Genomic DNA, 45,670 nt, shown 5'->3' on the forward strand with positions numbered 1-45,670 from the left:
GCAAAACGGACATACTTCATCTATAATGGATTATGCGCGTTTTAATTATGTTGCACAACCAGAAGATGGTGTGACTAGTTTATTTCCTAGAATTGGAGACTATGACAAATGGGCTATTAAGTGGGGATACTCTTACTTTGAAGACACGAAAACGGAAGCAGAAGAGAAAGCTTTTTTGAATGAAATGACTAAGGAAGCCTACAAGAACCGTCGTTTATGGTTTGGGTCTGAAACCAGTCCCTATGATCCAAGATATCAAACGGAAGATATTGGTGACAATGCTATGAGAGCCTCTGAATATGGTATTAAAAATCTAAAAAGAATTTTACCCAATTTACTAGAATGGTCTAAAGAAGATGGTGAAAGTTATACTGAACTGGACGAACTTTATGGCGCACTTACCGGTCAGTTTAGAAGGTATATGGGTCATGTAACTAAAAATGTAGGTGGAATATATGATAGTCCAAAAACGTATGACATGACTGGCAATCAATTTGAAGTAGTACCAAAAAGCATCCAGAAAGATGCTGTAGCATTCTTGAATACCCAGTTATTCACCACGCCAAAATGGTTGTTGAATCAAGATATTCTTTCAAAAATTAACCCGGAAAATGGTGTCGAAGCAATCAAAGGAATGCAGGATGCCACCTTAAACAGCTTATTAGCCGGAGACCGAATGGTACGCCTTTTAGAAACCTCCTCGGTGAGTAAAGACAACTATTCTGTAGATGAATTAATAACCGATTTGAACAAAGGAATTTTCTCTGAACTGAAAAATAAAAATTCTATTGACATCTACCGCAGAAACATCCAAAAATTGTATGTAGACAAGATGATTGAATTACTAAAACCAGGTACGGCAAGCGTTAGATCTGTTCCGGTAGGAGTTACTTATGGTTTCACCACCAGAAAAGTCAATCTGGCGCAAACGGATTTACCATCTATTGCTAGAGGTCAACTGAATAGTTTAAAAAATGAATTGAAATTATCTACTTCTAGAATGTCAGATCGAATGAGCAAATACCATGTTCTCGATTTAATTTCCAGAATAGGAGAAGCTTTAGATCCTAAATAATAAATTAAAAAGGGAAAATGTTCAAACAACATTTTCCCTTTTTTTGTTAAATGTGACTTTAATGTAATGTATCTTGTAGAAACGCACGGCAGTACGTCTATACGTGATAAATAACAATAATGATAGAATTAAATACCCGACTTATTTAAAAAATAGGTCGGGTTTTTTGTTTCATGTATCCTAATGGATATATTGACCAGCCTACAAGTACAAACCAGCACAATATTCTGTGTGCTTTTTGAATTTCTCCACCTGTAGCAACAGCTAATTTTGAAGCTTCTCCTAACCTGATTTCATACACAATTCAAAATAAGCAAGTCCGAAAATGAAGTCCCATAGCGCTACACAATCGGTAAATACAACCTCGCCAAAGTACTATTCCAATTCTCTTATGGATTCTTTATTTTAGTGTTGCTGTTTACTTTTCACTCTGAGGAGGTACAAAACATTATATTAAACATCACAAAAATCAGTATTCCTATTCTATACATTTGGCTATCCTTACAGATTTCAGGTGCCTTATTTATAGCTATCAGTGTTTATTTGTATTGGAAATCAAAAAAAACGCCTAGAACTCTTTTATTTAGTACTATTTGCTATCCTTTTTAAATTCTCGAGTCTGATCTGGGGTTTTGCCATTTATTTTGTCTTGTGGCACAGTATTCCTTCTATAATTAACCAAATAAAGTTTTCAAATGGTTCTTGTTTCGTAAGCAATTTTATTGCATATTGCCCTGTAGCAGGCGTTTATTGGTTGGTTTCACTAGTAGAAATGGCACTTTTGTATTTTACATTTAAAGAAGAACAACTATTCAATACTTTATTTTTTTCTTTTTTGGCTGCCATAACATTTCCTCATACTTTAGTTATTACAAGAATATTTCGTGGTAAAAAGGAGAATAAAATTAAAATCAATGTCCATAAAAAAACCGTTCACCAAAGGCGAACGGTTTTCTAAATCAATAATAGAGACGCAATAAATCGCGTCTCTACGAGAAATAATTATTTTACTTCTTCAAATTCAACGTCTTCAACATTGTCACCTTGAGCTGCTTCACCTTCTGGTTTAGATGCTGCTTGACCTTGTTCTCCTTCAGCATACATTGCTTCAGTTGCTTTTTTCCATGCCGCATTGATGTTGTCAAGAGCCGTTTGAATTGCAGGAATATCTTGAGATTGGTGCGCCATTCTCAATTCAGTCAATGCGTATTCTACAGCTACTTTATTATCATCAGATAATTTAGCACCAAGTTCTTTCAATTGCGTTTCAGTTTGAAAAATCATTCCATCTGCTTCGTTCAATTTTTCAGCTCTTGATCTAGCGATTTTGTCAGATTCTGCGTTAGCTTCAGCATCTTGTTTCATTCTTTCGATTTCTTCAGATGTTAATCCAGAAGAAGCTTCGATACGAATATCGTGAGATTTTCCTGTTCCTTTGTCCGTTGCAGAAACTTTGATGATACCATTAGCATCAATATCAAAAGTCACTTCAATTTGTGGAACCCCTCTCGGCGCTGGTGGAATACCGTCTAAGTTAAAACGACCAATCGTTTTGTTATCAGCAGCCATAGCTCTTGCTCCTTGAAGAACGTGTAGTTCAACTGTTGGTTGAGAATCTGCTGCTGTAGAGAAAACTTGAGATTTTTTAGTTGGGATAGTTGTATTAGACTCAATAAGAGTTGTCATAACACCACCCATAGTTTCGATACCTAAAGACAAAGGTGTAACGTCAAGTAACAATACATCTTTTACATCTCCAGAAAGAACTCCACCTTGAATAGCTGCTCCAATGGCAACAACTTCATCAGGGTTAACTCCTTTAGACGCTTTTTTACCAAAGAATTTTTCAACCTCTTCAGCAATTCTTGGCATACGAGTAGAACCTCCTACAAGAATCACTTCGTCAATATCAGAAACAGATAAACCTGCATCTTTTAGCGCTTTAGCCACTGGTGCCATAGAACGTTTTACTAATGAATCAGTCAATTGCTCAAATTTAGCTCTTGTCAATTTTTTCACTAAGTGTTTTGGTCCTGAAGCTGTAGCGGTTACGTAAGGCAAGTTGATTTCAGTTTCAGCAGAAGAAGACAATTCAATTTTTGCTTTCTCCGCAGCTTCTTTCAAACGTTGTAATGACATTGGGTCAAGACGTAAGTCAATCCCTTCTTCCGTTAAGAAATCAGCAGCTAACCAGTCAATAATTTCGTGGTCAAAATCGTCTCCACCTAAGTGAGTATCTCCATTTGTAGACAATACTTCAAAAACTCCGTCTCCTAATTCAAGAACCGAAATATCAAAAGTACCACCACCTAAATCGTAAACAGCAATTTTTTGATCTTTACCTTTTTTATCCAAACCGTAAGCAAGAGCTGCAGCTGTAGGTTCGTTGATGATACGCATTACTTTAAGACCTGCAATTTCACCCGCTTCTTTCGTAGCTTGACGTTGTGCATCATTAAAGTAAGCAGGAACAGTAATAACTGCTTCAGTAACAGTTTGACCTAAATAGTCTTCTGCTGTTTTTTTCATTTTTTGAAGTGTCATTGCTGACAATTCTTGTGCAGAGTATAAACGGCCATCAATATCCACTCGTGGTGTATTGTTGTCTCCTTTTACTACTTTGTACGAAACTCTTTTTGCTTCAGCTGTAATTTCGCCGAAAGAATGTCCCATGAAACGTTTGATAGAAGCAATAGTCTTAGTTGGATTAGTTACCGCTTGTCTTTTAGCAGGATCTCCTACTTTAATCTCTCCACCTTCAACAAAAGCGATGATAGATGGTGTTGTTCTTTTTCCTTCTGCATTAGGAATAACAACAGCTTCATTACCTTCCATTACAGAAACACAAGAGTTGGTCGTACCTAAATCAATTCCGATTATTTTACCCATTTTAAATATATTTAATTTTATTGTATACTAGTTTTAATGACTCGAAGTCGATAAGTCAATCTTTGTGCCAATACAAAAGGGACTAATGAATTGTCAGTTTATGTTAAAATTGGCGTAAAAAAATCTGACAATATGACATCACAGAGAAGGTGTCATTATAACCGAAGGTGTCATTCTTGATCTCAGGAATACTGAGATCTCACTTCTTATTTATTGAATAATTAAAAAAAGCGGACGTAATTTTATTCAGTATTTATAAAAAAGGATATTTCTGACACATACAATAAAATAATGGTTTTCTAATGTTAATTTAAAACTCAAAACATCCCAATCTAAAAATCAAAATTCTATTTTAGCGCCTTAATTTAATACAGTACTATTATGAAAGATTTAGTTGCAAAAATCAACGCTGAATTCGAAACATTCAAAACAGAATCTGAGTCACTAACTGAGAAAGGTGTCAAAGCTGCCGGACCAAGAGCTCGTAAATCAACTTTGGAACTAGAAAAACTATTAAAAGAGTTTAGAAAAGTTTCTGTAGAAGAATCAAAAAAATAAATTACGCAGCAAGCATCAGCCCTTTGGATTTTCTGAAGGGCTTTTTTATTTAATAGAATTCTTTATAAATTAGGCTTCGCTATTCAATATTTTTAGTAGTGCTAAAAATATACTCCAACAAATGGATCTAATTTATAATTTCATTAGCTTCCTACTTGCTTTTTGTCGTACTTTTGAGTTTCAAAAAAACACAGTACTTCCTTGGTATCAAATCTTGGAAACATCTATAAAAAAAAACAATGACTTCATTTAGTAAAGAATTATCTTTTCGCTGGTCAGATCTTGACCCTAATTTTCATGTACGGCACAGTGCCTATTATGACTTTGGCGCACAACATCGTATCGAAATTCTGGAAAGTCTTGGTTTGACCATTAAGGTGATGCAGTTGCAAGGCTTTGGCCCTATTCTTTTTAGGGAAGAATGTGTTTTTAGAAAAGAAATAAAGCTTTCTGACAAAATTTTTTTGCGCACCAAAACTTCAAAAGTAAATGCGGATGCTTCCCGTTGGTCCATTGTGCATGAGTTTATAAATGAGGACAACAAATTATGTGCAACTATAACAGTTGATGGCGCTTGGATGGATCTCAAACTTCGCAAACTAGCCTCTCCTACTCCAGAAATTGCGATTGAAGCCTTGAGTATTTTTCCTAAAAGTGATCATTTTACAGCACTTTAAAGAAAGAACGATTTATTGGCTGGTAAAAATAGGATAGTATCGTTGCTGTTTTTCTAAAACCATTCTTCATCGCCTTTCACTATATCCGTGTACTCTGAATTAATTTAAACTAAATTCTTTCTGAAATTGTATCGCAATTAAAACTGACTCCTAAACCATAACAACCCAATTCTGATAAATCATGAAATCCAGAAATTACTCCACCATTTACCGAATCATGCACTGGTCAACAGCCATTTGCATGACGCTAATGCTTATAACTATATTTCTTAGAATGACCTGGATGAACAAAAATAATGTCGCACTGATCATGCAAGACTATCTTTCAACCACAGATCAATCCCTATCCCAGGATCAGCTTATTTTGCTTGCTAAAAAAATAAGAAAACCCATGTGGGATTGGCACATATATATTGGTTATGCGTTAGTAGGGCTGTACAGCATCCGATTGGCGCTTCCCTTTTTTGGACAGATGAAATTCTCCAATCCCTTTACCAAAGGATTAGCATTTAAAGAAAAAATTCACTATTGGACGTATTTAGTTTTTTATGCTTGCGTGGCAATTTCACTAATCACCGGTTTAATCATTGTTTTGGGTCCAGAAAACAGAAAGGAATCAATGGAAGATATACATGTCCTATCCATTTATTATTTATTGACCTTCATCGTAATTCACTTGGCGAGTATTTTCTTTTCTGAATTCACGAACCAACAAGGATTGATTTCTAGAATCATAAGTGGTTCAAAAAAGAAGAACTAAAACAAAAGATCTCTCAAAGAAATACTTAAAAATAGTATTTTAAAATCAATTTGTTACTTCCTTTTGTCTAATTTTAAAACATGCCATTACACAATGATTGTTACTTACTATTGATCAGATAAAACCCGACAAAAAAATATAATTTCGATTAAAAAGTGATCCATTTGGCTTCTTTTATTATCGAACAAAATGAAAGCCCATATAAAACTAAATTAAAAATTATGACAGCACCAAAAGTAGTATTCTTTGATGTAAATGAAACCTTATTGGATTTAGGAGCCATAAAAAAAAGTATTGGTCAAGCCTTAGGAAATCGAGAAGATTTAACTGCCCTTTGGTTTACTACCATGTTGCACTATTCTTTAGTAACAACAGTTGGTGGTCAGTATACAGATTTTGGTACTATTGGAGCTGCTGCTTTAAGAATGGTAGCTGCGAATCAAGGTATTCTTTTAACAGAAGCGGAAGCTAAAGTAGCCGTAAGCAGTATAACCTCTTTACCACCTCATCCCGAAGTAAAAGAAGCGTTAGCAGCATTAAGAAATGCTGGTTATACATTAGTTGCCTTAACAAATTCATCAACCAAAGGCGTTGAAACTCAATTTAAAAATGCGGGCTTAACGGCATTTTTTGATCAAATTTTAAGTGTTGAAGAAGTAGGCAAATACAAACCAGATACTGCTGTGTATAATTGGGCAGCGCAAAAAATGGGAGTTAAACCCAACGAATGTTTGATGGTTGCAGCTCATGGTTGGGATATTGCAGGTGCAATTTGGGCAGGTTGGAGAGGAGCCTTTACGGCACGTCCCGGACAACAATTGTATCCTTTGGCACCATTACCTGAAATAAACGAAACAGATCTTCTAAAAATTGCCGAAAAACTTATATCCTTACAAAAATAACATAACATAACATAACATAAGTATCTCTTTACCACTTTGATTAAGAGATACTTATATTATTTAAATCTTGTTTGCAGGAATTGCCCTTTTGATATTTTAAGAAATACTTTTTAGGCTGTTGAATTAATTATTTTTCACCAACACAATCAACACTTATAAATTTATATTTCACATTATCAAAATCTATAGGTACTCCTTTCACAAAATAAGAAGCTCCTAAATAAGTTTCGATTTTTCCATTACCTAAAATGAGTTCGTTCCCTTTCTTTAACATTGCCAATGGATTTTTATACGTTATTTTATCATAAGTTCCTTGAATAAACGAGTAGTCAGCAAATAATGTATCGCCTCGGAATTCGCCGTTGATTTTTCCAGTTTTTTTGGGCATGTTAAAAATCTTCATCACCATGTTTCCTGTAATTTTTCCGTTTTGCAAAGTGCTGATTTCTAAATCAATGGTATCTTTTTCAAACAAAGCTTTATAACACTGAACGTTTATTGGCTTTTCAGCTTGGGTTCGGGCAGCATCTGTAGCGTTAAGATTTTGATTTTTTTTACAACTTTCGAACCCAAAGCAAGCTAACAGTAAACAAAAAAGGATTAGATTTTTCATGTAAGTAAATATTTAGTTAATAATTACACCTCGACAAGAGTATAAAGATAAAGTTTCTTTTTAAACTTTTTAGATAATTTCACCTAAATAAGGATTTGTCCATCGGGTATTAATTCTATAGACTCTACTATTTTATGGCGCTATTAGCACGCGATGTTTTGAAATATGTCGTTTAAAATTCTAAAATATATTTCAAAGAGGAATGTTAAGTCCAAAAAAAAACGGCTTTTTTTGATTATAAAAGATTATAAAATATAATCGGTATTAATAAAATTAGATTCTTTACTGCTCAATAATTCCTGTAAAATAGCATTGTTATAGGCATTGTCTTTAGATGCTACAAAGGTTCTAATTGAGAACGAGCGCAGCGCATCATGAATACTCAATGTTCCTACTGCTGAATCTTTTCGTCCTGTAAACGGGAGAACATCCGGACCTCTTTGGCAAGAACTATTCAGGTTTACTCTGCACACTAAATTCACCAAAGCATCAATAAGTGGTGCAATAGTTTTAATGTCTTTTCCAAACAAACTTACTTGTTGCCCATAATTCGATTCGGCCATATCATTCAAAGGTTCCTGAATGTCTTTGAAAGAAATAATAGGCACCACAGGACCAAATTGCTCTTCGTGATACACACGCATTTCTTTATTTACTGGAAATAAAACCGCTGGAAAGATGTAATTAGAATAATGTTGTCCTCCCTTTTCATTAATTATAGCAGCTCCTTTACTAGTAGCATCATCAATCAATTCCTGAATATAAGCTGGTTTTTCTTTTTCTGGTAAAGGCGTCAGAAACACAGAGGCATCCCACGGATTTCCAAAAACTAAGGCATCCACTTTGGCAGCAAAACGCGTATTGAACTCCTCAACAATAGACTCATGCACATACAATACTTTCAAAGCCGTACAACGCTGTCCATTGAACGATAAAGAACCGGCAATACACTCTTGGATGGCCAAGTCTAAATCAGCATCCGGAAGAACTATCGCAGGGTTTTTCGCCTCTAAACCTAGGATCAAACGCAATCTGTTTTTATTAGGATGCTGGTCTTGTAATGCAATCGCTGAGGTACTGTTTCCTATCAAAGCCAAAATAGCTACTTTACCGGATTTCATTATTGGCGAAGCCACTTCACGTCCGCGACCGTATACAATATTGATGGCTCCTTTTGGGAAACTGCTTCTAAAAGCTTCTAATAAAGGGGAGATCAACAGCACACCATGTTTTGCCGGTTTAAAAATTACCGGGTTCCCCATGATCAATGCCGGAATGAGTAACGAAAAAGTCTCATTCAACGGATAATTATAAGGCCCAAGGCATAAAACAACTCCAAGCGGTCCTCTACGAACCATAGCGTTTACTCCCTGAACTTTAGAAAAATGAGCACTACGGCTGTTCAATTCTTTTAAACTGTCAATAGTATCATATATATATTCTACAGTTCTGTCAAATTCTTTTTCAGAATCACTCAATGATTTTCCTATTTCCCACATCAATAGTTTAACTACTTCTTTACGGGTCGTTTTCATTTGAGTAACAAAGTTTTCCATACACTTTATCCGATCCGCCACTTTCATCGTAGGCCATAATCCTTGACCGTTATTATACGCTGCATTGGCTGCATTTACCGCTTCTAGAGCTTCCGTTTCCCCCATAGACGGGATAGAGCCTAAAATAGTTGGACCATATTCATCCGTAGACGAAATTGTTGAAAAAACAGGAGTTGTCTGACCGTTCCATTTTTTTAATTCTCCATCAATTAAGTACGTATCTTGATTTAATAAAGTGCTAATTTGAAATTCTTCTGGTATTACATTCATAAAAATAGATATTATATTTATAATTTGGCTCTGCCACGAAATCGGTATGCATTGCACTCTATACTGATTTGCAAAATAAAGACTTAATAATACCAGCATTAAAACATTACGTTAATTAAGCTTAATGGCAAAAAAGGGATTCCCTAAATAGTGTGATTTCTAATTAAACCCACACAAAAAGTAGTAAAACCTGTAATTTAAATACTAAAAAGAGGTGTTACCCTCTTTGCGTTTTATGGAGCTACTACTTCTCCATCCCATTCTATAATTCCGCCTATTAAGTTGTAGGCGTTTTCAAAACCAAGCTGATTCATTATTTCGCATGCTTTTGCACTTCGCATTCCGGATCGACAATACACATAATACTTTTTGTTTTTGTCCAAAGCTTCTATTTCAGTTACAAAATCCTGGCCGCTGTGAATGTCAATATTGATGGCATTGGCAATATAGCCTTCGCTAAATTCATCTTCGGTTCTCACGTCTAGAATTACTGCATTTTCATCCGCTTCAAATTGAGAAATCCAATCTTCTTGTGTTAAATTCATAATGATGTTTTTTGTAAAAATACAACGTTTTTACCAAACAATAAACGTAACAATTGTTAATTAGATATTTTTATTGAAAAATCGTTTTCGCAAAACATTAAACATCAATAAACTAAAACCAAGGCTTGAATTCTTATTAAAAATAGTCTATTAAATCCATAGACAACAAGCCATAAATCAAAGGTTTGTACACTGTTATAGTCTGAAAAACGGTCTGTTTTTTGAGTTATTTACACTACTTTTACAAGGCAGAATATAGAAAAAAATAAAAATGCTTGATTCCATAAAAAAAATATTTCCTTCCTTTTCTACTGAACTAGTCAAAGATGTGGATGCAAATGCTGCGATCCAATCCTTCAAAACTGGTGATGTCATCATGCGCACCGGACAGTACATAAAAAATACTGTATTGGTAATCCGTGGAAAAATTAAGGTCTATCGCGAAGATGAAAATGGAGGAGAGTTTTTCATGTATTATTTGCAACCCGGTCAGGCTTGTGCCATTTCCATGATATGTGCCACCAAAAATGAAAAAAGCCAAATCATGGCTAAAGTCGTTGAAGATGTCGAACTAATCCTCTTGCCCTTACTCTTGATGGACAAGTGGATGATGCAACACCGCAGCTGGTATGAATTTGTAATTGATACCTACAGAAGTCGTTTTGAGGAGATTCTCGAAGTCATTGACAGCATTGCTTTCCGGGCGATGGATGAGCGATTGGAATTTTATCTAAAACGCCATGCCGATGTGTGTGGTTGTAAAGAATTGAAACTCTCCCATCAAGAAATCGCATCAGAGCTCAATACCTCAAGAGAAGTAATTTCGCGTTTGTTAAAAAAAATGGAGCAACGCGGCATTGTGGCCTTACACCGCAATAACATTGAACTGTTAAAATAAAATTTACGCCCTGAAGCGGTGCTTTTGTGCAACTATTTTTAAAATCAGAGCTTCAAAAAAATGTTACGATGGAATATTTAGGCTATTTTGCTTCTATTATTATTGGTCTTTCTTTGGGTTTAATTGGCGGTGGCGGATCCATACTTGCCGTTCCCATACTGGTATATCTCTTTAATATCAATCCGGAACTAGCCACCAGTTATTCGTTATTTATAGTCGGAATAACAGCTATGATTGGGAGCTACAGCCAGTACAAACTTGGTAATTTAAAAATAAAACCAGCACTTGCCTTTGCGATTCCTTCTCTCCTCTCTTTACTTTTTGTACGAGAAATTGTGTTACCAAAAATTCCGTCCGTTATTTTTACACTACACCATTTTGAAGTGTCAAAAAATCTTTTGATTCTCATTGTGTTTGCGTGTCTTATGATAGCCACATCCGTATCGATGATCAAAAAGGCAATACCAAAAAAAACTCTTCAAAAAGACAATTTCAGCAAGATAGCCCTCATTGGACTATTAGTAGGTTTTCTCACTGGTTTTCTAGGTGCCGGTGGTGGTTTTTTGATCATTCCAGCATTGCTTTTCTTTGCAAATTTACCTATGAAACAAGCTATTGGCACCTCTTTATTGATTATCTTTATTACTTCGTTAATTGGTTTTGGCGGCGATGTGTTAAACGGTATCAGCATCAATTTCAGACTGCTTTTTACCATTTCGGCAATTGCCATCCTGGGACTGTTCATTGGCACCTATTTATCTAAAAAAATCGATGGCGCAAAACTAAAACCGGCTTTTGGTTGGTTTGTGTTAGCTATGGGAATGTATATTATTATCAAAGAATTTCTCCTGAATTAAAAAAACAGAATGTAGCAATTGTTACCGTTTATCCTAAAAAACAGAAGTACATTTATACCATAAATTAAAAAAACGCAATCATGCAAATCGAACAAATATATACCGGATGTTTAGCACAAGGCGCCTATTATATCACATCAAATGGAGAAGCAGCCATTATTGACCCGTTACGGGAAACCCAGCCCTATCTGGATCGATTAGAACGAGATGGTGTGCAATTAAAATACATTTTTGAAACTCATTTTCACGCTGATTTTGTTTCCGGTCACATAGATTTAAGCCGTCAAACTGGTGCTCCTATTGTTTATGGCCCAAATGCAACATGTGAATTTGAATGCATTTCTGCAAATGACGGACAGGAATTCAGCATTGGAAACATCAAAATAAAAGTACTACACACGCCGGGACATACCATGGAAAGCACCACTTTTTTATTGATAAACGAAAACGGAAAAAACCATGCCATTTTCTCCGGTGACACCTTGTTCATTGGTGATGTGGGAAGACCGGATTTAGCCCAAAAAGCGGCACACATGACCCAGGAACAGCTGGCCACAACTTTATTTCATTCTTTACGAACAAAGATTATGACCTTGGCAGACGACGTCATCGTATATCCTGCTCACGGTGCAGGAAGTGCCTGTGGAAAAAACATGAGCAAGGAAACCGTTTCGACCATTGGCGACCAAAAAGCGACCAATTATGCGTTGCGTGCGAATATGACGGAAGCTGAATTTGTTCATGAAGTCACCGAAGGTTTATTGCCTCCGCCAGCTTATTTTGGTATGAATGTGGCAATGAACAAAAAAGGATATGAAAGTTTTGAAAACGTTTTGAATCTGGGAATGCGTGCGCTTTCCCCTTCTGAATTTGAAGTAGCCGCTGAAGAAACCGGAGCTTTATTATTGGACACTCGGAAAAATGGGGAATTTGCCAAAGGATTTATTCCGCAATCCATAAACATTGGTATCGATGGTGATTTTGCTCCTTGGGTAGGCACTTTAATTGCCAATGTGCAACAACCCATCCTGATTGTTTGTGAACCGGGACAAGAGGAAGAAACCGTTACGCGCTTGAGCCGTGTGGGTTTTGACAACTTAATGGGGCATCTGGCTGGTGGTTTTGATACCTGGGCAAAAGCAGGAAAAGAAATGGATACCGTACATAGAATTACTGCAGAACAATTTGCCAAGGAAGTAAAAATTGGCCAAAGCAAAGTAATCGACATTCGGAAAGAAAGTGAATACTCCGCAGAGCATGTTGAGGAGTCCTACAGCAAGCCATTAGCAGCTATTAATGAATGGATCAAAGACATAAATCCTAAAGCCCATTTTTACCTGCATTGTGCCGGTGGATACCGCAGTATGATTGCGGCTTCAATACTGGAAGCGCGGGGTTTTAGAAATTTTACTGAAATTGAAGGCGGTTTTAATGCTATTGCAAAAACGACTGCTCCTAAAACAGATTTCGTTTGCCAAAGCAAAATTTTGAAATAAAAATAATTTCAATAACAATGGCTGTTCCAAAGTAATGGCTGTTTCAAAAAAACAAAATTATGGAGCATCTAAAATGTTGTGTCATTTCTAACAACGAACCGCTGGACCAAGCCTATTGGGAAACACAATACAAAAACAAAACAACCGGTTGGGATTTAGGCCAAGTATCTCCGCCCTTACAAAGGTATATCAATACTATAATTACTAAAAACAGTCGTGTTTTGATTCCCGGTTGTGGCAACAGCTACGAAGCGGAATATCTTCTGGAGCATGGATTTACAAATGTTACCGTTATTGATATTGCTCCAACACCTGTTAGAGCTTTAAAAGAAAAATTTAAAAACAACCCTTCTATTAAGATTGTTTTAGGCGATTTCTTTGCATATCAGGGAAACTATGATTTGATTATTGAGCAAACTTTTTTCTGCGCTTTGCCTCCTACAATGCGCCAGAAATACGTTTGGAAAATGCATCAACTCTTGGCTGAAGAAGGAATTCTGGCGGGATTATTATTCAATAGAACGTTTGAATCCGGACCTCCTTTTGGCGGAAACAAAGAAGAATATGAGCTGATTTTCAAAGGTGCTTTTGACTTTTTGAAAATAGATGTGTCTAAAGATTCAATTGCACCAAGAGCAAATTCAGAGTTGTTTATCGAATTAAAAAAAAACAGTCAGGTTGTTGTGAATTTATATGAGCTGGAAGGCATTACAGATAGCGACTGTATGGAAAAACTTATAGAAAAACTACTGGCAATTAACGGTGTTTTAAATGTAAGCATCAGCAGTAATTTTGCCGATGTACTACTTGTGAGTAAAAAGGAAATTACAACCGAAACATTACAGGAAGTGACTGCTTATGACGAAAAGTACGCTATCAAAAAAATAAAGAACTAAATTCAGATTCTTTTTTTAGAGACAAAAAATGAAAACATTATTTACAAATTGGCATATTATGCGCTGGGTGCGGCTAGTGTTTGCCTTATTTTTATTTGCACAAACCAGTATCCTGTATAGCACTTAAAAAATAATTAACAAAAAAAATAAACATTTGTATATACAACTATAAAAAGTGTTACATTTGTACCAACAAATTACATATATACAAATATGAAAATTGAAGAAATTTTAAAAACAACTATACCAATGGATAATTCAAAAAAAATTATCCTTAATGTGTTGTACACACAAAATGTAATTACAGAAAACTTTAATGAATTATTAAAACCTCACGAAATATCAGGAGAACAATACAATGTACTTCGAATATTAAGAGGGCAAAAAGGAAATCCTGCAAATATGTGGGCTATTCAGGAGCGAATGTTAGCCAAGACCAGCAACACCACCCGATTAGTTGACAAACTACTATTGAAAGAGTTTGTCACTCGAAAAGTGTGTCCTGAAAACAGACGTAAAATAGAAGTTCTGATTACACAAAAAGGATTAGATGTTCTAGCAGTATTAGATCCTAAAGTTATAGCGCACGAACGGTTTTTCTCAAAAAATTTGAGTGCAGAGGAAATCATTCAATTAAATCAATTATTAGAAAAATACAGAAACCAATAAATAGTATATACAATATGAACACCTTTTTAGATCACCAAAATTGGAGATACGCCACCAAAAAATTTGACGCCACCAAGAAAATATCCAATGAAGATTTAAACATTCTAAAAGAAGCAATCCGTTTAAGTTCTTCTTCCTACGGATTGCAACCTTACAAAGTCATAATTGTTGAAAATCCTGAATTAAGAGCTAAAATTAGACCATCGGCCTGGGGACAATCACAAATTGTAGAGGCATCACACTTAATTATCTTTGCTAATGAAATTAACTTTGGCACAACTGGAATCGATAATTATTTTAAAAACACCAGTGAAACCAGACAAATTCCTTTAGAAAGTATGAAGGGATATCAAGAGCTGGTAATCAAAAACATTACGTCTCTTTCCGAAGAAATGCGAAATATCTGGACGGCAAAACAAACGTATTTAGCTTTAGGAAATTTATTGAACGCCGCTGCTGAACTTAAAATTGATGCTACTCCTATGGAAGGTTTTGTTCCCGCCGAGGTTAATGAAATATTAGGTCTGGACAAATTAGGATTAAATGCCACTTTAATAGCAACTATTGGCTACAGACACGTGGAAGATGCAACACAACACAACAAAAAAGTTAGAAAATCAAACGAAGAATTATTTATCACATTATAATTATTAATCAAATTCAAATTTAAACACTCAAACACATGAAAAAATTCAAATCAATCGCATTAGCATTAGTAGTAGTTTTATCTGCGGTATCTGTAACAGCCCAAACTAAAAAAGTTGATGTTGCAAAAAGCACCATCAACTGGACAGGAAAAAAAGTAACGGGACAACATGAAGGAACAATCAACCTGAAAGATGGCGCATTAGTTTTTAAAGGAAAAAAATTAGTTGGCGGTACCTTCAACGTAGACATGACCTCACTTTTGGCAACAGATTTAAAAGCAGGTCAAGGCAAAGAAAAATTAGAAGGCCACTTGAAATCAGAAGATTTTTTTGGAACTGAAAAATTTGCAACAGCAACTCTAGTATTCAAAAAACTAGTAACTAAAGCGCCTAATGTGTATACAGTAACTGGGGATTTAACAATTAAAGGAATTACGAAACCAGTTACTTTTGATTTAACCACAACCGCAAATACAGCTTCAAGTACTGTAATAATTGATAGAACAAAATATGATATCAAATACGGTTCCGGAAGTTTCTTTGACAACCTTGGAGACAAAGCAATCTCAGACGAATTTACTTTAGCTGTTGCTTTGAAATTCTAAATTTCAGTACATTTTGTTTTCAAACCCCAACAAGCAATTGTTGGGGTTTTATTTTTAATAATTCTAGTCTGCATATTTATTTAACAAAAAAACTTTACCTTTCAACTTATTTAACGCCTAATGTTTTTGAAAAATCAAATTTCATTTCTATCTTTGTATCATTAAAAAAAATATGAAAACAATTTTAAACAATACTTGGTGGTGGAACAATTTACGTCAGTCGTCGTGAACTAAGCTCCTATAGTATTATTAAAACTATAAATATAAAAGGCTTGTCATCACGACAGGCCTTTTTTTGTTTCAAATTATAAATTAGAACGCACAGGATACATCCTGTTGCTATCAAATAATAAAAACATAATGAAAACTTTGATATTAAATACCAAATACAAACAAATCCTGGCAGATACGATAACTCCTGTCAGCGTATATCTCAAAATTCGTGATAAATTCCCAAATAGTTTACTACTGGAAAGCAGCGACTATCATGGTAATGACAACAGTTTCTCCTATATTTGTTGTAATCCGATTGCTTCCATAAAAATAGAAAATGAAATCATCTACAAAACATTTCCTGATGGGAGTTTTGAGAAAATTGAAATTGATGCCAACACCAATATCCCGCAAGTAATTCAAGAATTTTCAGGTCAATTCAAATCCGAGAAAAACGATTTTAAATTCATCAATAATGGACTTTTTGGATATATTTCGTACGATGCTGTTCGTTACTTTGAAAAAGTGTCTATTGCCAAAAAAGAAAATAGCAATACCATTCCTGATGTGTATTATGCCGTGTACCAAAACATAATTGCTATTAATCATTTCAAGAATGAGGCCTATATTTTTTGTCATAGTTTAGATGGTAAAAACAACATTTCAGAAATTGAACAATTATTACAATCCCGAAATATTGCTTCTTATAAATTTTCGAAACAAGGAGAAGGATTTTCAAATTTAACCGACGAAGAATTCAAACATAATGTGGCTTTAGCCAAAAAACATTGCTTTAGAGGTGATGTGTTCCAATTGGTTTTGTCCAGACGATTTACACAAGGGTTCAAGGGCGATGAATTCAATGTATATAGAGCATTGAGAAGCATTAATCCTTCGCCTTATTTATTCTTTTTTGATTACGGTGATTTCAAAATATTTGGTTCTTCGCCAGAAGCCCAAATTATTGTTAAAGACCGTAAAGCTGAAATTCATCCTATTGCAGGAACTTTTAAAAGAACGGGAGATGATGAAAAAGATGCCATTCTTGCCAAAGAGCTATCCATTGATAAAAAAGAAAATAGTGAACATGTGATGTTGGTGGATTTAGCCCGAAATGATTTGAGCCGCAACGGTCATAATGTGAATGTAGAGAAATACAGGGAGGTGCAGTTTTTCTCACATGTCATTCACTTAGTTTCAAAAGTAACCGGACATTTACATGAAAAAGCTTCTACAATGCAGGTTGTAGCCGATACTTTTCCAGCTGGAACATTGAGTGGCGCTCCCAAACACAGAGCCATGCAACTGATTGAGGAGTATGAAAAAACAAATCGTAATTTTTATGGTGGTGCTATAGGTTTTATGGATTTTGAAGGTAATTTTAATCATGCGATTATGATTCGGACTTTCCTTAGTAAAAACCATCAATTGCATTCTCAAGCCGGCGCCGGAATTGTAGCCAGTTCAGATGAAGAAAGCGAAATGCAGGAAGTATATAATAAATTGAGGGCCTTAAATGCCGCTTTGGATTTAGCAGAAACAATATAAATCCCCTCCCCAACCCTCCCCGAAGGGAAGGGAAGGAAAGGGAGCCAAATGTAAAAAAATTAGCAACTTATGAAGTTGTAAATAAAAATAACAATTAAAAAACCTATTTACCCCAATAGGTACTCCCCTCCTTCGGAGGGGTTGGGGGAGGAAAATGAAAAAAATACTAGTTATAGATAATTACGATAGTTTCACTTACAATTTAGTGCATTATCTGGAAGATTTAGATTGCGAAGTAACCGTTTATAGAAACGATGAATTTGATATTGATGAAATTGCCGTTTTCGATAAAATTCTTCTTTCGCCGGGACCCGGAATTCCGGATGAAGCGGGGTTACTCAAAGCAGTGATTCAAAAATATGGCCCTACAAAAAGTATTTTTGGGGTATGTTTAGGCCAACAAGCAATAGGTGAAGTCTACGGTGGGTCACTTTCTAATTTAGAAAAAGTCTACCACGGTGTGGCCACTAATGTAAAAACTGTTGTTGATGATGAGCTTTTATTTGAAGGGTTAGGAAAGGAATTTGAAGTAGGGCGGTACCATTCCTGGGTAGTTAATGCCAATTTACCGGATGTTCTAGAGGCAACTTCCTTTGATGAAAACGGGCAGGTAATGTCATTGCGCCACAAAACATACGATGTCCGTGGTGTACAATTTCATCCCGAAAGTGTGTTGACTCCAAATGGGAAAAAGATATTGGAGAATTGGGTTAAAAATTAGTCATAAAGTCAAATATCACAAAGTCGAAAGACTTTAAGACTTTAAGACTTTCAACTTTAAGACATATATAAAAATGAAAAATATATTAAACCGATTAATCAACCACGAAATGCTTTCGAAAGAAGAAGCAAAAAACGTATTAGTTAATATCTCCTACGGAAGTTACAACACCAGTCAGATAGCTGCTTTCCTTACCGTGTATATGATGCGAAGCATCAGCATTGAAGAGTTAGCCGGTTTTCGTGAAGCATTATTAGAACTGTGCATTCGTGTGGATTTATCCGCCTACAATACCATTGATTTATGTGGCACTGGTGGTGACGGGAAAGACACATTCAATATTTCAACTCTGGCTTCTTTTGTAGTTGCCGGAGCCGGAATAAGAGTAGCTAAACATGGTAATTACGGAGTATCCTCTATTTCTGGCTCGAGTAATGTTATGGAAAAACTAGGAATCAAATTCAGCAACGATGCTGATTTTCTGGAAAAATGCATCGATAAAGCAGGGATTTGTATATTACATGCGCCCTTATTTCACCCCGCTATGAAAAATGTGGGACCTATTCGAAAAGAATTAGGGGTAAAAACTTTTTTCAATATGTTAGGACCAATGGTAAATCCATCGTTCCCAAAAAATCAATTGGTTGGTGTTTTCAATTTAGAAATGGCCAGAATGTATGCGTATTTATATCAAAATACTGATGTGAACTTTACCATCCTGCATTCGCTTGACGGCTATGATGAAGTGTCCTTGACGGGACCTACAAAAACGATTACCAGCTCCATGGAAGGCATGATAAATCCGGAAGATTTTGGTGTTCGCCTTTTGCTGCAAAGCGAAATCGAAGGAGGGAAAACTATAGAGCAATCTGCTCAAATGTTTACTGACATCATTTCCGGAAAAGGAACTGAAGCACAAAATAATGTGATTTGTGCCAATGCGGCCATGGCAATTGCGACTGTTACAAAATGTTCTCCTTTAGAAGGATTTCAAATAGCGAAAGAAAGTTTATTATCCGGTAAAGGACTTGTAGCTTTGAAGAAATTGAAAGATTTAAGTAAATAAAAATAGTTTGAAGTTCAAGGTTTAAAGTTGTTTGCATTTCGAACAACTTTAAACCTTGAACAAAGAAAACTTTAAACAAAAAAATAAATGAATATTTTAGATAAAATCATAGTTGACAAAAAAAGAGAAGTCATTCTCAAGAAATCTATCATACCTGTTTCACAATTGGAAGCTTCCGTTTTCTTTGAAAAAAAAACTATTTCTTTGAGTGATAATTTACGAAACAGTACATCCGGAATTATTGCGGAGCACAAACGCCGTTCGCCTTCCAAAGCAGCAATAAATTATAGTTTTACTGTTGAAGAAGTAACCAAAGGATATGAAAATGCAGGTGCTTGCGGGATTTCAGTATTGACAGATGGAAAATATTTTGGTGGTTCTTTAGACGATTTACTTTTGGCAAGAGCCACAGTAAATATACCATTATTGAGAAAAGAATTCATTGTTGATGACTATCAAATATTGGAAGCCAAAGCATACGGAGCCGATTTAATTCTACTTATCGCAGCAATTTTAACCAGAGAAGAAATCAAATCCTTGTCTGAATTTGCCAAAAGTTTAGGACTAGAAGTTTTACTGGAGGTACACAATCAAGAGGAACTGGAAAAATCGATTATGCCTACCTTAGATATGATTGGTGTAAACAATCGCAATCTAAAAACATTCGAAGTGAGTTTGGATTTCAGCAAGCAATTAGCAGCGCAAATCCCAAATGATTTTGTAAAAATTTCCGAAAGTGGGATTTCATCAGTTGAAGCGATTAAGGAATTAAAACCATTCGGATATAAAGGATTCCTGATTGGAGAAAACTTTATGAAAACTGATAATGCAGGTAAAGCTGCAACCGAATTTATCAGCCAACTATAAAACAACCCTGTTAAGGTTCAAAACTCTAAAAGGATTGAATTAAAAAAAAAACTGGAAATGAAAAAACAAACAGACCATCAAGACGCTTCGGCTCCCTCCTCTTCGAGGTGGGCTGGGGTGGGGATAAAAATTTGCGGCATGAAATATCCCGATAATATAATCGAAATAGGGTCGCTTCTACCCGATTATATGGGATTTATATTCTGGGAGAAATCGGCTCGATATTTTGATGGTGTGATTCCAAATTTACCAAAATCAATTAAAAAAGTAGGCGTTTTTGTCAATGAAAGGACCGAAGTTATTTTGGCGAAAACCAATAAACACGATTTGCAGGCCATTCAATTGCACGGTCACGAATCCGTTGCCTTTTGCCAGGAATTAAAAAATAAAATTGATCGTAAAATTGATATTATAAAAGTATTCTCTGTTGATGATTCTTTTGATTTTGAGGAACTAAAACCGTTTGAAACCGTTTGTGATTATTTTCTTTTTGATACCAAAGGAAAATTACCCGGAGGCAACGGAACCACATTCAATTGGAAAGTATTAGAAAAGTATCCCTCAAGCAAACCGTTTTTCTTGAGTGGTGGAATCGGAATTGATGAAATGGGCGCTATAAATGAAATTTCGAAAACCAATTTACCGCTTTACGCCATTGATGTAAACAGTAAATTTGAGATAGAACCCGGTTTAAAAAACATACAATTGTGTAAAGACGCACTGCAGTACGTCTCTACAGATAATAAAATAAAAAAATAAAACTATGTCATACAACGTTAACGAAAAAGGCTATTACGGAGAATTTGGAGGTGCCTTCATTCCTGAAATGTTATATCCAAATGTGGAAGAATTACGTCAAAATTATTTAAAAATTACAGCTGAGCCTGAATTTCAGGCTGAATTTGATGCCTTGCTTAAAGAGTATGTTGGTCGCCCTACGCCTCTTTATTTTGCAAAACGGTTATCAGAACAATACAACACTAAAATCTACCTAAAAAGAGAAGATTTATGTCATACTGGCGCACATAAAGTGAACAACACCATTGGACAAATTTTATTAGCCAAACGTTTGGGTAAAAAACGTATCATTGCCGAAACCGGTGCCGGGCAACATGGCGTAGCAACAGCAACTGTTTGTGCGTTAATGGGACTGGAATGCATCGTGTATATGGGTGAAATTGACATCAAACGTCAAGCGCCAAATGTAGCTCGTATGAAAATGTTGGGTGCCGAAGTGCGTCCGGCGCTTTCAGGATCAAAAACCTTAAAAGATGCCACAAACGAAGCCATTCGCGACTGGATTAACAATCCTGTAGACACCTATTATATCATTGGATCCGTCGTAGGACCACACCCTTATCCGGATATGGTGGCGCGTTTCCAAAGTGTTATTTCTAAGGAAATTAAAGAACAATTATTGGAAAAAGAAGGTCGTGAAAACCCTGACTATGTGATTGCCTGTGTAGGTGGTGGTAGCAATGCTGCCGGAGCCTATTATCATTTTCTGGATAATGAAGACGTGACTATTATTGCGGTCGAAGCAGCAGGATTAGGAGTCGATTCAGGCGAAAGTGCTGCTACATCGGCATTAGGGAAAGTAGGCGTTATTCACGGTAGTAAAACCCTGTTGATGCAAACTCCTGATGGTCAAATCACCGAGCCATATTCCATCTCGGCAGGATTGGATTATCCAGGCGTAGGTCCTATGCACGCTAATTTATTCGCTACTGGCAGAGCACAATTCATCTCCATAACGGATGATCAAGCCATGCAATGGGGGTTAAAATTATCGCAAATGGAAGGACTGATCCCCGCTATCGAAAGTGCGCATGCCTTTGCCGTTCTCGACCAAATGAAATTCAAAGCAGATGATATTGTTGTCATCAATCTTTCCGGTCGTGGCGATAAGGATTTGAATACTTATATTGATTATTTTAAATTATAGTTGATTTGACCCTCATTTTTTTAGGGTTTATCCCGAAATTATTTCGGGGCGTTCCCTCGCTTCCACTAACGTTACTGCGAGGTCAGGATTTTCGTTGCACTCTTTTTTATCTCGTTAAAAAACGAGACGAAAAAGGATTTTCACTGCAAACGAAGTTCACTGAACTCCAATAAAAAATAAGAGTTTAGTGAAGTAATCCTTAACGCAAACCAAACAACATAAAAATGACGTTCAATTCATATTTTAAAAATAGAAACTATGGAAAAATTATTCGCTTACAGCAGCTTACAAAATGTGGACATACAAAAAGATCTTTTTGGGCGTATTCTTGAGGGAACTCCTCAAACACTAATTGGTTACATCATAAAAGAAATCCAAATTGAAGAAGAATTTGGATTAGTGCACTACCCCATTATTACCGAAACCCAAAAACCGGAAGACACCATCAACGGAATGGTGTATTCCGTTTCTTCACAAGAACTTCGCCAAACGGATTTGTACGAAGGATTGCATTACAAACGTGTTGAAGTGCATTTGCAATCCGACCAAAAAGCTTGGGCGTACAGCGCCGCTATCTAAACATTCCAATTAAAACTCCAAGGTAAAAAAGATCCTAAAATAGAATAAAAAAATACGACAATGAACCGAATAAATCAAAAACTACAAGACACTAAGAAGATCCTTTCCATCTATTTCTCGGCAGGATATCCCAACCTTAACGATACCGTACAAATCATCCAGGATTTAGAAAAAAGCGGGGTGGATATGATTGAAATAGGATTGCCGTTCAGTGATCCATTGGCTGATGGACCAACGATTCAAGCGAGTTCCACACAAGCATTGCACAACGGAATGACGACACAAGTTTTGTTTGACCAATTAAAAGACATTCGTAAAACAGTATCTATTCCTTTAGTGATTATGGGATATTTCAACCCAATGTTACAATACGGAATCGAGAATTTCTGCCAGAAATGTGCGGAGATTGGCATTGACGGGTTAATCATTCCCGATCTTCCCGTTGACGTATATGCAGATGAATATAAATTAACTTTCGAGAAATACGGATTGAAAAATATATTCTTAATTACACCACAAACTTCTGACGAGCGCATCAACTTTATTAACAGTGTATCTGATGCATTTATTTACATGGTAAGTTCCGCGAGCGTTACAGGATCACAATCCGGTTTTGGAAGCGTTCAAGAAGACTATTTCAAACGCATTGCCAAGATGAATCTGAAAAACCCTCAAGTAATAGGTTTTGGCATCAATAACAAGGAAACCTTTAATCAAGCCACTCAGTTTGCCAAAGGAGCAATTATAGGAAGCGCTTTCATTCAGCATTTAACTGAAAATGGTACCGGTAAAATCGAGGAATATATAAACGCAATTCGATAACTAATCTCTTTTATATAAAATCAAACGGCGTTTACAGTTCCTTTAAACGCCGTTTTTTTTAGGATCATTTAGTTAAGTACATGACAAAAAGTAAAACAGATTGTTTTCTAAAAACTTAAATCCTGTTAAAATAAATTTTGACAAGTAATCAAATCCATATTTAAAAACGTTTACTGCTCTTCTTCCATGTTTTTTTATTATTATTTGGATGTTTTCATCTAAATAGTCACCAATTTTATAACACCATACAAAAGCAATGATTGTCAAAGAAAATAGTTTCTCTAATCTTTCTAAATCGGATACATGAGTAGCCTTTTTTGTTTATATTTTAAAAAGGAGAAACCTGTGGAACTACCTCTTTTTAAGGAGCAGACAAAAAAATATTTTTCACTTGATGAAAGGCCCAAAAATTGATTTTTTTGAGCTATAGTGCAACTACATAAACGCGAATTAAATACCTAAAAATCAATTTAATAAAACAAAAATAATCCTTTGTTCTATTAATTATTAGTACCAAAAAGGGCTGTCGATTGACAGCCCTTTATAATTAATTAAATACTTAAATTAGAATTTATAGTTTAATGATAAATTAAACATTGTTCCTAATTGGCTAAAGTGATATCCATCATACGTCATTTGAGAGTAACGTTGGTTGAAAGTAATCAAGTTAGACTGTTCTTTGATGCCTACTGCATTATTTATTAAAGCCGTTCCAGCTGCATTCTCCGCTTTGAATTGCCATTCTGGTAGAACGTTTAATAAATTATTTACATTTAGAGATACCGTTAATTTCTCTGTTGCAGAAAACGTAACGCCTAAGTCAGTAACTACTTTAGTTAAAAATTCGATTCTTAAATCATCGCTCATACCTGCGTTTTTGAATTTTGTAGGTCCAAAAACAGTATTGTTTAATGAGAATCCAAATTTACCAATCTCATAATCTCCACCAAAAATATACTTAAATTTTGGTCTTGATGTAAAAAGTAATGCTTCCTGAGTAGCGTCAATAACGGTTTGATTTGCTAAAGGACCGGATAAGTTTTTAATGCTTTGAGGATCTTTTACAGCTCCGTCTCTTTCATTTTCGAAGGTGTAATTTCCAGAGAAATTAAGTGCTAATTTTCCTGATCCTAATAGAATGTTTCTATAGCTGGCAACAACATCCACTCCAGAAGTTTTAGTATCCATACCGTTTACAAAGAAGCTTTGTCTGTTAGTTGGCTTGTTATTTGTGTCAACTTCAAATGCAATTTCATTGCTTAATAAGACTCTATCTTTTACTTTAATATTATAATAGTCTAGTGTAAAGGTAAAATCTTTAGACGGTTTTAATCCAAAACCTAAAGTTAAGTTGTTCGATTTTTCAGCATCTAATTTAGGTATTCCATTTTGTCTAGCTGCAGATGAAACATTGTTTATCAAACCTGTAACTACAATGGCTCCACCAGCTTCGAAAGAGGATTGTGATTTTTGAGTGTAAATTTGGTGTAATGATGGCGCTCTAAAACCAGTTGAAAGCGAACCTCTTAAAGTGATTTTGTCATCTAGAAATTTATATCTAGAGCTAACTTTCCAAACGGTTGCTGCTCCAAAATCACTGTAATCTTCGTAACGTACTGTCCCATTAACCAAGAAATCTTCTGTAACATCATACGCAACATCAAAATAACCACCTAAATTGTACCGATTGAATTTTCCTGAATTTTCAGGATTATTTCCTTGAAATGAATCTGCACCAACGCCAAAATAAGATGCTTCATCACCTGCAATTATTTCAAAATTCTCTGTTCTAAATTCAGATCCAAAACCGATACTGATTTTATCAGATACTACTTTAGAGATGTCTAAATTACCAACGATATGGTTGAACGATGTTCCTCCTGGTCTGAAAGAGATTGGGCTTGAACCACCGTAAACAAAATCTCCATTAGAATACACAGATCTATTGTGAGAATTACTAACCGTATAGCTTTGTTTGTTACCGCCTGTTGTAATACTAGCATCTGTATTCCATTCATTCTTAGTAGATTTATACCCTATTGTAGCATTGTAGTCATTTAAATCCCCGGTAAAAGTAGGAACATACCCCACATAAGAACTTGGGTTTGTTCCGTCTCCAAATAAGTCTAATAAATAAGGATATTCATCTAATGTTCTCCAATACGGTGTTCTGTAATTAGCAAATGAGTTTACTTTCTTATACACATAAGCGGCATTATAATATAACTGCGTATTTTCAGTATAATTAATACCACCATTTACTAAGAATTTTGCTGCAGCAGTTTCTGGAGAACCATTCACATTACCAGCATCCGGATATTTTGCAAGAAAAGCTTGGACATCAGCTAAAGGTGCTCCAAAACCTGTATTTCCATTAGCTTCAGCAGCTGCATCAACTTTACCGGGTCTGTTCGCTAAGTTCACTTTAGAAAAATCTACTGTATAATTAACGAAACCTTTGTCGCCTACTGTTGATCCATTATTTAAACTTATACCTAGCATTTCTCCATCGCCTTCTGAGGTAACACCACTTCTAAGAGTTACAGATCCGTAATTAGTATTCTTTTTCAATATAATATTCATAACTCCTGCAATCGCATCTGATCCGTATTGTGCTGATGCTCCATCACGAAGTATTTCTACTCTTTCGATCGCATCTGTAGGAATTGCAGAAATGTCTGCTCCCGTCTCACCACGTCCCGGAGACGTTTGCGTATACAGCAAAGAACTCATGTTTTTACGTTTCCCGTTGATAAGGATCAAGGTTCTGCTGGGTCCCATGTTTCTGATTTCATACGGATCCAGTAATGAAGTTGCATCATTTACCGGAGTCTGAACCGTGTTGAACGATGGGATCTTGTATTGTAAAGCTTTGTCAAAAGAAGCCTGTCCAGTTGAGGCTAAATCCTTTGCAGAAATGACATCAATGGGCAGCGCTGATGTGGTATTACTTCTTGGCGCCGTTCTGGTCCCAGTAACTACAACTTCATCTAAATTTTGTCCACCTTCTTCTGATAAGACAACATTCAGCACAGCACTTGTAACTGCTTTTTCTAATTTAGCAAAACCTACATAGCTAAAAACTAAAGTAGCCCCGTCTTTAACTTTTATCTTGTATGCTCCATTCATATCAGTAGAAACCCCATTTTGAGTTCCCTTTTCAACAATGTTTACACCAGGCAAAGCATTGCCGGTGTTCTCTTTTACAACACCCGAGACTTCTTTTTGTGCAAAAAGAAACGAGATGTTTAATAGAAATAATAATAATGCAAATTTTCTCATAATAAGTTTTGTTTGATTTTTGGTTTGGTTTTAAATCGATCGCAATATAATTTTTTTTAACAAAATATTAGTAAATTTTTCGTTTTTTTATAAAAAATATTTCAGATACGTTTAATCTGAAATTTTACTTATTTAAACATTTTTAAAATCTTATCTTTGCATACTTTTAGCGGTAGCTACTAAATTTTACGTTTAGCGTGTCATTCAAAAAAAGCATTACAAAATCGTGATGAAATCTGTTTAAAAACAGCAAAAGTGACGATACTATACTCCATTAAAAATAAATATTATCTACATATGAAAGCAGGAATTGTAGGATTACCAAATGTTGGAAAATCAACATTATTCAATTGTTTATCCAATGCAAAAGCGCAAAGTGCCAACTTTCCTTTTTGCACCATCGAACCCAATATAGGTGTTGTAAATGTTCCGGATTCCAGAATGGAAAAACTGGAAGAATTAGTAAAACCAGAACGCGTGCAAATGGCAACTGTCGATATCGTTGATATTGCAGGATTAGTAAAAGGAGCTAGTAAAGGGGAAGGTTTAGGAAATCAATTCCTTGGAAACATTAGAGAATGTAATGCGATCATCCACGTTTTGCGCTGTTTTGATAACGATAACATTGTTCACGTTGACGGAAATGTAAATCCTATCCGCGACAAAGAAACCATAGACATCGAGCTGCAATTGAAGGATTTGGAGAATGTTGAAAAACGCTTAGAAAAAGTAAATCGTGCCGCTAAAACGGGAAATAAAGAAGCACAAACCGAAAAAGCTCTTTTAGACCGAATCAGAGAAACATTGCTTCAGGCAAAATCAGCTAGAATAGTAATTCCTCAAAACAATGATGAAGAGGTTTTGATGGAAGCGTTTCAGTTAATTACAGCAAAACCAGTTTTATACGTATGTAATGTTGATGAAAACTCAGCAGTAAATGGAAACAAATATGTGGATCAGGTTCGGGAATTGGTCAAAGATGAAGATGCGGAAGTAATTATTCTTTCGGTTGGTGCTGAAGCTGATATTACCGAATTAGAAAGCTACGAAGAGCGTCAGGTTTTTCTGGAAGATATGGGTTTAAGCGAACCCGGAGCCTCAGTCTTGATACGTGCAGCTTATAAATTATTGAAGCAACAAACTTATTTTACCGCAGGCGTTAAGGAAGTTCGGGCTTGGACTATAGATGTTGGGGCAACTGCGCCACAAGCTGCAGGAGTAATTCACACTGATTTCGAAAAAGGATTTATCCGCGCCGAAGTGATTGCATACGAGGATTTTGTACATTACGGTTCCGAAGCTAAATGTAAAGAAGCCGGGAAATTCAAAGTAGAAGGAAAAGAATACATCGTAAAAGATGGTGATGTGATGCATTTTAGATTCAACGTGTAAATAAGTCATAATGTCCAAAGTCATAAAGTCGAAAGTTAGTATTAGCTTTCGACTTTTTTGTACCCAATCCAGCTTTCCACTTCAAACGAAGTTCACTGAACTCCAATTAAAATAAAAGTTTAATGAAGTAATATTTCTCCAACAATCTCTTTTTTCTAAGACAAAAAAAGGAGCTTCCGCTGGTTACTCTTTTTGTCAAGAAAAAAATGAGATTGATCAGAAAAATGCTTTCCATTTCACTCTGGGGTAAAATTGATTTTGCAAATATCATATTTCATAGTTTCATCTTTGTTTTCAAAATGGGTCAATCTGTGGCTAATTATTTTGGAGCTGAACCAATTTTTAGTACTTTTAGTCAAAATAAAGTATCATGAAAATAATCGCTTTTGGCGCAAGCCCCAGCAAAAACTCGATCAACAAAAAATTAGCGACTTACGCAGCGAATCTTTTTGAAAATGCAGTAGTTGAGGTGCTGGATTTAAATGATTTCCAAATGCCGATATTTACCGTCGATATAGAAAAAGAAATTGGTCAGCATGAATTAGCAAAATCATTTCTGGCTAAAATTGCCACTGCTGATATTCTAGTGGTATCCATGGCGGAAAATAACGGAAATTATTCTGCCGCTTTCAAAAATGTTTTTGACTGGTGTACCAGAATAAATGCGAAGGTTTTTCAGGAAAAACGCATGTTATTGATGGCTACTTCTCCCGGAGCCAGAGGCGGAGCAAGCGTTTTGGGAATTGCAAATAACGCTTTCCCCTTTTATGGCGGAAACATAAAAGCGACTTTTTCATTGCCTAGTTTTGAGGCTAATTTTGATGTGATAAATAATAAGATTTCTAATGCTGAATTAGACAATCAGTTGAAAGAGATTATCAAGATTTTTTAAATTCGAATATCAAAAATCAATTTCAATTTGAAATCTGCAATCTAAAATCGTTAATTCTAAATCGGTTGTCAATATCATTCTTAATAACTTTGATGACTTCCTGTTTTAAATTTTATCGAATTACACTACATTAGCACCAAATCCACAAAACCTACAATGTCCGATCAAAATCAATATACCGAAGACAACATTCGGTCACTCGACTGGAAAGAACATATTCGCATGCGTCCCGGAATGTACATCGGAAAATTAGGCGACGGCTCCTCTTCAGATGACGGAATTTATATTCTGCTGAAAGAAGTACTCGATAACTGTATCGATGAATTTGTTATGGGTGCTGGAAAAACAATCGAGGTCACTATCAAAGATAAAACCGTTACGGTCAGGGATTATGGACGTGGAATTCCTTTGGGAAAAGTGATTGATGTAGTTTCCAAAATGAATACCGGCGGAAAATATGATTCGCTTGCGTTTAAAAAATCAGTTGGTCTGAACGGAGTAGGGACAAAAGCAGTCAATGCGTTGTCTAATTATTTTAGAGTAGAATCCGTTAGGGATGAAAAACAAAAAGCAGCAGAATTCTCAGCAGGAAACCTTGTCCTTGAAGAAGATATTATCGAAACCACCAAGCGAAAAGGAACCAAAGTTACTTTTATTCCAGATGAAGCAATTTTCAAAAATTATAAATATCGGTATGAATATGTAATCAAAATGCTCAAAAATTATTGTTACTTAAACAATGGTTTGACAATTCTTTTCAACGGTGAAAAATATTTTTCAGAAAATGGTCTGAAAGATTTATTAGAAGAAACTATTCATGCTGAGGATTTAGAATATCCTATCATTCACTTGAAGGGTGAGGATATCGAAATTGCTTTGACGCACAGCAAAACCCAATACAGCGAAGAATACCATTCGTTTGTAAACGGACAAAACACGACTCAAGGCGGAACACATTTAGCAGCCTACCGGGAAGCAATTGTTAAAACCATCAGGGAGTTTTACAACAAGAGTTTTGAAGCTTCTGATGTTCGAAAATCAATCGTTACAGCGATCAGCATCAAAGTAATGGAGCCTGTTTTTGAGTCGCAAACCAAAACTAAATTGGGTTCAACTGACATGGGATCCGAACCGGGAATGCCTTCCGTGCGTACTTTTGTAAACGATTTTGTGAAAACCAAATTGGACAATTACTTGCATAAAAATCCACCAACCGCAGAAGCATTATTACGAAAAATTATTCAAGCCGAAAGAGAGCGCAAAGAATTGTCCGGAATACGAAAATTAGCGACAGATCGTGCCAAAAAAGCAAATCTGCACAATAAAAAATTAAGAGATTGTAGGGCGCATCTCCCAGATACTAAAAACCCTAAAAATCTGGAAAGCACGCTTTTTATTACCGAGGGAGATTCTGCATCCGGATCCATTACTAAATCGCGCAATGTAAATACGCAAGCCGTTTTTAGTTTGCGTGGTAAGCCTTTGAATTCCTATGGAATGAGCAAGAAAATTGTATATGAAAATGAAGAGTTCAATTTGCTGCAAGCGGCACTGGATATTGAAGATGGCTTAGAAAAATTGCGGTATAACAACATCGTAATTGCTACAGATGCGGATGTTGATGGAATGCATATTCGCTTGTTATTGATTACTTTTTTCCTGCAGTTTTTCCCTGAATTGATAAAAGAAGGGCATTTATACATTTTGCAAACGCCACTTTTCAGGGTTAGAAACAAGAAAGAAACCATTTATTGTTACTCTGATGAGGAACGAAGAAATGCTATTGAAAAATTAAAACCAAAACCAGAAATTACCCGATTCAAAGGACTAGGTGAAATTTCACCGGATGAGTTCAAAAATTTCATAGGCGAAAGCATTCGTTTAGAACCCATTATGATGGATAAAAACACTTCGATTGAGCAATTATTGTCGTTCTATATGGGCAAGAATACGCCGGACAGACAGGAATTTATCATCAAGAATTTGAAGGTGGAATTAGATGTGATTGAGAAAATTTAAATAATTATAAAATGCCTACAAAAAGAATACTTATTCTTATTGCCCTACTATTTGTGATCAGTTTTTCAGCTACTTTTTTTATTATAAAGAGCGATGATCACAAGGAATGTGAAACAGTTGTAAAAAAAGAGTTGGATAAAAATGGAAATAGTGTCACAAAAGAAGAGCATATTTGTAAAGAAAAATATTCGTTTTAGCATTTTAAGACAAAAAATATAATTAACTACTATTCAATAGAATATATTTAATGAAAGACGAAGAAAATACAATTCCAAATAATTCTCAAAATAAAATTTTATTTTCTCAAGTGGTCGCGCTGTTGCAAAATACCCGTCAACAGGTTTTACGTACCGTAAATTCAACAATGGTTTACACCTATTTTGAAATGGGAAGAATGATTGTTGAAGAAGAGCAAAGCGGAAAAGAACGAGCTGAATGCGGAAAGCAACTACTAAAAGGACTTTCTGAACAGTTGACTATTCAGTTTGGAAAAGGGTTTTCGATTCGGAATTTAGAACAAATAAAACAATTTTACATAACTTATTCAAAATCCGATTCATTGACCCGGATTTTAGAAATTCGAAATTCGCAATCACTGACTGCGGAATTCAAATTTCAAAAAGCGCAGACAGTGTCTGTAGATTTAAATAAATTAAATTATCAAAAAATTTCAGGATTCTTAAATGTTTTATACTGATTGATTTAAAAATAGGAGAATTAAAACACCAAGATTTGTGACAAATGCAAATGTATGTCAATTAAGATGACCGAGAAATGCGTTTTGAAGATGAAAATAAAACCATAGGAATTGTACTGTGCCAAAACAAAAGTGATTTGGTTTTAGAATATACTTTACCTGAAAAGAATGAGCAAATTTTTGCTAGCAAATACAAAACAATTCTGCTAAGCAGAGAAGATTTAATACAATTAATTTCGGAATCAAGATAATGAAAGACGAAGAAGACGATAACATATTACCAGAAGGTCAGGAAGAAGATAATTCGATTAATGAAAATCAATCTGAAGAAAAAACCTCGAAAGGCCAGCATTTTTACGACAATCAAGAAGACGGCAACGATACCATTACCAAAGTTACGGGAATGTATAAGGACTGGTTTCTGGATTATGCCTCGTATGTAATATTAGAGCGTGCCGTACCGGCTATTGAAGATGGTTTTAAACCGGTGCAACGCCGTATCATGCACTCTTTGAAGGAGCTGGATGATGGTCGTTACAATAAAGTGGCCAATGTTGTTGGGCACACCATGCAATATCATCCTCACGGAGATCAGAGTATCGGTGATGCGATGGTGCAAATAGGGCAAAAAGAATTACTGATTGATTGTCAAGGTAACTGGGGAAATATTCTGACAGGTGATGGTGCTGCGGCTTCGCGTTACATTGAAGCACGTTTGTCTAAATTTGCTTTAGAAGTGTTGTACTCTCCAAAAATTACCGATTGGGGTGTGTCCTATGACGGAAGACGGGCAGAACCCAATAACCTGCCAGTTAAATTCCCATTATTATTAGCTTCCGGAGCCGAGGGAATCGCAGTAGGTCTTTCTACGAAAGTATTGCCTCATAATTTTAATGAATTAATCGATTCATCGATAAAAATATTAAAGGGAAAACCGTTTACTTTATATCCTGATTTCTTGACACAGGGAATTGCAGATGTATCCAATTATAACGATGGATTGCGTGGTGGACGTATCCGTGTGCGAGCCAGAATTAGTCAGCTAGATAAAAATACTTTGGTAATTACCCAGATTCCGTTTTCGACCAATACGACGACTTTGATTGACAGTATTTTGAAAGCCAATGAAAAAGGGAAAATCAAAATCAAGAAAATTGAAGATAACACCGCTGCTGAGGTCGAAATATTAATTCATCTTTTTCCGGGTGTTTCTCCTGATAAAACCATTGATGCATTGTTTGCCTTTACGGCCTGTGAAACTTCGGTGGCACCATTAGGCTGTGTGATTGAAGACAACAAACCGCTGTTTATTGGAGTCTCTGCGATGTTGAAAATTTCGACCAACAGAACGGTCCAATTACTGAAAAGCGAACTCGAAATCCAGTTGAGTGAATTAGAGGAGCAATGGCATTTTCTTTCTTTGGAACGTATATTTATCGAAAATAAAATTTATCGTGATATTGAAGAACAGACCACTAAGGAAGGCGTCATTAAAGCGGTAGATGATGGACTGAAACCCTACATTAAACACCTGAAGCGCGCCGTTACCGAAGACGATATTCTGCGTTTATTGGACATCCGAATCATGCGAATTTCTAAATTTGACAGCAACAAGGCTCAAGATAAAATTCAAGCGCTGGAAGGAGATATTGAACAAGTGAAACACGATTTAGAACATCTGATTGATTTTGCTATAGCCTATTTCACACGATTAAAAGAGAAATATGGTAAAGGGAGAGAACGCCAAACTGAGCTTCGTGTTTTTGATGATATCGAAGCCACGAAGGTAGTCCTTAGAAATACTAAATTATACGTAAACAGAGAAGAAGGTTTTGTAGGAACGAGTTTAAAAAAAGACGAATATGTTACAGACTGTTCTGACATTGACGATGTAATTGTTTTTCTGCGTGACGGAAAAATGATAATTACCAAGGTAGATGCGAAAACCTTTGTGGGAAAAGATATCATTCATATTGCCATTTTTGACAAAAGTGATAAACGGACCATTTACAATACGATTTACCGTGACGGAAAATCAGGACCTTCTTATATAAAACGATTCAATGTTTCAGGTGTGACTAGAGACAAAGCGTATGATCTGACGAATGAAAGTACAGGATCACAAGTGGTGTATTTCTCCTGTAATCCAAACGGAGAGGCAGAAGTAATTACCATTATGTTGCGTCAGGTGGGAACTGTCAAAAAACTAAAATTCGACATTGATTTTGCGAGTTTAGCTATAAAAGGAAGAGGTTCGAAAGGAAATTTAGTCACTAAATATCCAATCAAGAAAATTGAATTAAAAGAAAAAGGAATTTCAACATTATTGCCTCGAAAAGTATGGTTTGATGAAACCGTACAAAGACTTAATGTGGATGGAAGAGGAGAACTGTTAGGCGAATTTAGACCTAATGATAAAATTTTGATCCTTTCGCAATCCGGAAAAGTAAAGGTAATTACACCAGAATTATCTACACATTTCGATGAAGATATGATCGTTTTAGAAAAATGGATTCCAAAAAAACCAATTTCAGCCATTTATTATGATGGTGAAAAAGAACGTTACTACATCAAACGCTTTTTGGTGGAAACCGAAAACAAAGAGGAAAGTTTTATTACAGAACATGCTAATTCACACCTTGAAATTGTATCAACAGAGTATCGTCCAGTAGCTGAATTAGTTTTCACAAAAGTGAAAGGCGTTCAAAAAGAAAATATAACTGTAGATATAGAGTCGTTTATTGCACTCAAAGGATTTAAAGCACTAGGGAATCAATTAACCGCTGATAAGTTAAAACAAGTAAACCTGCTGGACTCTTTGCCTTATGAAGCACCGGAGGAAATTATTGCGGAAGAATTGGAAGTAAAAGGGGAAACTAATGCTGACGATTCAGGCATACAGCGCGATGATGACGGTCAGATAATATTAAGTTTAGAATAAAAAAAATGCTCCGATTTGGAGCATTTTTTTTATAAATAATTATTTTTTCTTTCTCATTTTCATGTTTAGGAACTCGACAGCCAATGAAAAGGCAATTGCAAAATACAAATAAGCTTTAGGAACCACTCCTACAGATTGGCCTACCAATACTGCTTCGGATAAGTGCATACTCTCCGTGATCAGCATAAAACCAATCAGAATTAAAAATGCCAAACCTAAAATCTGTATAGATGGATTGTTGTTTACAAACGTTCCAACCGGCACCGCAAACAGCATCATAACCCCTACAGAAATTAAAACAGCCGTAATCATAATATACAATGCACCTTCCAGTCCGTTAGTCATGCCTACAGCAGTCAAAATACTGTCTACGGAGAAAATAAGGTCAATCAACAAAATCTGGACAATAACGTTAGCAAATGATTTTGCCGCCGAAGTTTTTAAATTTTTTTCTTCTTCTCCTTTATGGTCTACTTTTTCGTGAATTTCCTTGGTACTTTTGTAAATCAGAAATATACCACCGGCCAATAATATCATCGCTTGCCCGTTAAAATGAGCAGAGAACCAACCCCAATCCACACTAAACCACGGTTCTTTCATTGCAATAAGAAGTGTAATCCCAAATAACAACGCAATCCGCATGAACATGGCTAGAAATAAACCAATTTGCGTGGCTTTTTTTCGTTTTTCAACGGGTAATTTTCCTGTAACAATCGAGATAAAGATGATATTATCAATACCCAGTATGATTTCTAGAAACGTCAATGTTAACAGTGCTACCCAAGCATCAGGATTTAAAAATACTTCCATTTTATGTAGTTATAATTGTTTGATTTAAAATATTTAATCCGAAATCTTTGTTACTGTTCCTCTTTGTTTGGCATCAGAACCAACCATTCCAAACTCAAAGGTATACGATTTTTTTGATGTAGTCAAAATTTTCATACCAATAGCTTTTTCTTCAGCCATGTTTTTAGGATGCAGTTTTTGCAGTACATATTCGCAATCACTGATCCAACGAATGGAAGCTGTATCCGTTTTTCCTTCAAAAGTCTCAATTTCAATACTGTCGTTGCGCTCAAAAAAAGCCGTTTTCGTAACACCGTCTACGTCATATTCAAATTTGAATTTTCCGGTTTTAAAATCTTTGCAGTTGCGCTCTGTAGTATAACAAGACAACAGCAATAGCAGTGGGAGAAGAAATATTATTTTTTTCATTTTTATTTTTTTTAGTACCTAATCCAGCTGTGCGTTGCAACTCCCAAGGCTTAATTTTTTTTTCTATTGACAAAAAAGGAACTTCTTTTAGTCGTTCTTTTTAGTCAAGAAAAAATAGCTTTAAGCCTTGCTTGGTTTTCACTTCCATCTGGGGTAGTAGATTATTGTATTTTAATATCATATTTGTCCAGAAGACCAATAATTCCTTGTGTCGAAAATTTTGCTTTTTTCATCGGATTGAATTCGGGATCAATTTTAAAATCAGTTGCTTTTGAAAAATCGGCTCCAGCTAATTGCGTATTATTAAAAACAGCACCATCCAGATTGCTATTGTCAAAAACGGAACTCGTAAGATTGGTCCCAACAAAACCTACTTCTCTTAACGAACAGGAAATGAATTTTGTCTTTGGCATTTTTTTATTGGCAAACGAAGAATAATCCAAAACACATTCCTGAAAACTGACATTAAACAAGAAATCATCACATTCTTCAAATTGAATTCCAAGTAATTTACAGTTTTTGAATTGTATCCCTTTTAAGCTTGCTCCGGATAATTTAGTCATAGCCAGATTACAATCAATAAACTCGCAATCCATGAAACTGCTATAAGAAAAATCACTATTGGATAAATCGCAGTTTCTAAATACGCAATCCTCAAATTCTCTGTTATTTACTTTTTTATCGACGTAAATAATTTTTTCGAATGTTTTTTGAACGTGAATTAGGTTTTCCATTAGTCATTAAATAAACTTTTCATAATTGTTTTTAGTCCCAAATACATCAAATACATTGCACTGATGCAGGTAATGATACCTATTGCTAAAACTAAATAGTGCCAAACATTGTGTTGATTCATAAAAGCATTAGTAATGACAATTGGACCAATAAACAGCAAAGGCAAAGCACCTGCCAAATATTTAATTCCTTTAGATAAAAGTTCTTTGTTGGTTGCCATTTTTCTTGTTTATAGGTTTACTCTTCAAAGGTAATCGATATGTTGAAAAACAAGTGTTACTTTTTGTAATTATCAACTGCTTTTCGCACACTTCCGTGTTTTTTTAATAATTCGGCAGCTTCTTTATAGGAAACAGAAATTTCTCCCAGTATCATTTTTATGCCACGATCTATGAGTTTGCTGTTGCTCAGTTGCATGTCGACCATTTTGTTGCCTTTTACTTTTCCCAGCTGAATCATAGTGGCTGTTGAGATCATGTTGAGTACCAGTTTCTGTGCCGTACCTGCTTTCATACGGGAACTTCCAGTTACAAATTCGGGCCCAACAACTACTTCTATAGGGAATTTTGCGGTTTGCGAAAGCGGACTTCCTGCATTGCAAGAAATACTTCCTGTAGTAATATTATTTTCGTTGCAAGTTTGCAATCCTCCAATAACATAAGGTGTTGTTCCGGAAGCTGCTATTCCTATAACTACATCATCTTCATTTACCTCGAAAGCTTTTAAGTCTATCCAAGCCTGAGTTGTATTGTCTTCGGCATTTTCTACGGCTTTGCGGATTGCGGTATCTCCACCAGCAATAATCCCGATTACTAAATTGAAAGGGACTCCAAAAGTTGGTGGACATTCCGATGCATCAAGAATCCCGATACGACCGGATGTTCCTGCGCCAATGTAGAATAATCGTCCGCCGAGTTTCATTTTGGTAACAATTTCAGTCACTAAAGTTTCTATTTGTGGCAAGGCTTTTTCTACGGCAAGAGGAACGGTTTTGTCTTCCTGATTGATATTAGAAAGCAATTCCTGAACCGACATTTTTTCTAAATGATCGTATTTTGAGGATTGCTCGGTGGTTTTTTTGAATTCCATATTTATTTTTTTTGAAGGGACAACTCGCGAGGTGCCCGTACATTTATTTCTTGCGTGAGGGATAGAAGTGGAAATCCTTTTTTATGTAGCGACAGCGGAATAAAAAAGATTGCAACATATAGCCCGACCCTTGCGGTCACGCCCAAATTGTAAAATTATATAAAATACGCCAGCGCAATTCCTATCACGATCATGGAAACTTTGGCGATGTTAAACTTGTGTCCTTCACTACTTTCAAAAATAATGGTGGAAGAGATATGGAATAATATCCCAATTACAATGGCTGTGATTTCAGTATAATAATCGTTTAATATGGGCAAATAATCCGATAGAACAGTTCCCAACGGCGTCATGACTGCAAAAGTGATCATGAAGAAAAAGATAGCCTTTTTATTCAGGTTTGAATTGATGAAAAAAGTAGTCAAAATAATGGCTATAGGCAAATGATGAATGGCAATTCCTACCGCTAAATCATGATGATGGCTTACCGGGAATCCTTCCAGAAAGGCATGAATGCAAAGACTGATAAACAATAACCACGGGATTTGGGTCATGGTTTCATATCCGTGTACGTGTCCGTGCTCAGCACCTTTTGAGAAAAATTCCAATATAATTTGGAACAATATTCCAAGCATAATAAAGAGTCCGATAGTTGGATTTACACTTTCATAAACTTCTGGCAACAAATGCATTACGGTCAAGGAAAGCAGAAACGAACCACTAAAGGCCAATAGTAATTTTAGATTGGTTTTATTTTTTGGTTTTAAAACCAAGGCGATACTATATCCTATAAGTACGGAAAGTAAAGGTAAAAGGTAATTCATATTCTTTGTTGAATCGTTTATTTGTTGATCTTCTTCCGGTTTATTTTTTTTGATTAACCTTATAAACGATTAACCAATTAACCCAACAACTATTTGAAAATCATGATTAGTCGTTCACTATCTGTTTTATGGAATTTTTTTAATTTGTAATCGCCAAAAATATCTAACAAATAAATACCGGCTTCTTCCATTAACATCTCAAAATCTTTTAGGTTTAATGCTTTAACTTTTTCGGTAAAGTGAAACTTTTGTCCTTTGTCTTCAAATTTAATTTCTTTATACAGATATCCTTCTTTCAGATAACGGTTCATGTGAAAATCGATTCCTTCGACCGTTTTAGTTTCTTCGGGAACCAGTGTTTCGATAACTTGGGTGACGTTCATAAAGTCAATCACAGCAAATCCATATTCCGATAGGCTTTCTTTGATTGCGATTAGCGTAGTCAGGTTATCTTGGTCATTTTCGAAATAACCAAAACTAGTAAATAAATTAAAAATGGCATCGTATTTTTCATCAAAAGGTTCCCGCATATCATGTACTTTGAAATGAAGGGTTTCATTTGCATTTTTAGTAGCTTCGGCAATGCTGTTTTCTGATAAATCCGCACCCAAAACCGTAAAACCTAATTGATTCAAATAAATAGAGTGTCTGCCTTTGCCACAGGCTAAATCCAATACATTAGCTTTTTCAGGCAAGTTGAGATAATGCGTCAAATTATCCATGAAAATCTGTGCTTCTCTATAGTTTCGGTCTTTGTACAGAATGTGATAATACGGAGTGTCAAACCAGGAAGTATACCAGTTTTCAGTTGATTTAAGTTGGTTTTCAGTTGGCGGATTTTGTGCTGCAGACATTTATTCTTTTTCAATTAATTCGATTGATGCAAATTTAGTGTATTTTTGCCGAATATAACGATAACAATTTCCCCTTTGAGGGGTAAAGGGCGCAAATGGAAAATAATTATAAAATGATTGCCAAAACCTTTTTTGGTTTTGAAGAAATATTAGCAAAAGAATTGCAAATCCTTGGTGCACAAAACGTAGAGCAAGGTGTGAGAATGGTAAGTTTTAAAGGCGATAAAGGGTTCATGTACAAAGCGAATTTATCTTTGCGCACGGCTTTGAAAATCCTAAAGCCAATTTATTTTTTCAAGGCTAATAATGAACAGGCTTTATACAAAGGAATTTCGGGAGTCAATTGGTCTAAATTGATTGGTGCTAATCAGACTTTTGTGATTGATACCACCGTGCATTCAGAATATTTTAACCACACGGAATTTGTTTCTCAAAAATGTAAAGATGCAATTGTGGATCAGTTCAGAGAGAGAACTGGGCAACGACCTAGCATTGATAAAGTACATCCTGATTTGAGAATCAATATTCATATTGATAAAGACCAGGTTTCAGTAGCACTGGATACATCAGGTAATCCGTTGAACCAACGTGGATATAGAACTGCTACCAATATTGCTCCTATAAACGAGGTTTTGGCCGCAGGAATTTTACTGCTTTCTGGTTGGGACGGTCAAACGGATTTTTTAGATCCAATGTGTGGTTCCGGAACATTTCTGGCTGAAGCAGCAATGATTGCCTGTAATATTCCTGCAAATATCAACCGTAAGGAATTTGCTTTCGAAAAATGGAACGATTGGGACAATGATTTGTTTGATAGTATTTCAGACAGTTTACTAAAACGCGTTAGGGAGTTTCATTACACCATAAAAGGCTATGATAAAGCACCAAGTGCCGTTCAAAAAGCCAAAGACAATATCAAGAATACCAATCTGGAGGAGTATATTTCTATCGAGGAACAAAACTTTTTTGATACCGAGAAGTCTTCCGAAGGGAAACTTCATATTGTTTTCAATCCGCCGTATGATGAGCGATTGGATATTCACATGGAAGAATTCTACAAAAACATTGGCGATACTTTAAAGAAAAACTACCCTGGCACGAATGCTTGGATGATTACAGCAAACTTGGAAGCTTTGAAATATGTAGGTCTAAAACCTTCCAGAAAAATTAAACTTTTCAATGCCGGCTTAGAAGCCCGTTTAGTAAAATACGAAATGTATGAAGGCAGTAAAAGAACAAAGTTTCAGGTAACAACTGATAATGCTGAATAAACTAGTATTCTGTTTTTACTTTCGACCTTTGAATTTAAAATTTTAAAACTTAAAAAATGACTAAATTACAAATACGAGCATTCTTATATCAATTGGGATGTTTTGCGATTTTATTTATTTCTGCGAGATATGTAGTGGAACATTACACGAATTTAACCGGATTATGGATTCCGTTAACTGCATTTGTCATAGGAACACTTTTATCACCAAAATTCCATGCGATAAAAACCAAAGACGGAGAGAAATTATTCATGAAGTGGATTTTGATGAAAGGAATTAAGGAAATAGGATAGTTTAGAAATCCTAAGACATTCTATTTTTAAAATAGTGACCGCTAATTTGCCAATTTTTTGCACTAAATAAAAATTAGCGAATTAGCGGTTATTTTTTTATCTACTTTTTTGGGACTGCAATAGGTTTCACTTTTTTCTTATAAATAGGAACAAAATACGTCACCGTATAATTGAATCCTACTCCAAAACTGCCATCATAAGTTCTGTTGAATCCAGGAATATATAAGTTGGAAAAATTTTCCGGTTCTTTATTGGTTACTAATCGGTTCAATCGAAGGCTGAATCCCATAAATACGTTGTCAAATACTTTAGCTTTTATTCCAGCCACCACTTCAATCCAGCTGGCGGATAGTCCACTGAACTTTTTGCCGGATACAATTTCCGGGACTTCACCAAAATAAGGGTTTGCATTGTAGATGCGATAGCTGTTTAATTCCTGATTAAATGTGCTAAAACCGTAGCGCATTCCTATAGAAATCACATTTTCCATATCCAGCCAGTTTTCATAAGCATTATAATCAAAACCGGCTTTTATGTAGGAACCTTTGGTGGTAAAATTGACGCGATCATCAGCTGTAGTTTTATTTTCATTACCAATTTCGGCCGCTAAAAAATATTTTTTAGTCAACCTATAGTCGGCTACAAATTCAATTCCCTTATAATTTTGGTCGTATAAAGCTCGCGTCAGTTTGAATAAATCAACTCCTACACGTATCCCATAGCGATCTGTTTTTATGGGAATCGAATCGTTATTTTTTGGTTCCGTATTGATTCCAACCCGCTGCAATGGAGTTTCGGGAATGATTTCATCTGTTTGGGTAGTTTTCGTGCTATCTTTCACAGGTGTTTTCTCTTGCGCTTGCATCAAAGTCAACGACAACAGGAGACCAAAACTAAAAAAAGATCTTAATGTGTATTTCATTTTCATTTTCGATGTTACTTCTTTCAACCGATATAAATTGTATCCATTTTTGATTTGCCGTTGTTGCATCAGTATGTGTATATGGATTTGTTGGATCCAATGTGAATATTGTTTTGTAGCCACAGGCTCTGGAGACAAAAAGTTCCTGTGTAGTATACTTAAATTGTATATTATCTTCATCAACCAATGCTGAATTAGGATTTCCAGAGTTCAGCGTAAAACTATAACTGGTGCTAGTTTTGGCTGTTTTCAATGGAATCGAAATCTTATTTGCACTTGTAGTTTGGAGACCATTAAAAACAATTCCATCCGTCATTCCTTCACCAACTACTTTTAGATTTGTTACATTTTTTAGAACAGAAGGATTTGAAAAATCATAAAACTCTATCACTAATCTTGGAGTAGTTTGGGTATTTGCATCACAAATATCATCTTTCTCACAACTGGAGAAAGCGAAAACGAAAAACAATAACAATAAAAATGTTTTTTTCATATAATACTATTCAGTGTTCAGTGTGCCGTTTTTAGTGTTCCGTAATTTAAGTTCTGAATACTAAAAACTGCAAACTGACCACTATTTTCTTCTTTCTAAAAGTACAACATTCTCTACATGATGTGTTTGTGGAAACATATCCACAGGACGTACCCGGGTCACTTTGTATTTCTCATCCATCAACGCCAAATCACGCGCTTGTGTTGCCGAATTACAACTGACATAAACTACTTTATCAGGCGCAATCTTCATGATTTGTTCAATTACGTCTTTATGCATTCCGTCTCTTGGCGGATCAGTAATAATCACATCAGGGTGTCCATTTTGTGCTATAAAACTATCGTTGAAAACCACTTTCATATCACCTACAAAGAACTCACAATTAGTAATTTCATTGCGTTCCGCATTTAATTTGGCATCTTTAATGGCTTCTGGAACACTTTCAACTCCAATAACTTTTTTGGCATTCTTAGATACAAACTGTGCAATTGTTCCAGTTCCGGTGTATAAATCATACACGATTTCGTTTCCGGTAAGTCCGGCAAAATCGCGCGTTATTTTATACAATTCATAGGCTTGGTCAGAGTTGGTTTGATAAAAAGATTTGGCGTTAATACTGAATTTCAATCCTTCCATTTCTTCCAAGATGTAATCTCTTCCTTTATATAATTTAATATCGGTGTCGTATAAAGTATCGTTGGCTTTATTATTGATAACGTATTGCAACGAAGTGATTTGTGGGAATTTCTTGTGAAGATGATCCAGAAGTAATTCTCTGTTGGTTTTATCGTTTTCGAAAAACTGGATCAAAACCATGATTTCACCAGTAGAAGCGGTTCGCAACATCAGCGTTCTAAGCAAACCTTCATGTGCTCTTGGATTAAAAAAAGTCAGTCCATGCGCATTGGCAAAGTCTCTTACTTCGTTTCTAATGGCATTCGATGGATCTTCTTGCAAATGACATTTGTTGATGTCCAGAATTTTATCCCACATTTTCGGAATATGAAAACCAAGTGCGTTTCTATTTCCTAGATCTTCGGTGCTGCCAATTTCCGCTTCGGTCAACCAACGGCTGTTAGAAAATGAAAATTCCATTTTGTTTCTGTAAAAAAATTGCTTTTCCGAACCAAGAATTGACTCAAATTCAGGAAGTTCTATTTTTCCAATGCGTTGCAAATGATTTTTCACTTCGTTTTGTTTGTAATGCAATTGTTGGCTGTATTTCATATTCTGCCATTTACAACCGCCACAAACACCAAAATGCTCGCAAATAGGTGCAACACGATGCTCCGAATATTCATGAAAATGAACTGCTTTTCCCTCGTAATACGCCTTGCGCTTCTTAAAAGTTTGCACATCAACCACGTCACCCGGAACCACATTCGGGATAAAAACTACTTTACCATCGGGAGCCTTTGCTACCGATACGCCTTTTGCACCAGCATCAAGGACTTTTATTTGATGAAAGACAACTTTGTCTGTATTTTTCTTTGCCATAGCGCAAAAATAAGCGTTTGATTGGTTTTATAAATTCAATTTAGCAACTATTTTTAATAAGAAGTGTTTTTTATTGGCGTAACATTCTGTTTTAGACAATAACTTCAATTTTTTGGCACTTATTACTGTTGATTAAAATAAATTTTCCTTTTCTTTTTCATAATTTAAAATTAAGGCTTTTATTCTTAACTTTTATGCGGGTAAAGTTAGCAAGTACAATATTCAATATTACCCTCAAATTAATACTGTGTATTATAAGCGTCTATTTCCTTACTAACTCCAAAAGTGCCACTAGTTACACTACTACTCATATCAATATCATAATCACCTCAAGCTATTTGCCCACCGTATCTATTTTCGTGAATTTGTTTAGCAGCGTCATCAGTAAAAAGTTTGCGTATTTTTTAAAAGAGATCAATAGATTCGAAGCCTAATGATTGTAAAGCCATTACTTCTTTCTATGGAGTTAGTATCAAAAATCTGCAACATCAATACAAAGATTTCCTAAGTGATTTCAAAACGTGGGATGAACTATCACACGCCAAACAATGGCTTATTTTTCCAAAAAACTTAAGCAAACGTTTATCGATTGATGAAACTTCTCTCTCCAACGCAGAATTCTATACTATCTTAACCAATAAAGCAGCAAAAGGAAAGAACGGAACTATAGTTGCAATGATTGCCGGAACTAAAGCCAATACTGTTATTGCAATTATCAAAAAAATCTCTCTAAAACAACGCAATCAAGTCTCGGAAATTACATTGTACATGGCAGCAAATATGGCATTAATTGCCAAGATGTGCTTTCCAAATGCCACAAGGGTAACCGACCGGTTTACTCATATATTTTCATTGAAATTTTGGAATTCGAGATACCGCTTCGCTAAATTCATGTTCAAAAGTTAGCTTAAGAAGCTTTACAAGAAATCAGAATCTAGTATCGTTGGCAAGCAATTGACCTCCAGAATAAAGCTATAGAAAAAGCAAAATCATCAAAGAAAAAATACAACCCTATACTATTAGCAAATGATGATACTGCCAAACAATTATTGGCAAGAAGTCGCTATTTCTTATATAAAAACAAATCAAAATGGTCCGAAAATCAAGCAGAACGTGCCAAGTTGTTGTTTGAATTGTATCCCTATATTGAAAAAGCCTATGACTTAGCTCAAGATTTAAGAACAATCTTTGAGAGAACAACCGATAAAATTATTGGTCTTTCAAGGCTCGCTAGATGGCATGAAAAAGTAAATCAATCAGGGTTTAAACCTTTAAATCTTTCAATACAATCTCAAGATCAATAATGAATCACTACCAAACAATATTAAACTATTTTGATAATAGAAGCACAAATTCATCGGCTAAGTCATTCAATGCTAAAATAAAAGCGTTTAGATCTCAATTCAGAGCGGTTAGAAATATAGAATTTTTCCTTTTTAGACTAACAAATATTTATGCTTAATTTTTATCGCTCCACAGGTTTTGGGATTGATCCGTTTTCAAAGAAAGGCGACGAACCGAGCCCGCATGGCGAACACGTGGTATCTATAAACAAAAGAACCCCAGTCTTTTCAGAC

Annotated in this window: 45 protein-coding genes and 2 pseudogenes (1 of these 47 only partly in view); 31 read left to right on the forward strand and 16 right to left on the reverse strand. The window is 35.5% G+C overall.

The window, feature by feature from the left end; all coding sequences use genetic code 11:
- Positions 1 to 1,075, forward strand: the final stretch of a protein-coding gene (locus tag EKL96_RS12695; RefSeq protein WP_197037198.1) for a zinc-dependent metalloprotease. 1,487 nt of this gene lie to the left of the window's left edge; only the last 1,075 of its 2,562 coding nucleotides appear in the window; the start codon falls outside the window, past its left edge; its stop codon occupies positions 1,073 to 1,075.
- 172 nt (positions 1,076 to 1,247) lie between these two features.
- Here EKL96_RS12695 and EKL96_RS12700 read toward each other — a convergent pair.
- Positions 1,248 to 1,450: pseudogene (locus tag EKL96_RS12700) on the reverse strand (rhodopsin); the annotation flags it as partial.
- 160 nt (positions 1,451 to 1,610) lie between these two features.
- On the opposite strand from EKL96_RS12700, the gene EKL96_RS14715 reads away from it, so the two are divergent.
- Positions 1,611 to 2,033, forward strand: coding sequence for a Brp/Blh family beta-carotene 15,15'-dioxygenase (locus EKL96_RS14715; protein ID WP_126463003.1), 423 nt, complete (start codon positions 1,611 to 1,613; stop codon positions 2,031 to 2,033).
- Between the two features lie 44 nt (positions 2,034 to 2,077).
- Here EKL96_RS14715 and dnaK read toward each other — a convergent pair whose 3' ends face one another.
- Positions 2,078 to 3,964 (reverse strand): molecular chaperone DnaK, encoded by a 1,887-nt coding sequence (gene dnaK / locus EKL96_RS12710; protein WP_126452530.1) that lies wholly within the window; start codon positions 3,962 to 3,964, stop codon positions 2,078 to 2,080.
- Positions 3,965 to 4,345: 381 nt separating this feature from the next.
- Here dnaK and EKL96_RS12715 point away from each other — a divergent pair, with 381 nt between their 5' ends.
- The 4 genes from EKL96_RS12715 (at position 4,346) to EKL96_RS12730 (ending at position 6,861) form a co-directional block, all read left to right on the forward strand.
- Positions 4,346 to 4,522, forward strand: coding sequence for a histone H1 (locus EKL96_RS12715; RefSeq protein WP_126452532.1), 177 nt, complete (start codon positions 4,346 to 4,348; stop codon positions 4,520 to 4,522).
- Positions 4,523 to 4,761: 239 nt separating this feature from the next.
- The gene (locus EKL96_RS12720) at positions 4,762 to 5,199 is read left to right on the forward strand and encodes an acyl-CoA thioesterase (RefSeq protein ID WP_126463004.1); all 438 of its coding nucleotides are present in this window, start codon (positions 4,762 to 4,764) and stop codon (positions 5,197 to 5,199) included.
- 181 nt (positions 5,200 to 5,380) lie between these two features.
- Positions 5,381 to 5,959, forward strand: coding sequence for a cytochrome b/b6 domain-containing protein (locus EKL96_RS12725; RefSeq protein WP_126463006.1), 579 nt, complete (start codon positions 5,381 to 5,383; stop codon positions 5,957 to 5,959).
- Between the two features lie 221 nt (positions 5,960 to 6,180).
- Positions 6,181 to 6,861, forward strand: coding sequence for a haloacid dehalogenase type II (locus EKL96_RS12730; protein ID WP_126463008.1), 681 nt, complete (start codon positions 6,181 to 6,183; stop codon positions 6,859 to 6,861).
- Between the two features lie 127 nt (positions 6,862 to 6,988).
- Here EKL96_RS12730 and EKL96_RS12735 read toward each other — a convergent pair whose 3' ends face one another.
- The 3 genes from EKL96_RS12735 to EKL96_RS12745 all read right to left on the reverse strand — a co-directional run bounded on the left by EKL96_RS12735 (position 6,989) and on the right by EKL96_RS12745 (position 9,845).
- Entirely contained in the window at positions 6,989 to 7,474 is a 486-nt protein-coding gene (locus EKL96_RS12735; protein ID WP_126463010.1) for a hypothetical protein, read from the reverse strand.
- 245 nt (positions 7,475 to 7,719) lie between these two features.
- Positions 7,720 to 9,300 carry an NADP-dependent glyceraldehyde-3-phosphate dehydrogenase gene (locus EKL96_RS12740; RefSeq protein ID WP_126463012.1) on the reverse strand — a complete coding sequence of 527 codons (1,581 nt, stop codon included), beginning with the start codon at positions 9,298 to 9,300 and terminating at the stop codon, positions 7,720 to 7,722.
- A gap of 233 nt (positions 9,301 to 9,533) precedes the next feature.
- Positions 9,534 to 9,845, reverse strand: a complete 312-nt coding sequence (locus EKL96_RS12745) for a rhodanese-like domain-containing protein (RefSeq protein ID WP_126463014.1) — start codon at positions 9,843 to 9,845, stop codon at positions 9,534 to 9,536.
- Positions 9,846 to 10,116: 271 nt separating this feature from the next.
- On the opposite strand from EKL96_RS12745, the gene EKL96_RS12750 reads away from it, so the two are divergent.
- The 15 genes from EKL96_RS12750 (at position 10,117) to trpA (ending at position 23,674) form a co-directional block, all read left to right on the forward strand.
- Positions 10,117 to 10,743, forward strand: a complete 627-nt coding sequence (locus EKL96_RS12750; RefSeq protein ID WP_126463016.1) for a Crp/Fnr family transcriptional regulator — start codon at positions 10,117 to 10,119, stop codon at positions 10,741 to 10,743.
- A 68-nt stretch (positions 10,744 to 10,811) separates the two neighbouring features.
- Positions 10,812 to 11,600 (forward strand): sulfite exporter TauE/SafE family protein, encoded by a 789-nt coding sequence (locus EKL96_RS12755; protein WP_126463018.1) that lies wholly within the window; start codon positions 10,812 to 10,814, stop codon positions 11,598 to 11,600.
- An 80-nt stretch (positions 11,601 to 11,680) separates the two neighbouring features.
- Positions 11,681 to 13,096, forward strand: coding sequence for an MBL fold metallo-hydrolase (locus EKL96_RS12760; RefSeq protein ID WP_126463020.1), 1,416 nt, complete (start codon positions 11,681 to 11,683; stop codon positions 13,094 to 13,096).
- 59 nt (positions 13,097 to 13,155) lie between these two features.
- On the forward strand, positions 13,156 to 13,992 hold the full coding sequence (locus EKL96_RS12765; protein ID WP_126463022.1) for a methyltransferase domain-containing protein: 837 nt from the start codon (positions 13,156 to 13,158) through the stop codon (positions 13,990 to 13,992).
- Positions 13,993 to 14,205: 213 nt separating this feature from the next.
- Positions 14,206 to 14,661 carry a MarR family winged helix-turn-helix transcriptional regulator gene (locus EKL96_RS12770; protein ID WP_126463024.1) on the forward strand — a complete coding sequence of 152 codons (456 nt, stop codon included), beginning with the start codon at positions 14,206 to 14,208 and terminating at the stop codon, positions 14,659 to 14,661.
- A 14-nt stretch (positions 14,662 to 14,675) separates the two neighbouring features.
- Positions 14,676 to 15,308 (forward strand): NAD(P)H-dependent oxidoreductase, encoded by a 633-nt coding sequence (locus EKL96_RS12775; protein WP_126463026.1) that lies wholly within the window; start codon positions 14,676 to 14,678, stop codon positions 15,306 to 15,308.
- Positions 15,309 to 15,343: 35 nt separating this feature from the next.
- Positions 15,344 to 15,913: a YceI family protein gene (locus EKL96_RS12780; RefSeq protein WP_126463028.1), complete on the forward strand. Its 570-nt coding sequence runs from the start codon at positions 15,344 to 15,346 to the stop codon at positions 15,911 to 15,913.
- A 360-nt stretch (positions 15,914 to 16,273) separates the two neighbouring features.
- Entirely contained in the window at positions 16,274 to 17,674 is a 1,401-nt protein-coding gene (locus EKL96_RS12785; RefSeq protein ID WP_126463030.1) for an anthranilate synthase component I family protein, read from the forward strand.
- Between the two features lie 154 nt (positions 17,675 to 17,828).
- On the forward strand, positions 17,829 to 18,395 hold the full coding sequence (locus EKL96_RS12790; RefSeq protein WP_126463032.1) for an anthranilate synthase component II: 567 nt from the start codon (positions 17,829 to 17,831) through the stop codon (positions 18,393 to 18,395).
- 73 nt (positions 18,396 to 18,468) lie between these two features.
- A complete protein-coding gene (gene trpD / locus EKL96_RS12795) occupies positions 18,469 to 19,461 on the forward strand; it encodes an anthranilate phosphoribosyltransferase (protein ID WP_126463034.1) in 993 nt (330 codons plus the stop codon).
- Positions 19,462 to 19,548: 87 nt separating this feature from the next.
- Complete coding sequence (trpC, locus tag EKL96_RS12800) at positions 19,549 to 20,328, forward strand: indole-3-glycerol phosphate synthase TrpC (protein WP_126463036.1); 780 nt, start codon at positions 19,549 to 19,551, stop codon at positions 20,326 to 20,328.
- A gap of 57 nt (positions 20,329 to 20,385) precedes the next feature.
- On the forward strand, positions 20,386 to 21,087 hold the full coding sequence (locus tag EKL96_RS12805) for a phosphoribosylanthranilate isomerase (RefSeq protein WP_410503643.1): 702 nt from the start codon (positions 20,386 to 20,388) through the stop codon (positions 21,085 to 21,087).
- Positions 21,088 to 21,091: 4 nt separating this feature from the next.
- Positions 21,092 to 22,273 (forward strand): tryptophan synthase subunit beta, encoded by a 1,182-nt coding sequence (gene trpB / locus EKL96_RS12810; protein ID WP_126463038.1) that lies wholly within the window; start codon positions 21,092 to 21,094, stop codon positions 22,271 to 22,273.
- Between the two features lie 258 nt (positions 22,274 to 22,531).
- On the forward strand, positions 22,532 to 22,852 hold the full coding sequence (locus tag EKL96_RS12815) for a gamma-glutamylcyclotransferase family protein (protein ID WP_126463040.1): 321 nt from the start codon (positions 22,532 to 22,534) through the stop codon (positions 22,850 to 22,852).
- Positions 22,853 to 22,912: 60 nt separating this feature from the next.
- The gene (trpA, locus tag EKL96_RS12820; protein WP_126463042.1) at positions 22,913 to 23,674 is read left to right on the forward strand and encodes a tryptophan synthase subunit alpha; all 762 of its coding nucleotides are present in this window, start codon (positions 22,913 to 22,915) and stop codon (positions 23,672 to 23,674) included.
- Between the two features lie 564 nt (positions 23,675 to 24,238).
- Here the strand turns inward: trpA and EKL96_RS12825 are convergent.
- Positions 24,239 to 26,956 carry a TonB-dependent receptor gene (locus EKL96_RS12825; protein ID WP_126463044.1) on the reverse strand — a complete coding sequence of 906 codons (2,718 nt, stop codon included), beginning with the start codon at positions 26,954 to 26,956 and terminating at the stop codon, positions 24,239 to 24,241.
- Positions 26,957 to 27,253: 297 nt separating this feature from the next.
- Here EKL96_RS12825 and ychF point away from each other — a divergent pair, with 297 nt between their 5' ends.
- The 7 genes from ychF to EKL96_RS12860 all read left to right on the forward strand — a co-directional run bounded on the left by ychF (position 27,254) and on the right by EKL96_RS12860 (position 34,897).
- A complete protein-coding gene (ychF, locus tag EKL96_RS12830; protein ID WP_126463046.1) occupies positions 27,254 to 28,348 on the forward strand; it encodes a redox-regulated ATPase YchF in 1,095 nt (364 codons plus the stop codon).
- A 370-nt stretch (positions 28,349 to 28,718) separates the two neighbouring features.
- Positions 28,719 to 29,240: an NADPH-dependent FMN reductase gene (locus EKL96_RS12835; RefSeq protein ID WP_126463048.1), complete on the forward strand. Its 522-nt coding sequence runs from the start codon at positions 28,719 to 28,721 to the stop codon at positions 29,238 to 29,240.
- A gap of 156 nt (positions 29,241 to 29,396) precedes the next feature.
- Positions 29,397 to 31,259 carry a DNA topoisomerase IV subunit B gene (locus EKL96_RS12840; protein WP_126463051.1) on the forward strand — a complete coding sequence of 621 codons (1,863 nt, stop codon included), beginning with the start codon at positions 29,397 to 29,399 and terminating at the stop codon, positions 31,257 to 31,259.
- An 11-nt stretch (positions 31,260 to 31,270) separates the two neighbouring features.
- Positions 31,271 to 31,456, forward strand: coding sequence for a hypothetical protein (locus tag EKL96_RS12845; protein ID WP_126463053.1), 186 nt, complete (start codon positions 31,271 to 31,273; stop codon positions 31,454 to 31,456).
- 50 nt (positions 31,457 to 31,506) lie between these two features.
- On the forward strand, positions 31,507 to 31,956 hold the full coding sequence (locus EKL96_RS14510) for a DUF1016 N-terminal domain-containing protein (protein WP_126463055.1): 450 nt from the start codon (positions 31,507 to 31,509) through the stop codon (positions 31,954 to 31,956).
- A 77-nt stretch (positions 31,957 to 32,033) separates the two neighbouring features.
- Complete coding sequence (locus tag EKL96_RS14515) at positions 32,034 to 32,207, forward strand: PDDEXK nuclease domain-containing protein (RefSeq protein ID WP_233579311.1); 174 nt, start codon at positions 32,034 to 32,036, stop codon at positions 32,205 to 32,207.
- Positions 32,207 to 34,897, forward strand: a complete 2,691-nt coding sequence (locus tag EKL96_RS12860; RefSeq protein WP_126463056.1) for a DNA gyrase/topoisomerase IV subunit A — start codon at positions 32,207 to 32,209, stop codon at positions 34,895 to 34,897. The genes EKL96_RS14515 and EKL96_RS12860 overlap by 1 nt, the downstream gene beginning before the upstream one ends.
- Before the next feature lie 39 nt (positions 34,898 to 34,936).
- Here EKL96_RS12860 and EKL96_RS12865 read toward each other — a convergent pair whose 3' ends face one another.
- From EKL96_RS12865 to EKL96_RS12895, 7 genes are all read right to left on the reverse strand, one after another.
- Positions 34,937 to 35,707: a TerC family protein gene (locus EKL96_RS12865; protein ID WP_126463058.1), complete on the reverse strand. Its 771-nt coding sequence runs from the start codon at positions 35,705 to 35,707 to the stop codon at positions 34,937 to 34,939.
- A gap of 33 nt (positions 35,708 to 35,740) precedes the next feature.
- Positions 35,741 to 36,115, reverse strand: a complete 375-nt coding sequence (locus tag EKL96_RS12870) for a DNA topoisomerase IV (RefSeq protein WP_126463060.1) — start codon at positions 36,113 to 36,115, stop codon at positions 35,741 to 35,743.
- 161 nt (positions 36,116 to 36,276) lie between these two features.
- The gene (locus EKL96_RS12875) at positions 36,277 to 36,849 is read right to left on the reverse strand and encodes a pentapeptide repeat-containing protein (protein WP_126463062.1); all 573 of its coding nucleotides are present in this window, start codon (positions 36,847 to 36,849) and stop codon (positions 36,277 to 36,279) included.
- Positions 36,849 to 37,070 (reverse strand): DUF6095 family protein, encoded by a 222-nt coding sequence (locus EKL96_RS12880; protein ID WP_126463064.1) that lies wholly within the window; start codon positions 37,068 to 37,070, stop codon positions 36,849 to 36,851. Before EKL96_RS12880 ends, EKL96_RS12875 begins: the two co-directional genes overlap by 1 nt.
- A 56-nt stretch (positions 37,071 to 37,126) precedes the next feature.
- Entirely contained in the window at positions 37,127 to 37,939 is an 813-nt protein-coding gene (murQ, locus tag EKL96_RS12885) for an N-acetylmuramic acid 6-phosphate etherase (RefSeq protein WP_126463066.1), read from the reverse strand.
- Positions 37,940 to 38,094: 155 nt separating this feature from the next.
- A complete protein-coding gene (locus EKL96_RS12890; RefSeq protein ID WP_126463068.1) occupies positions 38,095 to 38,763 on the reverse strand; it encodes a ZIP family metal transporter in 669 nt (222 codons plus the stop codon).
- Positions 38,764 to 38,852: 89 nt separating this feature from the next.
- Positions 38,853 to 39,617, reverse strand: coding sequence for a class I SAM-dependent DNA methyltransferase (locus EKL96_RS12895; protein WP_126463070.1), 765 nt, complete (start codon positions 39,615 to 39,617; stop codon positions 38,853 to 38,855).
- Positions 39,618 to 39,712: 95 nt separating this feature from the next.
- Between EKL96_RS12895 and EKL96_RS12900 the strand changes: the two genes are divergently transcribed.
- Both EKL96_RS12900 and EKL96_RS12905 read left to right on the forward strand, forming a co-directional pair.
- Positions 39,713 to 40,888, forward strand: coding sequence for a class I SAM-dependent RNA methyltransferase (locus EKL96_RS12900; protein WP_126463071.1), 1,176 nt, complete (start codon positions 39,713 to 39,715; stop codon positions 40,886 to 40,888).
- A gap of 56 nt (positions 40,889 to 40,944) precedes the next feature.
- Entirely contained in the window at positions 40,945 to 41,181 is a 237-nt protein-coding gene (locus EKL96_RS12905) for a hypothetical protein (RefSeq protein ID WP_126463073.1), read from the forward strand.
- Between the two features lie 100 nt (positions 41,182 to 41,281).
- Here EKL96_RS12905 and EKL96_RS12910 read toward each other — a convergent pair whose 3' ends face one another.
- From EKL96_RS12910 to rlmD, 3 genes are all read right to left on the reverse strand, one after another.
- A complete protein-coding gene (locus EKL96_RS12910; RefSeq protein WP_126463074.1) occupies positions 41,282 to 42,103 on the reverse strand; it encodes a DUF6048 family protein in 822 nt (273 codons plus the stop codon).
- Positions 42,075 to 42,596, reverse strand: a complete 522-nt coding sequence (locus tag EKL96_RS12915; RefSeq protein ID WP_126463076.1) for a DUF6452 family protein — start codon at positions 42,594 to 42,596, stop codon at positions 42,075 to 42,077. Before EKL96_RS12915 ends, EKL96_RS12910 begins: the two co-directional genes overlap by 29 nt.
- A gap of 81 nt (positions 42,597 to 42,677) precedes the next feature.
- Positions 42,678 to 44,093: a 23S rRNA (uracil(1939)-C(5))-methyltransferase RlmD gene (gene rlmD, locus EKL96_RS12920; protein WP_126463077.1), complete on the reverse strand. Its 1,416-nt coding sequence runs from the start codon at positions 44,091 to 44,093 to the stop codon at positions 42,678 to 42,680.
- A gap of 480 nt (positions 44,094 to 44,573) precedes the next feature.
- On the opposite strand from rlmD, the pseudogene EKL96_RS12925 reads away from it, so the two are divergent.
- Positions 44,574 to 45,555: pseudogene (locus tag EKL96_RS12925) on the forward strand (ISL3 family transposase).
- Positions 45,556 to 45,670 lie beyond the last annotated feature (115 nt).

Origin of the sequence: Flavobacterium sp. LS1R10, assembly GCF_003968825.1 — a bacterium.
Taxonomy (GTDB): domain Bacteria; phylum Bacteroidota; class Bacteroidia; order Flavobacteriales; family Flavobacteriaceae; genus Flavobacterium.

Excerpts from the sequence above, each read along its gene's own strand:
- dnaK (WP_126452530.1), bottom strand. The coding sequence starts at position 3,964 with ATGGGTAAAATAATCGGAATTGATTTAGGTACGACCAACTCTTGTGTT.
- EKL96_RS12715 (WP_126452532.1), top strand. The coding sequence starts at position 4,346 with ATGAAAGATTTAGTTGCAAAAATCAACGCTGAATTCGAAACATTCAAA.
- EKL96_RS12720 (WP_126463004.1), top strand. The coding sequence starts at position 4,762 with ATGACTTCATTTAGTAAAGAATTATCTTTTCGCTGGTCAGATCTTGAC.
- EKL96_RS12725 (WP_126463006.1), top strand. The coding sequence starts at position 5,381 with ATGAAATCCAGAAATTACTCCACCATTTACCGAATCATGCACTGGTCA.
- EKL96_RS12730 (WP_126463008.1), top strand. The coding sequence starts at position 6,181 with ATGACAGCACCAAAAGTAGTATTCTTTGATGTAAATGAAACCTTATTG.
- EKL96_RS12735 (WP_126463010.1), bottom strand. The coding sequence starts at position 7,474 with ATGAAAAATCTAATCCTTTTTTGTTTACTGTTAGCTTGCTTTGGGTTC.
- EKL96_RS12740 (WP_126463012.1), bottom strand. The coding sequence starts at position 9,300 with ATGAATGTAATACCAGAAGAATTTCAAATTAGCACTTTATTAAATCAA.
- EKL96_RS12745 (WP_126463014.1), bottom strand. The coding sequence starts at position 9,845 with ATGAATTTAACACAAGAAGATTGGATTTCTCAATTTGAAGCGGATGAA.
- EKL96_RS12750 (WP_126463016.1), top strand. The coding sequence starts at position 10,117 with ATGCTTGATTCCATAAAAAAAATATTTCCTTCCTTTTCTACTGAACTA.
- EKL96_RS12755 (WP_126463018.1), top strand. The coding sequence starts at position 10,812 with ATGGAATATTTAGGCTATTTTGCTTCTATTATTATTGGTCTTTCTTTG.
- EKL96_RS12760 (WP_126463020.1), top strand. The coding sequence starts at position 11,681 with ATGCAAATCGAACAAATATATACCGGATGTTTAGCACAAGGCGCCTAT.
- EKL96_RS12765 (WP_126463022.1), top strand. The coding sequence starts at position 13,156 with ATGGAGCATCTAAAATGTTGTGTCATTTCTAACAACGAACCGCTGGAC.
- EKL96_RS12770 (WP_126463024.1), top strand. The coding sequence starts at position 14,206 with ATGAAAATTGAAGAAATTTTAAAAACAACTATACCAATGGATAATTCA.
- EKL96_RS12775 (WP_126463026.1), top strand. The coding sequence starts at position 14,676 with ATGAACACCTTTTTAGATCACCAAAATTGGAGATACGCCACCAAAAAA.
- EKL96_RS12780 (WP_126463028.1), top strand. The coding sequence starts at position 15,344 with ATGAAAAAATTCAAATCAATCGCATTAGCATTAGTAGTAGTTTTATCT.
- EKL96_RS12785 (WP_126463030.1), top strand. The coding sequence starts at position 16,274 with ATGAAAACTTTGATATTAAATACCAAATACAAACAAATCCTGGCAGAT.
- EKL96_RS12790 (WP_126463032.1), top strand. The coding sequence starts at position 17,829 with ATGAAAAAAATACTAGTTATAGATAATTACGATAGTTTCACTTACAAT.
- trpD (WP_126463034.1), top strand. The coding sequence starts at position 18,469 with ATGAAAAATATATTAAACCGATTAATCAACCACGAAATGCTTTCGAAA.
- trpC (WP_126463036.1), top strand. The coding sequence starts at position 19,549 with ATGAATATTTTAGATAAAATCATAGTTGACAAAAAAAGAGAAGTCATT.
- EKL96_RS12805 (WP_410503643.1), top strand. The coding sequence starts at position 20,386 with ATGAAAAAACAAACAGACCATCAAGACGCTTCGGCTCCCTCCTCTTCG.
- trpB (WP_126463038.1), top strand. The coding sequence starts at position 21,092 with ATGTCATACAACGTTAACGAAAAAGGCTATTACGGAGAATTTGGAGGT.
- EKL96_RS12815 (WP_126463040.1), top strand. The coding sequence starts at position 22,532 with ATGGAAAAATTATTCGCTTACAGCAGCTTACAAAATGTGGACATACAA.
- trpA (WP_126463042.1), top strand. The coding sequence starts at position 22,913 with ATGAACCGAATAAATCAAAAACTACAAGACACTAAGAAGATCCTTTCC.
- EKL96_RS12825 (WP_126463044.1), bottom strand. The coding sequence starts at position 26,956 with ATGAGAAAATTTGCATTATTATTATTTCTATTAAACATCTCGTTTCTT.
- ychF (WP_126463046.1), top strand. The coding sequence starts at position 27,254 with ATGAAAGCAGGAATTGTAGGATTACCAAATGTTGGAAAATCAACATTA.
- EKL96_RS12835 (WP_126463048.1), top strand. The coding sequence starts at position 28,719 with ATGAAAATAATCGCTTTTGGCGCAAGCCCCAGCAAAAACTCGATCAAC.
- EKL96_RS12840 (WP_126463051.1), top strand. The coding sequence starts at position 29,397 with ATGTCCGATCAAAATCAATATACCGAAGACAACATTCGGTCACTCGAC.
- EKL96_RS12845 (WP_126463053.1), top strand. The coding sequence starts at position 31,271 with ATGCCTACAAAAAGAATACTTATTCTTATTGCCCTACTATTTGTGATC.
- EKL96_RS14510 (WP_126463055.1), top strand. The coding sequence starts at position 31,507 with ATGAAAGACGAAGAAAATACAATTCCAAATAATTCTCAAAATAAAATT.
- EKL96_RS14515 (WP_233579311.1), top strand. The coding sequence starts at position 32,034 with ATGCGTTTTGAAGATGAAAATAAAACCATAGGAATTGTACTGTGCCAA.
- EKL96_RS12860 (WP_126463056.1), top strand. The coding sequence starts at position 32,207 with ATGAAAGACGAAGAAGACGATAACATATTACCAGAAGGTCAGGAAGAA.
- EKL96_RS12865 (WP_126463058.1), bottom strand. The coding sequence starts at position 35,707 with ATGGAAGTATTTTTAAATCCTGATGCTTGGGTAGCACTGTTAACATTG.
- EKL96_RS12870 (WP_126463060.1), bottom strand. The coding sequence starts at position 36,115 with ATGAAAAAAATAATATTTCTTCTCCCACTGCTATTGCTGTTGTCTTGT.
- EKL96_RS12875 (WP_126463062.1), bottom strand. The coding sequence starts at position 36,849 with ATGGAAAACCTAATTCACGTTCAAAAAACATTCGAAAAAATTATTTAC.
- EKL96_RS12880 (WP_126463064.1), bottom strand. The coding sequence starts at position 37,070 with ATGGCAACCAACAAAGAACTTTTATCTAAAGGAATTAAATATTTGGCA.
- murQ (WP_126463066.1), bottom strand. The coding sequence starts at position 37,939 with ATGGAATTCAAAAAAACCACCGAGCAATCCTCAAAATACGATCATTTA.
- EKL96_RS12890 (WP_126463068.1), bottom strand. The coding sequence starts at position 38,763 with ATGAATTACCTTTTACCTTTACTTTCCGTACTTATAGGATATAGTATC.
- EKL96_RS12895 (WP_126463070.1), bottom strand. The coding sequence starts at position 39,617 with ATGTCTGCAGCACAAAATCCGCCAACTGAAAACCAACTTAAATCAACT.
- EKL96_RS12900 (WP_126463071.1), top strand. The coding sequence starts at position 39,713 with ATGGAAAATAATTATAAAATGATTGCCAAAACCTTTTTTGGTTTTGAA.
- EKL96_RS12905 (WP_126463073.1), top strand. The coding sequence starts at position 40,945 with ATGACTAAATTACAAATACGAGCATTCTTATATCAATTGGGATGTTTT.
- EKL96_RS12910 (WP_126463074.1), bottom strand. The coding sequence starts at position 42,103 with ATGAAATACACATTAAGATCTTTTTTTAGTTTTGGTCTCCTGTTGTCG.
- EKL96_RS12915 (WP_126463076.1), bottom strand. The coding sequence starts at position 42,596 with ATGAAAAAAACATTTTTATTGTTATTGTTTTTCGTTTTCGCTTTCTCC.
- rlmD (WP_126463077.1), bottom strand. The coding sequence starts at position 44,093 with ATGGCAAAGAAAAATACAGACAAAGTTGTCTTTCATCAAATAAAAGTC.